Source organism: Streptomyces sp. NPDC043996, assembly GCF_056435225.1.
The window spans coordinates 230,030-287,700 of record NZ_JBWKEY010000002.1 but is presented as its reverse complement, the minus strand read 5'-3'; the positions used below and the strand labels follow the sequence as shown (position 1 = coordinate 287,700).

At 75.1% G+C, this 57,671-nt stretch carries 24 protein-coding genes (2 of these 24 running past the window's edge); 16 read left to right on the top strand and 8 right to left on the bottom strand.

Annotation, left to right across the window (positions count from 1 at the left end; all coding sequences use genetic code 11):
* The 12 genes from narH to AC07A4_RS05665 form a co-directional block, all read left to right on the top strand.
* Positions 1 to 480, top strand: the 3' end of a protein-coding gene (gene narH / locus AC07A4_RS05720; RefSeq protein ID WP_478593452.1) for a nitrate reductase subunit beta. 1,161 nt of this gene lie to the left of the window's left edge; the window shows 480 of its 1,641 coding nt (coding positions 1,162–1,641); its start codon lies beyond the left edge, outside the window; its stop codon occupies positions 478 to 480.
* Positions 477 to 1,106, top strand: coding sequence for a nitrate reductase molybdenum cofactor assembly chaperone (gene narJ, locus AC07A4_RS05715; protein WP_478593449.1), 630 nt, complete (start codon positions 477 to 479; stop codon positions 1,104 to 1,106). The genes narH and narJ overlap by 4 nt, the downstream gene beginning before the upstream one ends.
* Entirely contained in the window at positions 1,103 to 1,807 is a 705-nt protein-coding gene (narI, locus tag AC07A4_RS05710; RefSeq protein ID WP_478593446.1) for a respiratory nitrate reductase subunit gamma, read from the top strand. Before narJ ends, narI begins: the two co-directional genes overlap by 4 nt.
* On the top strand, positions 1,693 to 2,622 hold the full coding sequence (locus tag AC07A4_RS05705; RefSeq protein WP_478593444.1) for a tellurite resistance/C4-dicarboxylate transporter family protein: 930 nt from the start codon (positions 1,693 to 1,695) through the stop codon (positions 2,620 to 2,622). Before narI ends, AC07A4_RS05705 begins: the two co-directional genes overlap by 115 nt.
* Positions 2,562 to 2,852 carry an SLAC1 family transporter gene (locus AC07A4_RS05700; RefSeq protein ID WP_478593442.1) on the top strand — a complete coding sequence of 97 codons (291 nt, stop codon included), beginning with the start codon at positions 2,562 to 2,564 and terminating at the stop codon, positions 2,850 to 2,852. Before AC07A4_RS05705 ends, AC07A4_RS05700 begins: the two co-directional genes overlap by 61 nt.
* A 1,048-nt stretch (positions 2,853 to 3,900) precedes the next feature.
* Positions 3,901 to 5,109 carry a cytochrome P450 gene (locus AC07A4_RS05695; protein ID WP_478593439.1) on the top strand — a complete coding sequence of 403 codons (1,209 nt, stop codon included), beginning with the start codon at positions 3,901 to 3,903 and terminating at the stop codon, positions 5,107 to 5,109.
* A gap of 84 nt (positions 5,110 to 5,193) precedes the next feature.
* A complete protein-coding gene (locus tag AC07A4_RS05690) occupies positions 5,194 to 6,543 on the top strand; it encodes a serine hydrolase domain-containing protein (RefSeq protein WP_478593436.1) in 1,350 nt (449 codons plus the stop codon).
* A 116-nt stretch (positions 6,544 to 6,659) separates the two neighbouring features.
* A complete protein-coding gene (locus tag AC07A4_RS05685; protein ID WP_478593433.1) occupies positions 6,660 to 25,304 on the top strand; it encodes a non-ribosomal peptide synthetase in 18,645 nt (6,214 codons plus the stop codon).
* 13 nt (positions 25,305 to 25,317) lie between these two features.
* Positions 25,318 to 45,297, top strand: a complete 19,980-nt coding sequence (locus AC07A4_RS05680) for a non-ribosomal peptide synthase/polyketide synthase (RefSeq protein WP_478593430.1) — start codon at positions 25,318 to 25,320, stop codon at positions 45,295 to 45,297.
* 76 nt (positions 45,298 to 45,373) lie between these two features.
* Positions 45,374 to 45,580: an MbtH family protein gene (locus tag AC07A4_RS05675; protein WP_478593427.1), complete on the top strand. Its 207-nt coding sequence runs from the start codon at positions 45,374 to 45,376 to the stop codon at positions 45,578 to 45,580.
* The gene (locus AC07A4_RS05670) at positions 45,577 to 46,089 is read left to right on the top strand and encodes a GNAT family N-acetyltransferase (RefSeq protein WP_478593424.1); all 513 of its coding nucleotides are present in this window, start codon (positions 45,577 to 45,579) and stop codon (positions 46,087 to 46,089) included. The genes AC07A4_RS05675 and AC07A4_RS05670 overlap by 4 nt, the downstream gene beginning before the upstream one ends.
* Before the next feature lie 132 nt (positions 46,090 to 46,221).
* Positions 46,222 to 47,460, top strand: coding sequence for a cytochrome P450 family protein (locus tag AC07A4_RS05665; protein WP_478593421.1), 1,239 nt, complete (start codon positions 46,222 to 46,224; stop codon positions 47,458 to 47,460).
* A 27-nt stretch (positions 47,461 to 47,487) separates the two neighbouring features.
* Here AC07A4_RS05665 and AC07A4_RS05660 read toward each other — a convergent pair whose 3' ends face one another.
* From AC07A4_RS05660 to AC07A4_RS05640, 5 genes are all read right to left on the bottom strand, one after another.
* Positions 47,488 to 48,726 (bottom strand): ATP-binding protein, encoded by a 1,239-nt coding sequence (locus tag AC07A4_RS05660; protein WP_478593418.1) that lies wholly within the window; start codon positions 48,724 to 48,726, stop codon positions 47,488 to 47,490.
* On the bottom strand, positions 48,713 to 49,006 hold the full coding sequence (locus AC07A4_RS05655) for a hypothetical protein (protein ID WP_478593415.1): 294 nt from the start codon (positions 49,004 to 49,006) through the stop codon (positions 48,713 to 48,715). Before AC07A4_RS05655 ends, AC07A4_RS05660 begins: the two co-directional genes overlap by 14 nt.
* A gap of 9 nt (positions 49,007 to 49,015) precedes the next feature.
* Positions 49,016 to 49,375, bottom strand: coding sequence for a hypothetical protein (locus AC07A4_RS05650; RefSeq protein WP_478593413.1), 360 nt, complete (start codon positions 49,373 to 49,375; stop codon positions 49,016 to 49,018).
* 68 nt (positions 49,376 to 49,443) lie between these two features.
* On the bottom strand, positions 49,444 to 49,590 hold the full coding sequence (locus AC07A4_RS05645; RefSeq protein ID WP_478593410.1) for a hypothetical protein: 147 nt from the start codon (positions 49,588 to 49,590) through the stop codon (positions 49,444 to 49,446).
* A 35-nt stretch (positions 49,591 to 49,625) separates the two neighbouring features.
* Positions 49,626 to 50,051, bottom strand: a complete 426-nt coding sequence (locus AC07A4_RS05640; protein ID WP_478593407.1) for a hypothetical protein — start codon at positions 50,049 to 50,051, stop codon at positions 49,626 to 49,628.
* Positions 50,052 to 50,438: 387 nt separating this feature from the next.
* On the opposite strand from AC07A4_RS05640, the gene AC07A4_RS05635 reads away from it, so the two are divergent.
* From AC07A4_RS05635 to melA, 4 genes are all read left to right on the top strand, one after another.
* Entirely contained in the window at positions 50,439 to 51,767 is a 1,329-nt protein-coding gene (locus tag AC07A4_RS05635) for an extracellular solute-binding protein (RefSeq protein WP_478593404.1), read from the top strand.
* 9 nt (positions 51,768 to 51,776) lie between these two features.
* Positions 51,777 to 52,730, top strand: coding sequence for a carbohydrate ABC transporter permease (locus tag AC07A4_RS05630; RefSeq protein ID WP_478593401.1), 954 nt, complete (start codon positions 51,777 to 51,779; stop codon positions 52,728 to 52,730).
* Positions 52,727 to 53,617, top strand: a complete 891-nt coding sequence (locus tag AC07A4_RS05625) for a carbohydrate ABC transporter permease (protein WP_478593399.1) — start codon at positions 52,727 to 52,729, stop codon at positions 53,615 to 53,617. The genes AC07A4_RS05630 and AC07A4_RS05625 overlap by 4 nt, the downstream gene beginning before the upstream one ends.
* Positions 53,618 to 53,679: 62 nt before the next feature.
* Positions 53,680 to 55,002 (top strand): alpha-galactosidase, encoded by a 1,323-nt coding sequence (gene melA, locus AC07A4_RS05620; protein WP_478593396.1) that lies wholly within the window; start codon positions 53,680 to 53,682, stop codon positions 55,000 to 55,002.
* Between the two features lie 18 nt (positions 55,003 to 55,020).
* Here the strand turns inward: melA and AC07A4_RS05615 are convergent, their stop codons facing one another.
* The 3 genes from AC07A4_RS05615 to AC07A4_RS05605 all read right to left on the bottom strand — a co-directional run.
* A complete protein-coding gene (locus tag AC07A4_RS05615; protein ID WP_478593393.1) occupies positions 55,021 to 55,896 on the bottom strand; it encodes a universal stress protein in 876 nt (291 codons plus the stop codon).
* A 148-nt stretch (positions 55,897 to 56,044) separates the two neighbouring features.
* Positions 56,045 to 56,881: a carboxypeptidase-like regulatory domain-containing protein gene (locus tag AC07A4_RS05610; RefSeq protein WP_478593391.1), complete on the bottom strand. Its 837-nt coding sequence runs from the start codon at positions 56,879 to 56,881 to the stop codon at positions 56,045 to 56,047.
* Between the two features lie 172 nt (positions 56,882 to 57,053).
* Positions 57,054 to 57,671 carry the 3' portion of an AraC family transcriptional regulator gene (locus AC07A4_RS05605; protein WP_478593388.1) on the bottom strand. 249 nt of this gene lie beyond the right edge of the window, so 618 of the gene's 867 nt are visible here — the last part of the coding sequence; the start codon falls outside the window, past its right edge — the gene reads right to left on this strand; it ends in the stop codon at positions 57,054 to 57,056.

Here is a 57,671-nt window from a genome sequence, read left to right as displayed (position 1 = left end):
ATCGACTCCCTGCGCATCCCCGTCGCCTACCTCGCCGGGCTCTTCACCGCGGGCGACCCCGCGCCCGTCGAGGCCGCGCTGTGCCGGCTCGCCGCGATGCGCGCCCACATGCGCCGCGTCAACCTCGGCGAGGAGCGGGACCCCGCCATCGCCGGGGCCGTCGGCATGGACACCGCGAGCATCGAGGCCATGTACCGGCTGCTCGCCCTCGCCAAGTACGACGAGCGCTACGTCATCCCCACCGGCTACAGCACCACGCAGGCCGACTTCGAGACCGCAGAGGCCTCCGGCTGCAGCCTCGACCACGGCGGCGGCCCGGGGATGTACGACGCCGACGCCTTCCACGCCCCCCTCGCCACCGGCGCGGCCGAGCCGGAACACTCCGGGACGTCCCTGCGCGGCCGCGTCAACCTCCTCAACTGGAACGGGCGGGGCAGGCCCAAGGGCCTCTTCCCGGGGCGCGAGGGGAACTCGGCATGAGCGAGGCGCCCGTCATCCACCAGGCGGCCTCCCTGCTGCTGCGCCACCCGGACGCGGACTGGCCGCACCGGCTGCGCGCGGTCACCGACGCCCTGGCCGCCGTGGGGCGCGCGCGGTCCGCGCCCCTGGCGCGCTTCACCGCCGCCGTCGCCGACGTCCCCGTCCTGGACCTCTCCGCCCGCTACGTCGCCACGTTCGACCGCAGCCGCCGCCGCACCCTGCACCTGACGTACTACACCGACGGCGACACCCGCCGCCGCGGCCGGTCCCTGCTGCGCTGGCAGGACCTGTACCGCGCGCACGGCTTGCGGCCGCCCGCCGACGAACTGCCCGACTTCCTGCCGCTGGCCCTGGAGTTCGCCGCCCGCTGCCCCGCCCCCGGCCGCCGCGCCCTCACGGAGCACCGCGCCGCCCTCGAACTCCTGCGGCTCGCGCTGCGCGACCACCACAGCCCCTACGCCGACGTCCTGGAGGCCGTCTGCGCCACCCTGCCGGGCGCCTCGCCCGCCGACCGCGCCGCCGCCCTGCGCCTGGCCCGGACGGGGCCGCCCACCGAGTCGGTCGGACTGCTGCCGTTCCCGACGGGCGCCGCGCCCCGCCCCCACGTGGAGGAGATCGTTCCGTGAACCATCTGCACACCGCGCTGTGGGGCGTGCTGCCCTACCTCGTGCTCGCCGTCATGGTCACGGGCACCGCCTGGCGCTACCACTACGACCGGTTCGGGTTCACCACCCGCTCCAGCCAGCTGCACGAGCACCGGCTGCTGCGCGTCGGTGGCCCGCTGTTCCACTTCGGACTGCTGTTCGTCGTCGCCGGACACGTCATCGGGCTGCTCGTCCCCGAGAGCCTCACCGAACGCGCCCATGTGCACGAGTGGCTCTACCACGCCAACGCGCTCGTCGTCGGCGGCGCCGCGGGCCTGCTCACCCTGGCGGGCCTCGCGATCCTGCTCCACCGGCGCCTGCGGGTCCCCGCCGTGCGCGCCGCGACAAGCCGCAGCGACCGCGCCGTCTACCCGGTCCTGGCCGCGGTGCTCCTCGCCGGTCTCACCGCCACCGCGAGCACCGTCCCGCCCCACCACTACGACTACCGGCTCGGCGTCTCGGTGTGGTTCCGCTCCCTGTTCACCCTGGACCCGGACGTGAGCGCCATGTCCCACGCCCCGTTCGTGTACCAGACCCACACCCTGCTCGGCCTCGCCCTGTTCGCCCTGTGGCCCTTCAGCCGCCTCGTCCACGCCTTCACCGCGCCGGTCGGCTATGTGGCCCGCCCCTACATCGTTTACCGCTCGCGGGGCGCGCGGCAGGCGGGCGCCGCGCGCCGGTGACGCCGGTGCCGCCGGTCACGCCGACGCCTCGGCGGTCGCTGGGCGAGCGGTGCCGGACGCTGCCGCCCGCGTGCTTCGCCGCCGTCATGGCCACCGGGATCGTCTCCCGCGCGCTGGCGCAGAGCGGCGCCCGCACCCCGTCCGACCTGCTCTTCGCGGTCGCGGCCTGCGGCTACCTCCTTCTGCTCGCGGCCACCGGCGTGAAGGTCGGCCGCCATCGGGACCTCGTCAGGGCCGAACTCGCCGACCCCGCGCGCGTGTTCGGTCACTTCACCTTCGTCGCGGCGAGCGGTGTGCTGGCCGTACGGCTCGCGCAGGGACCACTACGCGAAGCGGCGTACGTCCTCCTTGCCGTGTCCGGCACGGCGTGGACGGCCCTCGCGGCCGCGCTGGCCAGACGCTCGTCCACCCTCGCGAAGGCGGCGGCGCGCCAGGCCGACGGCAGCTGGTTCCTGGCCGCCGTGGGCCTGCAGTCCCTCGTCCTGTGCCTGACGGGGCTGCCCCCGCGCGGCGTTCTCGTGCCGGCGGCCCTCGTCCTGTGGTGCGGCGGCGTCCTGCTGTACGCCGCCACCCTCGCCCTGGTCGCCCGACGGCTGCTGCGCCACCCGCCCGGGCCCGCCCGCTGCACGCCGGCGTACTGGGTGACGATGGGCGCCGCCGCCATCAGCACCCTGGCGGGCACCCGGCTCCTGGAGCGGGGCGGCGACCTGCCCGGACAGGTCCACGGCCCCGTCCGCGCCGTGGTCGTCGCCCTGTGGGTCTGGGCCACCGCCCTGATCCCGGTGCTGCTCGCCGCCGGTGCTGGCGCCACCTGAGGCACCGCGTCGCGCTGGCCTACGAACCCGCCCTGTGGTGCGTCGTGTTCCCCTGGGGGATGTACGCCACCGCCACCGCCCGCGTCGCCGCGAGCACGCCGCTGCGCCCCGGTCCCGGGGCGGTCGCCCAGGGCCTCGCGTGGGGCGCGGCGGCGGCGTGGCTGGCGGTCCAGGGCCGCTTCGTCACGCGCCGTGGGCCTTCCGGCGGCCGAAGGAACATGGGCGGTTAACGTGACATTCGCCGTTAACCGGAGAGAATTCTCCGGGGCGGAATGATGAAAGCCGTTTCTGTTGGGAGCGCGAGACCGCGCACAATGCGTGACTGTGCGCCCCTGTGCGCCCCCTATGCATTTCAGCCAGTGCCGCGCTCCGGCCCCATGCCGCGGATACCAACCGTTCACACTCGGTCGACCCGTGTCATTGAGCAGGAACAACGGAGCGGAGAGTCGTCCTTTTCCGGTCATCCTCTCGCGCTCCGGCGTCGGCGCCCGACGGTAGTCCGGCCGCCGCTCCTGGTGAGAGGCCTTCCTGGCTGGAACGCGCGAGCGGAAATCGGAGATCCTCACGATTCGGTGTTTGTCCATGTGAGGGTGGGGCACACGCCCGGAGCGGCAGCCGGTGCCGTGCCGCTGAGGCGCGGGCGAACCGGCTGCGAAGCTACTGAGCGGTTACGCAAAACGAATGGCGGAAGCATCCTCCGTTCAACTTCAGGGGGTTGCTATCGGGTGACCCACCGTGAAGACTGTGGCGAGGGTGCTCTGAATATGCATGGTGCAAAGCATCGGACAGCGCCCGGGGGGTGTGTGTACCTTCTCGTCCGGAGCCGGGTGTCCCGCCGCCGCGGGTGCGCGCCGCCGATTCGTACGTGCTTGGGGAGTTCCGCGCGTCAGCCGCGCGGAAGGTTTCACTGGGGGATGAGTGATGTCGGCTTGGCCCGCACGACAGGTCCCGCCCTTTGCCCGAGGGTGGACGAACAGCCGGAGTGCGCCGGGGCGGACGTGTTGACCAAGGCCAAGCGGCCCCGATGACGGACGGGTGACAGGCGCACGGGCCGGTGAGCTCACCGCCCGTCACTAGCGCCTGCCCTGCCTTCCTGACGGACGCCCAACTGGCCTGCTCGCGCGTCGTGTTCGCCCTGTCGGGCGCCCTTCGGTCCCTCGTGGCCGCGAGCCGCCCGGCACCACCAGGGCCTCCGAACGGCGCACCGGACCTCACGCGCGCCCCGACGGCGAAGCCGCCCCGGTTCCGCCTGCCCGCGCCCCCACTCGAGGGAGAGAAGTGACCAACAACCCGCCGACACAAGCCCACTTGCTGTTCGACACCCTGACCGAACGCTGGCGCTCCCTGCGGGAGTCAGGACCGGTCCGGTACGACGAGGCGCAGGGGGTGTGGCACGTCGTGGACCACGAGCAGGTCGCCGCCGTGCTCGCCGATCCCGCGACGTACTCCTCCGACATGACCCCGATCGCCCCCACCCAGGAGGACTTCGACGCCTTCAGGCAGGGCAACTTCGTGGCCATGGACCCACCCGAGCACCGCAAGTTCCGCACGCTGGTGAGCCAGGCCTTCACCCCGCGGGTGGTGCACGGGCTCGAACCGCGCATCGAAGCCGTGTGCGCGCGCCTCCTGGACGCCGTCGCGGACCGCGACCGCATCGACATGGTCGACGCGCTCGCCTACCCCCTGCCCATCATCGTCATCGCCGAACTGCTCGGCGTCCCGGCCGAGGACCACCCGCTGTTCCAGGAGTGGGCCGCCACCCTCTTCGGCGGCGACCAGCTCAGCGAAGCGCCCGACATGGCCGACCTGGAGCGCGCCCTTGAGGCCATCGCGCCGACCGTGCGCGAGATGAACAGCTACGTCCTTGACCACATCCGCCGCCGCCGCGCCGAGCCCGGCGACGACCTCACCAGCAAGCTCATCGCCGCCGAGGTCGACGGCGTCCGCATGGAGGACCAGGAGATGGTGGGGTTCGTCGCCCTGCTCCTGGTCGCCGGGCACATCACCACCACGGCGCTCCTGGGCAACGCCCTCGTCGCCTTCGACCGCCACCCCGGCACGCTCACCGCGCTGCGCGCCGACCCCGCGAAGCTGCCGGACGCCATCGAGGAAGTGCTGCGCTGGCTGCCGCCCTTCCCCGAGCTGGGCCGCCGCGTCACCAAGCCCGTGGTCATCGGCGGCCACGAACTGGCCCCCGACACCCTGGTGATGGCCCACCTCGGCGCCGCCAACCGCGACCCCGGCAAGTTCGCCGACCCCGACGCCCTCGACGTGACCCGCAACCCCAACCCCCACCTGACCTTCGGGCACGGCATCCACTTCTGCTTCGGCGCGCCCCTGGCCCGCCTGGAGGCCCGGATCGCCCTGCGCATGCTGCTCGAACGCTTCCGCGATCTGTCCGTGCCCTCCTACGCCGACGTCACCTACCAGAACCCGGCCGTCCTCGTCGGCGTGCGCCACCTTCCCGTCGACGTCGCCAGACCGTAGTACGCGCGCCACCTCGCCCGGCCCAGAGCCCGCCGGCCGGTGTACCACCCGCCACGAGCCACCGCTAACGGGAGCCACTTCTCCATGCCGTACTCCAGCGCCGCGCCCATCGCCGAGCGGCAACCGTCCCGCTTGAGCCAAGCGTTGCAAGAACGCCTCGACACCCTCGCCCGCGCCCACCGCGTGCCCGGCGCCCACCTGGCCGTGGACACCGGGGCGGGCGTCATCAGCGCCCACACCGGCATCGCCGACGCCGCCGCAGGCACGCCGTTCACCGCCGACACGGCCGTCCCCCTCGGCTCCGTCACCAAGGTCTACACGGCGGCCGCCGTGATGCTCCTGGCCGACGACGGGGACCTCGACCCGGACGACGCCGTGGCCTCGTTCGTCCCCGAGCTACGCGCGTTACCCGAGGTAACGATACGTCACCTGCTCAGTCACACCGCCGGACTGCCCGCGGGGCCCGACTCGGACACGGCGGACGGGGCGAGCGCCGCCCGCTATCTCGCGGGCGTCTGCACCGCACAGGACGCCCTGTTCGCACCCGGCACCGGCTTCTCCTACTCCAACGCCGGTTACGTCGCCGCAGGGCGGCTGATCGAATCCGTGACCGGCATGACCTGGACCGAGGCCATCCAGGCCCTGCTCCTGGAGCCCCTGGGCACGGCGCCCGCCTTCCTCGGCGGCCGCGCCAGCGCCCGGGCCCGCGCCGCGGGCCACGCCCTCAACACCGCGACGGGCCAGCTGCGCCCGGCCCAGCAGAACCTCGCCGCGGTCGAGGCCCCGGCGGGCGCCCTGCTCGCGAGCGCCCTGGACCTGGCCGCGCTCGGCAGAGCCCTGATAGGCCGCGACGCGGTCCTTCCGCCCGCCGCAGCGGCCCGCATGCGCAGCCCCGAACAGGGCGCCGCCCCGGGCACCCTGGCCGACGCGTGGGGGCTCGGCCTCGCCCTGTTCGAGCAGGACGGCCGGTGGTGGTGCGGCCACGACGGAAACGCCCAGGGCACCTCCTGCCATCTGCGGGCCGAGCCCCACAGCGGCGTCGTCGTCGCCTTCACCGGCAACGCCGGTGGCGCCACCGCCCTGTGGCAGGACCTCGCCGACGACCTCACCCGCTTCACCGGCGTGCGCGTGCCGACCGCTCCGGCGCCCGCACACCGCGGCGAGCCCATCGCGCTCCCCGAATGCGCCGGCGTCTACCGCAACGGCCGGATGGAATACCGGATCACCCTCGACGCCGACGGATCCCCGCTCCTCTCCGTCGACGGCGACCTCCCCCTCCCCCTGGTCTGCTACCCCGACCTGACCTGCGACCTGGTCGACCCCACCACCGGCCGACGCGAGCCCGGCGGGCGGTTCCACCGGGACTCCGCCACCGGTGCCGTCGAGCGCGTGCAGATCTCGGGACGCACCGCCCGCCGCACCAGCGCCGCCTGACCACCCATCCGCCACCGCGGCCCCGGCACGCCCCGCACGACCTCGCCCTGCCCGGGAAGCCCCGCAAGCTTCAGCCCGCGCGCACCCGCACCGTCCCCGCTCCGAAGGACACCCCCATGACGGACCTGCATGACAAGCCCACTCCGGCGTCCCCCGCGCCCCCGGCCGACCGCACCGCCGCGGCCTCCGGGAACGAGGGAGCCGGACCGGCGCCCCACCCGACGCTCGGTGAGCTGTTCGCCGCGTGGGTGGCCCGTACGCCCGAGGCGCCAGCGGTGACCGACGGCCAACGGACCTGGTCCTTCCGGGAGTTGGCGGAGCGGGCCGACCGTCTGGCCGACGACCTGGTACGGCGCGGGGCCGGACCGGACCGGACGGTCGCCCTTGTCCTGCCCCGGTCGATGGAGCTGGTCGCGGCGGAGCTCGCCGTGACCCGCGCGCACGCCGCCTTCCTGTCCGTGGACCCCGCCTACCCCGCCGAACGGCGGGAGTTCATGCTGGCCGACGCGGCACCCGCCGTGGTCCTCGACGACCTGGAGGAAGTCCGCGCCGTCCTCGACGACACGTCCGCGCCCACGCCCGCCCACCGGGGCGACCCGGTGGGCGCCGACCACGCGGCGTACGTCATCTACACCTCAGGATCCACCGGCACCCCCAAGGGCGTGACCGTCACCCACCGGGGCGTCGCGGGCTTCAGCCGCGCCGCCGCCGAGCGCTACGCCGTGGGTCCCGGAAGCCGCGTGCTGCAGTTCTCCTCACCCAGCTTCGACGCCTCCATCCTGGAGCTGTGCTCCTCCGTGCTGTCCGGCGCCACCCTGGTGGTGCCGCCGGACGGACCCTGGCTCGGCGACGAACTCGCCGCCGTCCTGGACGCCCACCGCATCACCCACACCCTCATCCCGCCCGCCGCCCTCGCCACCCTGCCCGCCCCGGCACCCGACGGCCTCGGACGGCACCTGCGCACGCTGATCGTGGGCGCCGAGGCCTGCCCGCCCGCGCTCGTCGACCGCTGGGCGCCCGGCCGCCGGATGATCAACTCCTATGGGCCCACCGAGGCGACGGTCGTCACCTCCTGGACCGGGCCGCTGGCCGCGGGGAGCGGCACCCCGAGCATCGGCACGCCCCTGCCCGGCACCCGCTCCCACGTCCTGGACGCGGCGCTGCGCCCGGTACCGCCCGGCACCGACGGCGAGCTCTACGTGGGCGGCGACGGCGTGGCCCGCGGCTACCTCGGCCGCCCAGGGCTCACCGCGACGCGCTTCGTCGCCAGCCCCTTCGGCCCGCCGGGATCCCGGCTCTACCGCACCGGCGACCGGGCCCGCTGGAACGCCGACGGCGAGCTGGAGTTCCTCGGCCGCGCCGACCGCCAGGTCAAGGTCCGCGGCTTCCGCATCGAACCCGGCGAGATCGAGGCGGCGCTGCTGCGTCAGCCCGGGGTGCGCGAGGCCGTCGTCGTGGTGCGCGAGGACGACCCGGGACGGCGCAGGCTCGTCGGGTACGTCACGCCCGCTGACGCCGACCTGCCCCCCGAGCCCGCGGCGTTGCGCACGGCCACGGCCGCCGCGCTGCCCGCGCACATGGTCCCCGCCGCCGTCGTCGTCCTGGACGAACTCCCGCTCACCAGCAACAACAAGATCGACCACCAGGCCCTGCCCGCCCCCGTCCGCGCCGCCACCTCGGGGTGGACCGAGCCGCGTACGGCGCGGGAAGCGGCCCTCGCGGCCATCTGGGCCGAGGTCCTCGCCGTCGACGCCGTGGGCGCCGACGACGACTTCTTCGACCTGGGCGGCGACTCCGTCCTCGCCGCCCGGACGCTGTCGCGGATCACCGACGAACTCGGCGCGCGCCTCACCGTGCGGGACGTGTTCACCGCGCGGACCGTCGCCGCCCTCGCCCCGCTCCTCGGCGACCCGTCCGCCGCCGTACCGCGCGAACCGATACCGCCCGCCCCGCGCGGGCGCCCGCTGCCCCTGTCCAGCGCGCAGCAGCGGCTGTGGTTCCTGGACGACCTCAGTGAGGGCGGCACCGAGTACAACACCGGCGTGGCGCTGCGGCTGCGCGGAGAGCTCGACGCCGCGGCGCTGCGCCGCGCCCTGGACCGGCTCGCCGCCCGCCACGACGCGCTGCGCACCACCTTCGCCACCGTGGCCGGACAGGGCGTGCAGCGGATCAGCCCCGACGCCCAACTGCCCCTGCGCACGGCCGACGTGACGCACGTGCCCGCCCAGCGGCGCGCCGAGGCCGCCGAGCGGCTGCTCACCGAGGAACTCGGCCGGGCCTTCGACCTGGCGGCGGGACCGCTCACCCGGGCGCTCCTGATCCGGGCCGCCGCCGACGAGCACCTGCTGCTGCTCGCCCAGCACCACATCGTCACCGACGGCTGGTCCGTCGGCGTCCTCACCCGCGAGCTGGCCGCGCTCTACCACGCGGAAGCCACCGGAGTCCCGGACGGCCTGCCCGCGCCCGCCGTGCAGTACCCGGACTTCGCGCTGTGGGAGCGGCGGCAGCGGTCCTCGGGCGCGGACAGCGACGACCTCGCGTACTGGAAGCGGCACCTGACGGGCATGCAGCAGCTGGACCTACCCACCGACCGGCCCCGGCCGCCGGTGCGCACCACGGAAGGCGCCGCGCACCGCCATCCGCTCCCCGCGGACCTGGTCAGGCGCCTTCGGCAGCTGGCAGGGGACCGGGGCACGACCGTGTTCACGCTGTTCACCGCGGCGGCGGCCGTGCTGTTCTCCCGCTACTCCGGCCAGCGGGACGTGGCCTTCGGCACCGTCACCAACGGGCGCGGGCGCCGCGACCTGGAGGACGTGACCGGCTTCTTCGCCAACACCGTGGTGCTGCGTGAGGAAGTCGACGACACCACCACCGTCGGCCGGTTCGTGGAGCGCGTGCGGGCGACCGTCCTGGACGCCTTCGCGCACGACGGGGTGCCCTTCGACCGCGTCGTCGAGGAGCTGGCCCCGCCCCGGGACCCCAGCCGGACACCGCTGGTGCAGGTGCTCGTGGTCCAGCAGACGGCCCCCGCGCACCCGCCGCGGGCGGGCGGGGTGCGCGTCGAGGAGCATCCGCTGCCGCGTCCGGCGTCCCGCTTCGACCTCGTCCTTGAGTTCGCGCCGCACGCCGACGGCGGCTGCGAGCTGACCGTCGAGTACAACACCGGTCTGTTCGACCGGGACACGGTCGCCCGGATGGGCCGCCATCTGCACGGTCTCCTGGAGGACATGGCGGACGGACCGCACCGGACGCTCGCCGAGCTGCCGCTGCTCCTGGAAGGCGAGCGGCGCACCCTCCTGGAGACCTGGAACGCGCCCGTGCGCGTCGGGCACGACCCCGCCGACACCACCCTGCCGCTGCTCTTCGAAGCCCAGGTGTCCCGCACCCCCGACCGGACCGCCGTGGCCAGCGGCGAGACCCGTCTGACCTACGCGGAGGTGAACCGGCGCGCCGACCGCCTCGCCCGGCTCCTCGCCGCCCGCGGCGCCGGCCCCGAAACGCTGGTGGCCCTGTGCCTGCCGCGCACCGCCGACCTGGTCCCGGCCCTGTGGGGCGTCCTGAAGTCCGGCGCGGGCTATCTGCCGGTAGACCCCGGTTACCCCGCCGAGCGCATCCGCTTCATGCTCGCCGACGCCGCCCCCGCCCTCATCCTGGCCAGCCGCGACACCGCGGGCGCGCTGCCCGCGGACTGCGCGCCGCTGCTCCTGGAGGACTGCCTGGCCGACGTGGAGGGCCAGCCCGCGGAGGCGGACCTGACCGCGGCGGACCTGACGGCGGCGGATCTGGCGCGGCCACTCGCCCCCGACCATCCCGCGTACGTCATCTACACCTCCGGGTCGACCGGCCGCCCCAAGGGCGTCGTGGTCACCCACCGCAGCGTGGGGGCGCTCGCCGCGTGGGCGGGGGAGCGGTTCGGCTCCGAGCGGCTCGCCCATGTGATCGCCTCGACCTCGCTCAACTTCGACGTGTCGGTGTTCGAGCTGATCTGCCCCCTGCTCGCGGGCGGCTGCGTCGAGGTGGTCGCGGACCTCTCGGCCCTCGCCGAGGCGCCCGACCCGCGCCGCGCCGGGCTCGTCAGCGGCGTCCCCTCCGTGGTCGCGCGGCTGCTCACCGAGGGCGGCGCGGCCATCGCCTCGGACACCTTCGTCCTCGCCGGGGAGGCGCTGCCCGCGCAGACCCTGCGCGACCTGCGGCGGGCCGTGCCGTTCTGCGAGGTGGCCAACATCTACGGCCCGACCGAGGCCACCGTCTACGCCACCGCCTGGTTCGCCGACGACACCGAGCTCGACCAGGCCCCGCCGATCGGCAGGCCCGTGGCGCGCACCCGCGCCTACGTCCTCGACCACCTGCTGCGCCCGCAGCCCCCGGGTGTGACGGGCGAGCTGTACCTCGGCGGCGGCGGTCTCGCGCGCGGCTACCTGCGCCGCCCCGGCCTGACCTCGGCCCGCTTCCTCGCCGACCCCTTCGGCGCGCCCGGCGACCGCATGTACCGCACCGGGGACCTGGTGCGCTGGACCCAGACGGGCGACCTGGAGTACCTGGGCCGCACCGACCAGCAGGTCAAGGTGCGCGGCTTCCGCATCGAACTCGGCGAGGTGGAGGAGGCGCTGCTGCGCTGCGCCGGGGTGGCCCAGGCGGCCGCCGCCGCCCGCGAGAGCGAAGGACACCGGCGCCTGGTCGGCTACGTCGTCCCCGCCCCGGGCGCGCGCGTCGACCCGGACGCGGTGCGCGCGGAGCTCGGCCGTGGCCTGCCCGACTACCTGGTCCCCACCGTCGTCGTCACGCTGAGCGCGCTGCCCCTGAACCCCAACGGCAAGCTGGACCGCGACCGGCTCCCCGACCCCGGGCCCGCCGGGCGCACCGCCCGCCACGTGAGCCCGCGCACCCCCACCGAGCGGACCCTCGCCCGGATCTGGGCGGACGTCCTGCACGTGGAGCGGGTCGGCGCGGACGACAACTTCTTCGCGCTCGGCGGCGACTCCATCCTCAGCATCCAAGTCGTCGCCCAGGCCCGGCAGGAGGGCCTGACGGTCACCTCGCGCGACGTCTACCGGCACCAGACCGTCGCCGACCTCGCCCGCTGCGCGGACGCCGCCGAAGACCGGCGGCCCGCCGCCCCCGCGGCCGTCCCCGCCACCGGGCGGGCGCCGCTGACGCCCATCCAGCGCTGGCTCTTCGACAGCGCCGCCGGGCGGGCCGGGCACTTCGCCCAGACCCTGTCGGCCGAGCTGTACGAGGCCGTCGACGCGGCGGCCCTGGAAGACGCCCTCAACGACCTCGTCGCCCACCACGACGCGCTGCGGTCCCGCTTCGTGGCGGACGCCGCGGGCGGGGACGTGCCCGGCGTCCGCTGGGACATCGGGGAGCGCGCCCCGCGCCTGCGCCTGGCCCGTCACGCCGGACCCGACACCGACGCCCCGCACCTGGGCCCCTTCGACCTGGCCGAGGGGCCGCTGCTGCGGGCCGTCCTGCACGAGCGGGGCGCGGGGACGCGGCCCGTGCTGCACCTGGCCGTCCACCACCTCGTGGTCGACGGCGTCTCCTGGCGCGTCCTGCTCGAAGACCTCGACCGGGCCTACCGCGCCCGTCGCGAGGGCCGCGACGCGGCGGCGGCGCTGCCCGCCAAGTCCTCGCCGCTGCGCCACTGGGCCGAGCGCCTGGCCGCGCACGCCGCCGACGGCGGCTTCGACGACGAGAGGGCGTACTGGACGCGGGCCCTGGCGGGCGCCGCAGCGGCCCTGCCCCTAGACACACAGGACACTGCGGACGCGGCGGGGGTCAACGCCTACGCCTCCGCCCGCTCCGTGACCGTACGCCTCACCCCCGACGACACCGCCGCCCTGCTGCGCACGCTCCCCGACACCTACCGCACCCGCGTCAACGACGTGCTCCTGAGCGCGCTCGGCCGTGTGCTGTGCGAGTGGACCGGCCACGAGCGGGTCCTGGTGGACGTCGAAGGCCACGGGCGCGAGGAGCTGTTCGCCGACGTCGACACCAGCCGGACCGTCGGCTGGTTCACCACCCGCCACCCCGTCGCGCTCGCCGTCCCGCAGGACGCGGGCTGGGACGCCGTCCTGAAGCAGGTCAAGGAGCAGCTGCGCGCGGTGCCCCGGCACGGCCTGGGGCACGACGCGCTGCGCCACCTGGCCGCGCCCGGCACGGCACCCGCCGCTCCCGCCGCGCAGGTCAGCTTCAACTACCTGGGCCGCTTCGGGCTCCCGGACGCGGCGGACGGCCTGTACGGCGGCCCGTGCCGCCCCCTGGAACTGGACGCCGACCCGCTGTCCGCGCGCCCCCACCCGCTGGAGGTCGTGGGGCACCTGGACGGCGACGTACTGGAGTTCACCTGGTTCTACTCCGACGCGCTGCACCGGGAGGAGACCGTCGCGGGCCTCGCCGCGCGGTTCGCGGACGCGCTCGCCGGGATCGCCCGGCACGGCTCCCGGCCCGGCGCGAGCGGCCGTACGCCGTCGGACTTCCCGCTCGCGCGGCTCGACCAGGCGGCCGTGGACCGCGTCGTGGGCGACGACCCCGGCGCCGTCGAGGACGTCCACGCGCTCACGCCCACCCAGGCCGGAATGCTCTTCCACGGCCTCTCGCAGGACGACCAGAGCGTGTACTTCCAGCAGGTGTCGTTCGTCCTGGACGGCGTGCCCGACCCCGCCGCCCTCGCGGCGGCCTGGCAGCGCGTGACGGACAGCACCCCGGTGCTCCGCTCCCGCGCGGTCTGGCAGGACGTGCCCGAACCGCTCCTCGTGGTGGGGCGGCGGGTGTCCGTGCCCGTCACGCACCTGGACTGGCGCGAGCGCGACGACGACGAGCGGCGCGCCGGGCTGCGGGACCTGCTCGACCGGGACCGCGAGCGCGGCGTCGACCTGGCGTGCGCCCCGCTCCAGCGCCTGGTCCTCGTCCGGCTCACCGACAGCTCCGTACGCGTGGTGTGGTCCTTCCACCACCTGATCCTGGACGGCTGGAGCCTGTTCCAGGTCCTGTCCGACGTGTTCACCTGCCACGCGCGGGGAGCGGGACCCGAAGGGCAGGGCGCCCCGCTGCCCGCGCGGCGCCCCTTCAGCGAGTACGTGGCCTGGCTGCGCGACCGCGACCGCGACGACGGCGACCGGTCCGAACGGCACTGGCGCGACCGCCTCGCGGGCCTGACCGAGGCCACCGCGCTGCCCTACGACCGCGAGCCGCGCGAGACCCACCACGCCGAGTCCACCGAGGCGGTCCGCGTCACGGTGCCGCGGGCCACGACGCGCGCCCTGGAGGACCTGGCGAGGGCGGCGGGCCTGACCCTGAACACCCTGGTGCAGGGCGCCTGGGCGCTGCTCCTGAGCCGCCAGGCGGGCCGGGACGAGGTCGTCTTCGGCACCACCGTCTCCGGGCGGCCGCCCGAGCTGCCGGGCGCCGAGTCCATGACCGGCCTGTTCATCACGACCCTGCCCACCCGGGTCCGGGTGCCGCGCGATGGCACCCTCGTCGACTGGCTCGCCACCCTCCAGTACGACCAGAGCGAGGACCGCCGCTTCGACCACGTGCCGCTCACGCGGATGAGGACCCTCACCGGACTCCCCGAGCGGACGGCCCTGTTCGACAGCATCGTCGTCTTCGAGAACTACCCCGTCGACGACGGACTCGCCGCCGCCCACGGGCTGCGCCTGAGCGAACTCGACGGCATCGAGACCACCAACTACCCGCTCAGCCTGGTGGCCTATCCCGGCGCGGAGCTCGGCCTGCGCCTCGGCTACGACCCCGCCCTGTTCGACGCCGACACGGCCGCCCGCATGGCCGAGTACCTCACCGTGCTGTTCGACGGCATCGCCACCGGGCCGGAACGCCCGCCCGCGCGCCTTCCCTTGCTCACGCCCGCCCGCCGCCGCCAGGTCGTCGACGAGTGGAACGACACCGCCACCGCCACCCCCGAGGCGACCGTCGGGGAGCTGTGGACCGCGCAGGCGCGGCGCACGCCCGACGCCGTCGCCCTGGAGGCCGGGGACGACCGGCTCACCTACCGGGACCTGGACGCCCGGGCCACGGCGCTCGCCGCCCGGCTCACCGCCCGCGGCGTCACGGCCGAGGTGCCGGTCGGCGTCCTCATGGACCGCTCGGTCGGCCTGGTCGTCACCCAGCTCGCGCTCGCCCTCACCGGCGGCGTCTACGTCCCCCTCGACGGCCGCGCGCCCGGCGAGCGGCTGCGGCGCATGCTCGCCGAGGTGGGCGCGGAGCTGCTCCTGACCGACGCGGAGTGGGAGCGGGCGGCGCGGGAGGCGCTGCCGGAGGGCACGGTGCTGCGGCCCGACCAAGAGCCGGGCCAAGAGCCGGGCCAAGAGCTGGGCCAGGAGCCCGGCAGGGCCGTACCGGATGCTTCCGCCGCCCCGGCCGCACACCCCGACTCCGTCCAGTACGTGATGTTCACCTCCGGCTCCACCGGCACCCCCAAGGGCGTCGCCGTGCGCCACCGGGACGTCGCCGCCCTCGCGTTCGACCGCGCCTTCGCCGGGCACGACCGCGTCCTCGTGCACTCCCCGCACGCCTTCGACGCCTCCACCTACGAGCTGTGGGTGCCGCTGCTGCGCGGCGGAACGGCCGTCCTCGCCCCGCCCGGTGACGTCGAGGCCGCCGTCGTCCGGAGCGCCATCGCCGAGCGGGGCGTCGGGTTCCTGTGGCTCACGGCGGGTCTCTTCCGCCTCCTCGCCCAGGAGGACCCCACGTGCCTGCGCGGCGCGCGGGAGGTGTGGACCGGGGGCGAGGCCGTGCCGGGCGCCGTGGTGCGGCGCGTCCTCGACGCCTGCCCCGGCCTGACCGTCGTCGACGGCTACGGCCCCACCGAGACCACCACCTTCGCGACCCGGCGCGCCTTCCGCGCCGGTGACCCGCTGCCGCCGGTGCTGCCCATCGGACGCCCCCTGGACAACACCAGGGTGTACGTCCTGGATGCCGCCTTGCAGCCCCAACCGCCGGGCGTGCCGGGGGAGTTGTACATCGCCGGGGCCGGGCTCGCCCGGGGCTACGCCGGTCAGGCGGGGGCGAGTGCCGCCCGCTATGTGGCCGACCCGTTCGGCCCGCCCGGCGGCCGGATGTACCGCACCGGCGACGTCGTGCGCTTCGGCGGCGACGGCGAACTGCACTTCGTGGGGCGCGCGGACGACCAGGTCAAGCTGCGCGGCTTCCGCGTCGAGCCCGCCGAGATCGAGGCCCGGCTCACCGCGCACGCGGGCGTCGCCGAGGCCGTCGTGTCCGTGTGCGAGCACGCCGGGCGCAAGCGCCTGGCCGCCCACCTCGTGCCCGCACCGGCGGCGGCCCCGCCGACCGCGAGCGAACTGCGCGCCCACGTGGCCGCCGAGCTGCCCGACTACATGGTGCCCGCCGCCTTCGTCACGGTGCCGGAGCTGCCGCTGACCGCCAACGGCAAGGTGGACCGGAACAGACTGCCCGCGCCTGACTGGTCGGCCGCGGGCGACACCGCCTACCGCCCGCCGCGCACCGAGGCCGAGCGCGTCCTCAGCGGCATCTGGGCGGACCTCCTCGGCGTGGACCGCGTCGGCGCCGACGACAACTTCTTCATGCTGGGCGGCGACTCGATCCTCAGCATCCAGGTCGTCTCGCGCGCCCGCGCCGCCGGGCTCGGGCTCACCCCGCGCGACCTGTTCCGCCACCCCACCGTCGCGGCCCTCGCCGCCGCCACCGGCACGGCCGCCGCCGTCAGCGGAACCGCTCCCGTGACCGGCGAGGTCCCGCTCACGCCCATCCAGCACTGGTTCCTCGACCCCGGGCCGAGCCGCCCCGAGGTCTTCGACCAGTGCCTGGCCATCGAGACGGACCCAGACGTCGACGCGGCCGCGCTGCGCCGCGCCCTTGAGGCCCTGTGGGCCCACCACGACGCCCTGCGCGCCCGGTTCGTCCAGGGCGACGACGGGTCCTGGCGCCAGCACTGCCCCGGCCCGGACGAGACGGCCCCGGACCTCCTGGAGGTCTGCGACCTGAGCGGCCTGGACCCCGAAGCCGCCGAAGCCGCCGAGGCCCGCGCCACCGCCGCGGCGCACGCCGCGTTCCGCCTCGCCACCGGCCCGCTCCTGAACGCCCGCCTGTTCACCGGCGCGCGCCCGCGCCTGCTCCTGACCGTCCACCACCTGGTCGTCGACGGCGTGTCCTGGCGCATCCTCCTGGAGGACCTGGACACCGCCTACCAGCAGGCACGTACGGGAGCGCCGGTACGCCTCCCGGAGCGCACCACGTCCGTCCAGGAGTGGGCGCGGCGCCTGCGCGCGCACACCGCGTCCGGCGGGTTCGCCGGCCAGCGCGCCCACTGGGACGCCGTGTCCGGGCACTGCGCCGCGCCGCTGCCCCTGGACACCGGCGCCGCACCGGGCGCCACCACCATGGCCGACGTGCGCGCGGTCACCGTACGCCTGGACCGGGAGCGCACCGACGACCTGCTGCGCAAGGTCCCCGGTGCCTACCGCACCCGCATCGACGACGTGCTCCTGACGGCTCTCGGCCGTACCGTCGCCGACTGGACCGAACGTTCTACCGTCGCCCTCGCTCTGGAGGGCCACGGCCGCGAGGACCAGCTCTTCGACGACATCGACCTGTCCCGCACGGTCGGCTGGTTCACCAGCCTGTACCCCATCGCCCTGGACGTGCCGGACGCCGACTGGGGCACCGCCCTGAAGTCCGTCAAGGAGCAGCTGCGGGCGGTGCCGGACCGGGGCCTCGGCCACGGCGCCCTCGCCCGCCTCGCCGGGGACGACCCGCTCGCCGCCGCCCCCGCGCCCGGGATCAGCTTCAACTACCTGGGCCGCTTCGACTGGTCGGCGGGCGGCGGCGGGGCGCTGGTGCGCGGCGTGCCCGGCGGTCTCGGCGGCGCCGACGCGCCCGACGCGACCCGCCCGCACCTCCTCGACGTGATCGCCCGCGTCGAGGGCGGACAGCTGGAGATCACCTGGCACTACAGCCACACCCTGCACCACGAGGAGACCGTCGCGGGCCTCGCCGACGGCATGCTGCGCGCGCTCACCGAGATCGTCGCGCACTGCTGCCGCGAGGACGCCGGTGGCCGTACGCCCTCGGACTTCCCGCTGGCCCGCGTGGACCAGGAGGCCCTGGACCGCGTCGTGGGCGACGGCCGCGCGGTCGCCGACCTGTACCCGCTGACGCCGATGCAGGCGGGCATGCTGTTCCACAGCCTGATGGACCCCGAGGCGCGGACGTACGTCAACCAGGTCCAGGTGGTGCTCAGCGGCGTCACAGACCCGCACGCCCTGGCCGACGCGTGGCAGCGGACCGCCGACGCCAACGCGATGCTGCGCACCCGCCTGGTGTGGCAGGAGACCGCCGAGCCGCTCCAGGCCGTGGGGCACCGGGCCGCCGTGCCCGTCACCCACCACGACTGGACCGGGCGGGACGCCGACTGGTGCGCGCGCCAGATGGACCGGCTGATCGACGAGGACCGCGACGCCGGGATCGACCTGGGCGCGGCGCCCCTGATGCGCCTCACCCTGATCCGCCTGGCACCGGACCGCGTACGGATGGTGTGGACGTTCCACCACATCCTGCTCGACGGGTGGAGCGCCGCCCAGGTCTTCGACGAGGTGTGCGAGCGGTACGCGGCGGCGGCCGCGGGGCGCCGCCCGGAGATCGCCGACCGCGCGCCCTTCCGCGACTACCTGGCGTGGCTGTCGCGGCAGGACACCGCGCGGGCGGAGCGGCACTGGCGCGAGACCCTCGCCGGGTTCTCCGCGCCGACCGAACTCCCCAGGGACCGGCGGGCCACGGAGGCGCACCGCGCGTCGTCCTCGGGCACCGTCGGCGTGGAGCTGGACGCCGAGGTGTCGGCGCGGCTGCGGGAGACGGCGCAGCGGGCCGGACTGACCGTGAACACCATGGTGCAGGGCGCCTGGGCGCTGCTGCTCTCGCGGTACGGCGGCGGGGACGACGTGGTGTTCGGCACCACCGTCTCCGGCCGCCCCGCCGAATTGCCCGGGGTGACCTCGATGGTGGGCGTGTTCATCAACACCCTGCCGACCCGCGTGCGCGTCGACGGCGGCCGCGGCCTTCTGGAGTGGCTGCGCGAGCTGCAGGCCACGCAGTCCGAGTCCCGTAGACACGACTTCGTCTCGCTCGCCCAGATCCAGACCTGGAGCGAGGTGCCCGGCGGCACGAACCTGTTCGACAGCATCGTCGTCTTCGAGAACTACCCGTTCGACGAGGGCGCGCTGGCCCGGCACGGCCTGGCCCTCGAGCAGGAACGCGACGTGGAGCCCACCAACTACCCGCTGAACGTGGTGGTGGCCCCCGGGGACATCCTGTCGGTCATCCTGGACTACGACCCCGCGTGCTTCGAGGAGCCGACCGCGCGCTCCCTGTCGGAGCGGCTGCTGCACACGCTGCGCCTCCTGGCCGACGCGTCGGACGAGACGCGTCTGGACGCGGTGGACGTCCTGTCGGCGGCGGAACGCGAGCGGCTGCTGCGCGGGCCCGGCCGTCCCGAGCTGGCGCCGGTGGTGCCGGAGGTGCTGCCCGCCCTTGTCGAGGCCGCTGTAGATCGCACGCCCGAGGCGGTGGCGCTGACGGGGCCTGGCCTGACGCTCTCCTTCGCGGAGGTGGAGGCGCGTGCGAACCGTCTCGCGCACCGGCTGATCGCCCGGGGCGTGGGCCCCGGCGATCTGGTGGCGCTGGTGCTTCCGCGCTCCGCTGACATGGTTCTCGCTCAGCTGGGTGTGGTGAAGGCGGGGGCGGCGTACGTCCCCGTCGACCCGGGGTATCCCGCCGAACGGGTGGAGTTGATGCTGCGGGACGCGGCGCCCGCGGTGACGCTGGACGCGGAGCAGGTCGCCGGGATGCTGGCGGCGGAGGGGTCGCGGGAGGTCCGGCCGTCGGACGCGGATCGGGTCCGGCCGCTGCGGCTCGATGATCCGGCGTATGTGATCTATACGTCGGGTTCCACGGGGACGCCCAAGGGTGTGGTGGTGACTCATCGTGGGCTTGCGGGGTTCTCCGCCGCTGAGGCCGCGCACTATGAAGTTGCCCCGGGGGACAGGGTGTTGGCTTTCGCTACGCCGAGCTTCGACGCCTCGGTCCTGGAGCTGTGCATGTCCCTGCCCCGGGGCGCGAGCCTGGTGGTTCCCGCGCCCGGGCCGCTGCTCGGCGCGGAGCTGGCCGAGGTGCTCCGGGCGGAGCGCATCACGCACACGCTGTTGCCCCCGGCCGCCCTGTCCACGCTGCCGCCGGAGACGCCGGGCACGCTGCCGGACCTGAAGACGCTGACCGTAGGTGCCGACGCGTGCGGTCCGGAACTGGTGGCCGCCTGGGCGCCGCACCACCGCTTGGTCAACTCCTATGGGCCCACCGAGGCCACCGTCGTCGCCACCTGGTCGGCGCCGCTGACGGCGGACGGCGGGGCCCCGCCGATCGGCCGCCGACTGCCCGACACCGGTGCGTACGTCCTGGACGGGCGGCTGCGGCCAGTGCCCGACGGCGTGCCCGGTGAACTGTGGCTGAGCGGCCCCTCGCTGGCGCGCGGCTACCTCAACCGGCCCGCGCTGACCGCGTCCCGGTTCACGGCCGACCCGTTCGGCGCGCCCGGTTCCCGCATGTACCGCACCGGCGACCTGGTCCGCCGCGACGCCCACGGCGAACTCCACTACCTGGGCCGCACCGACCACCAGGTGAAGGTGCGCGGCTTCCGCGTCGAGCTGGGCGAGCTGGAGGCGGCCCTCGCCGGGCACCCGGACGTGGCCGCGGCCGCCGCCCGCGTGTCGGAGCGCGACGGCCACCGCCGTCTCGTGGCGTACGCGGTGCCGCGCGGCACCGCCGCCCCGGACCCCGCCGCCCTGCGCGACTTCCTCGCCCGGGGCCTGCCCGACCACCTGGTCCCCGCGGCCGTCGTACCGCTGGAGCGGCTGCCGCTCGGCGCCTCCGGCAAGCTCGACCGGAACGCGCTGCCCGAACCCGTGTGGTCGGCCCCGGCCGACGGCGGCGGCGTCCCGCCGCGCACCGACACGGAGAAGACGCTCGCCGCGATCTGGTCCGAAGTCCTCGGCGTGCCCGACGTCGGCGCCCAGGACAACTACTTCGCCCTCGGCGGGGACTCCATCCTCGGCATCCAGATCGTCGCCGCCGCGCGCAGAGCCGGGTTCGCGCTCACCCCGCGGCACCTGTTCCGCCACCAGACGATCGCCGAACTCGCCGCCGCCGCGGAGGAACTGCCCGCCGCGGGCACGACCGCCGAACAGGGCGCCGTCGTCGGCGACGCGCCGCTCACGCCCGTACAGCACTGGCTGTTCGGCACCCTCACCGGCGACCCGGCGCACCTCACCCAGGCCGTCGCCTACCACCTGGCGTCCGACACCGACGAGACCGCGCTGCGCGCCGCCCTCGCCGCCGTCCACGACCACCACGACGCGCTGCGCCTGCGCTACCCGAAGGACGGCGACGGGGCCCGCCGCCAGTACGGCACCCCGCCGGGCGCGGAAGTGCACCTGGAGGCGCACGCGCTGCCGGGCGACGGCAGTGACGTTCCGGCGGGGCTCGTCGACGACCTGTGCGCGAGCTTCGACCTGGACAGCGGGCCCCTCCTCAAGGCCGCGCTGTGCCGCTCCGACGACGAACGGCGGCCGGTCCTGGTGCTCGCCGCGCACCACCTGGTCGTGGACGCCGTGTCCTGGCGCCTGATCCTGGAGGACCTCGACACCGCGTACCGGGCGCTGCGCGCCGGGAACACACCCGACCTCGGCCCGAAGACGACCTCCTTCCAGGCGTGGGCCCGCCGCCTCGCCGCGCACACCGAGGCCGGGGGCTTCGACGGCGAACTCGACCACTGGCGGAACGTGCCCGGCGACCACGCCCTGCCGACCGACCTCACCGGGGCGAACACCGCCGCCAGCGAGGAGTCGGTGACGGTGGGCCTCGACAGCGAGGAGACCCGGCGGATCCTCCAGGACGTGCCGGGCGCCTACCGCACCCGCGTCAACGACGTGCTGCTGTGCGCCCTGGGCCGGGTCCTCGGCCGCTGGACCGGCCGGGACCGGGTGGCCGTGACCCTGGAGGGCCACGGCCGCGAGGAACTCTTCGACGACGTCGACCTCTCCCGGACCGTCGGCTGGTTCACCAGCGTGTTCCCCGTCGCGCTCGACGTGCCCCGCGACGCGGACACCGGCGCCGCCCTGAAGTCCGTCAAGGAGAGCCTGCGCGCCGTGCCCCACGGCGGCCTCGGCCACGGCGCCCTGCGCCATCTGCACCCCACGGCGGGCGCGGCGCTGCCCGCGCTGCCGCGGGTCTCCTTCAACTACCTGGGCCAGCAGGACTGGAACGCCGCCGGCGGCCTGCTGCACGCGCCCTGCGGGGACCTGGCGGGCGGCATGGACACGGCCGCGGACCGCCCGCACCTGCTCGACGTCATCGGGCGCGTGACGGACAAGCGCCTGGAGTTCACCTGGTCGTACTCGCGTGACGTGCACCGCGGCGACACCGTCGCCCGGCTCGCCGCCGAGATGGCCGACGAACTGCGGGCCATCGCACGGCACTGCGCCGCACCCGGCGCCGGCGGCCGCACCCCGTCGGACTTCCCGCTCGCCCCGCTCGACCAGGCCGCCGTGGACCGCCTTGTGGGCACCGGACACGACGTCGTGGACCTGTACCCGCTCACGCCCACCCAGGCGGGCATGGTCGTCCACGGCCTGGACGAGCCCGCCGAAGGGCTGTACGTCGAGCAGATCACGTTCGTCGTGGACGGCGTGCCCGACGCCCGGGTCCTCGCCGCGGCCTGGCAGCACGTCGTGGACCGCACGCCCGTGCTGCGGACCGCCGTCGTCCTGGACGGGGTGCCCGTGCCGCTCCAGGCGGTGCGGCGCGCCGTCACCGTGCCCGTCACCGAGCTCGACTGGAGCGCCCTCGCCCCGGACGCGCGCGACACGGCACTGGAGCGTCTGCTCGCCGAGGACAAGGCCCGCGGCATCGACCTGAACGGCGTGCCGCTGCTGCGCGTCGCCCTCATCCGCCTCACCCCGGCCGAGGTGCGCGTGGTGTGGACGTTCCACCACGCCCTGCTCGACGGGTGGAGCGTCTTCCACGTCCTCGGTGACGTCGTGGCCGCCCACGCCGCGCTCTCCCGCGGCGAGGAGCCGAGGCTGCCGGAGCGCAGGCCGTTCGCGGACTACGCCGCCTGGCTCGCCGCCCGCGACACCACGCGCGCCGAGGAGCACTGGACGGGCGCGCTCGGCGACCTGACCGCCCCCACCCCGCTGCCCTACGACCGCAGGCCCGCCCAGGGCGCCCCGGCCCGCTCCGGCACCTGGCTGGCGGAGTACCTGGAGGAGGCCGAGACCGACCGCGTCGCCGACTTCGCCCGACGGCACCGGCTCACCCTCAACACCGTGGTGCAGGGCGCCTGGTCGCTGCTGCTCTCCCGCTGGAGCGGCGAGCGGAACGTGTGCTTCGGTACGACGGTCTCCGGGCGGCCCGCGGACATGCCGGGCGCCGACACCATCGCGGGCCTGTTCATCACCACGCTGCCCGCCCGGGTCACCGTCGACGGCGACGCCCCGTGCGCGGCGTGGCTGCGCGCGACGCAGGCCGCGCGCGCCGAGGACCGCCGCTTCGACCACGTACCGCTCACCGACCTGCAGTCCGTCAGCGGCCTGCCCGCGGGCACGCCGCTGTTCGACAGCCTGCTGGTGTTCGAGAACTATCCCGTCGGCGACGACACGGCGGGCGCGCACGGCGTCCAGGTGCGCGACCTCGACGCCCATGAGTCCACCAACTACCCGCTGACCGTGGTGATCCTGCCGGGCCGCCGGATGGGTGTCGTCGTCGGCTACGACCCTCGCTACTTCGAGGAGTCCACCGCGCGTTCCCTGTCCGCCCAGCTCGTCCACACCCTGCGCGCCCTGGTCGCCGCACCGGAGGGGACGCCGCTGGACGCGGTGGACGCCCTGCCGCCGAAGCTGCGCGAGCGGCTGCTGCGCGGGCCCGGGCGTCCCGAGCTGGCGCCGGTGGTGCCGGAGGTGCTGCCGTCGCTGGTCGAGGCCGCTGTGGACCGCACTCCAGAGGCGGTGGCGCTGGCCGGGCCTGGCCTGAGGCTCTCCTTCGCGGAGGTGGAGGCGCGTGCGAACCGTCTCGCGCACCGGTTGATCGCTCGGGGGGTGGGTCCTGGTGATCTGGTGGCGCTGGTGTTGCCGCGTTCCGTCGACATGGTGCTTGCCCAGCTGGGTGTGGTGAAGGCGGGTGCGGCGTACGTTCCGGTCGACCCGGGGTATCCGCCCGAGCGGGTGGAGTTCATGCTGCGGGACGCGGCGCCCGCGGTGACGCTGGAGGCGGAGCAGGTCGCCGGGATGCTGGCGGCGGACGGTGCGCGGGAGGATCGGCCCTCGGACACGGACCGGGTCCGTCCGCTGCGGCTCGATGATCCGGCGTACGTCATCTATACGTCCGGTTCCACGGGGACGCCCAAGGGCGTGGTGGTGACCCATCGCGGGCTCGCGGGGTTCTCCGCCGCTGAGGCCGCGCACTATCAAGTGGCGCCGGGGGATCGGGTGTTGGCTTTCGCTACGCCGAGCTTCGACGCCTCGGTCCTGGAGTTGTGCATGTCCCTGCCCCGGGGTGCGAGCCTGGTGGTTCCCGCGCCCGGGCCGCTGCTCGGCGCGGAGCTGGCCGAGGTGCTCCGGGCGGAGCGCATCACGCACACGCTGCTGCCCCCGGCCGCCCTGTCCACGCTGCCGCCGGAGACGCCGGGCACGCTGCCGCACCTGAAGACGCTGACCGTAGGTGCCGACGCGTGCGGTCCGGAACTGGTGGCCCGCTGGGCGCCCCACCACCGCTTGGTCAACTCCTATGGGCCCACCGAGGCGACCGTCGTCGCCACCTGGTCTGCGCCGCTGACGGCGGACGGCGGCGCCCCGCCCATCGGCCGCCGGGTGCCGTACACCGGTGCGTACGTCCTGGACGGGCGGCTGCGGCCAGTGCCCGACGGCGTGGCGGGCGAGCTGTGGTTGAGCGGCCCGGCCCTGGCGCGCGGCTATCTGAACCGTCCGGCACTGACCGCCTCGAGGTTCACGGCCGACCCGTTCGGACCGCCCGGCTCCCGCATGTACCGCACCGGCGACCTGGTCCGCCGCGACGCCCACGGTGAACTGCACTACCTCGGCCGCACCGACCACCAGCTCAAGCTGCGCGGCCACCGCATCGAGGCGGGCGAGGTCGAGGCCGTGCTCGCGCGCCACCCGGCCGTCCTCGACGCCGTGGTCACCGTGCGCGAGGACGAGCCGGGCCTGCCGCGCCTGGTCGCCCACGTCCTCGCCGCACCCGACGCGGACCGGCCGCCCGCCGCCGAGCTGCGGGCGCTCGCCGCCCGCACCCTGCCAGGACCCCTGGTCCCCGCGGCGTACGTCGTCATCGACCGCTTCCCGCTCACCGAGAACGGCAAGACGGACCGGGCCGCGCTGCCCGCGCCGCCACCGGACCAGGAGGAGACGTCCGGCCACGTCGCCCCGCGCACCCCCACCGAGGAGGCCGTCGCCGACCTGTGGCAAGAGGTCCTGGGGACCGCCGTGGGCGTCGAGGACGACTACTTCTCCCTGGGCGGTGACTCCCTGCGCGCCCTGCTCATCGCCTCCCGGGCCAACGACGCGTTCGGCGTGACCCTCACGCCCCGCGACGTCCTGGTCCACCGCACGGTCGCCGCCCTGGCGGACCTGGTGGAGGAGCAGATCCTGAGCGAACTCGAAGACGCCGCACGCGGCGACAGCGACCACGACGAACGATGAGGACTGCCAGACCATGACGTCTTCGAAGCGAGACCGCGCCGCCGCCCTGCCCAAGGACCTCCAAGAGGCGCTGCGCCGCCGCCTCGCCGGGCGCGCCGGAACACAGGGACCTTCGGGAACGGCGGCGGACGGCAAGGGCGGGGCCCCGGGCACGGCGGGACGCCCGGGCATCCCGCGCGCGGACCGCACCGAGCCGCTGCCGCTGTCCTTCGCCCAGCAGCGGCTGTGGTTCCTGGACCGGCTGCGCCCCGGCGACGCCCGCTACAACAGCGCCGTCGCGCTCCGGCTCACCGGCGCCCTGGACCGCGACGCCCTCTCCCGCGCGGTCGACACCGTCGTGGAGCGCCACGAGGCACTGCGCACCACCTTCCAGGAGACCGAAGGGCGCCCTACGCAGACGGTGAGCCCGCCCGCGCCGGTGCCGCTGCCGGTGCGGGACCTGCCCGCCGAGGGCACGGCCGCCCTGGACGAAGCCCTCCTGGCCGAGTACGAGCGGCCCTTCGACCTGAGCGCGGGACCGCTCCTGCGCGCCCTGCTGCTGCGCGAGCGCGGCGGCGCCGAGCCCTCCCACATCCTGCTCCTGACGGCCCATCACATCGTCACCGACGGCTGGTCGATGGGGGTGGTCCTGGAGGAGCTGTGCGCCGCGTACGACGCGCTGGCCCGGGGCGCGGCCCCCGGCCTGCCGCCAGTGGCCGCGCAGTACCCGGACTTCGCGGTGTGGCAGCGCGAGCGCCTCTCCGGGCCGCGCCTGGAGCGGCACCTCGCCTACTGGACTGAGCAGTTGACCGGTGCCGTGCCGCCCGGCCTGCCGCTGGACCGGCCGCGCCGGGGGGAGGAGGCGGGGGCGGGCGCCGTCCACACCTTCACCGTGTCCGCCGCCACCACGGCCCGCCTGCGCGCGCTCGCCACGGAGCGGCACACCACCCTGTTCACGTCCCTCGTCGCGGGCTGCCAGGCGCTCCTCGCCCGCTGGTCGGGGCAGGACGACATCACCATCGGCTCCCTGACCCCCGGGCGCTCCCACACCGACCTGGAACGGTCCGTCGGCTTCTACGCCAACACCATCGTGCTGCGCACGCCCGTCGAGGACACCGGGTCGTTCCGTGAGCTCCTCGGCGTCGCCGCCGACACCGTCAACGACGCCTTCGCGCACGGCGACACGCCGTTCGAGCGCCTCGTGGAGGCCGTGGGCGCGTCCCGCGAGGCGGGCCGCAACCCCCTGTTCGACGTGATGGTCCTGCTGCACCCCGCGCCGCCCCAGGCCCCCGGCCTCGCCGGCCTGGCCGCCGCCCCGGTGACCGTGCCCCGGCACGCCTCCACCTTCGACCTGAGCGTGGAGTTCGTGCCCGAAGGCGACCGGCTCGTCGGCCTCCTGGAGTACCGCACCGACCTGTTCGACACCGCCACCGCCGAGCGGATGGCCGACCAGCTGGTACGGCTCCTCGACACCGCCGCCACCGAGCCGGACCGCCCCCTGGGCACCGTCCCGCTGCTCTCCCCGGACGAGACCCGGCGGATCACCCAGGAGTGGAACGCGACCGCGGCGGCGGCCCCCGCCGCCGACACCTGCCCCGGCCTCTTCGCCCGGCAGGCCGCCCGCACCCCGCACGCCACCGCCCTGGTCGCCGGGGACGAGCGCCTCGACTACGCGACGCTCGACGCCCGCGCCGACCGCCTCGCCCACCACCTCGTCGCCCACGGCGCCGGGCCCGAACGCCTCGTCGCGCTGCGGCTCCCGCGCACCGCCGACATGATCGTGGCGATGCTCGCCGTCTGGAAGTCCGGCGCGGGCTATCTGCCGCTCGACCCGGCGCTGCCCGCCGAACGCCTCCGGTTCCTGCTCGACGACGCGCGCCCCGCCCTCGTCCTCGACGAGGCCGCCCTCGCGGCCGTGCCCGACCTCGATCCCGGCGCGGGTCCCGTGGCCGTGCCGCTCGATCCGGACACCACCGCGTACGTCATCTACACGTCCGGCTCCACCGGCCGCCCCAAGGGCGTCGCCGTCTCGCACCGCTCGCTCGCGAACCTCCTGGCGGGCCACCGCGAGGGCTTCGTCGCCGCGGCGGGCGGCGGCCCGCTGCGCGTCGCGCTCACCGCGTCGTTCTCCTTCGACACCTCCCTGGAGGGCGTGCTGTTGATGGCCGACGGCCATCCGCTGCACCTGGTCGACGAGACGACGCGGCTCGACGCCGCCGCCCTGGTCGAGTACGTCGTCGAGCACCGCGTCGACTTCCTCGACCTGACGCCCTCCTACCTGCGCCAACTCCTTCCCGCGGGCCTCCTCGACGACCCCCGCCACCACCCCCGGGTCCTGATGCTCGGCGGCGAGGCCATCGGCCCCGCCCTGTGGCGCGAGCTCGCCGGGCACCGGGACGTGGCCGCGTACAACTTCTACGGCCCCACCGAGTGCACCGTCGACGCGCTGGCCTGCCGGATCGAGGGCGACGTGCGGCCGCTGGTGGGCCGCCCGCTGCCGGGCGTACGGGCCTACGTCCTCGACCGGCGTCTCGCACCGGTGCCGCCCGGCGTCGGCGGCGAGCTGTACCTGGCGGGCGCCCAGGTGGCCCGCGGCTACGCGGGCCGCCCGGGCCTGACCGCCGCCCGCTTCCTCGCCGACCCCTTCGGGGCGCCCGGCACCCGCATGTACCGCACCGGGGACCTGGCCCGCTGGACCGCCGACGGGCAACTCGACTACCTGGGCCGCGCCGACGACCAGGTGAAGGTGCGCGGCCACCGCATCGAACCGGGGGAGATCGAGGCCGTCCTCCTCGACCTGCCGGACGTCTCCGGGGCCGCGGTCGTCGCCGTGCCCGACGCCCACGGCCATCTGCGCCTCGCCGCCTACGTCGCGCCCGCCGCGGGCGCCGAAAGGACCGCCGCCTCCGCGCTGCGGGCCGCGTGCCGCCAGGTCCTGCCCGACCACATGGTGCCGACGTCGTTCACCGTGCTCGACGCCCTGCCGCTGACCGCCCACGGCAAGCTGGACCGCAGGGCCCTGCCCGCACCCGACCTCGACACCGGGCCGCGCGAACGGGAGTTCGTCGCCCCGCGCACCCCCGACGAGGAGACCCTGGCCGCCATCTGGGCGGAGGTCCTCGGCACCAGCCAGGTGGGCGTCACCGACAACTTCTTCGAGCTCGGCGGCGACTCCATCCTCAGCATCCAGGCCGTATCCCGCGCCCGCGCCGCCGGCCTTCGGCTCAGCTCGCAGGACGTGTTCCGGCACCAGACGGTCGCCGACCTCGCCGCCGCCGCGTCCCTGCGGACCGCCGACGTGCCCGCGCCCCGGCGGGCGCCCGCGGCAGGGCCCGTCCCGCTGACCCCCGTACAGGAGTGGTTCCTCGCCACCCACGGGCCGCTGCGGCACTTCAGCATGTCGCTGCTGCTCGACCTGCCGCACGACCTCGACGAACAGGCCCTGGAACGCGCCGTGGACGCCCTCGCCGCCCACCACCCGGCGCTGCGCACCCGCTTCGTGGCCGCCGAGGGCGGCTGGCGGCAGCACCCCGGCGAGGGCCCCGCCACCGGCCTGCTGACCCGCCACGACCTGCCCGCCGCCGACGCCGACGCCGCGCCCGCCCGGGAAGCGGCCGCCGACGCGGCCCGCGCCGCCCTCGACCCGGCCACCGGCGCCCTGCTGCGCGCGGCGCTGCTGCGGCCCGGGGGAGAGGCGTCGCCTCAGGGGCGGCCGCGGGCGCAACTGTTCCTCACCGCCCACCACTTGGCCGTCGACAGCGTCTCCTGGCGCATCCTCCTGGCCGGCCTGGAACAGGCCTACCGCCAGGCCGCCGCGGGCGACCCTGTCCGGCTGGAGCCCGTCGCCACGCCGTTCGCCGACTGGTCCCGCCACCTGTCCGAGCGGGTGCGGGCCGGCGGCCTCGACGACGACCTGCCCGCCTGGACGGCGGAGGCCGCCGAACCCCGCACCCCGCTGCCCGTCGACCGCGCCGCCGCCCCGCTCGCCGGATCGGTGCGCACCGTCCGCACCCGCGTGGACCGCGCCACCACCGACGCCCTGCTGCGCCGGGTGCCCGGCGTCTACCGCACCCAGGTCAACGACGTGCTGCTCAGCGCGCTCGGCCGGGTCCTCGCCGACTGGGCGGGCGCCCCCCGCGTCACCGTCGCCCTGGAAGGCCACGGCCGTGAGGACGACACCCTCGACCTGACCGGCACGGTCGGCTGGTTCACCACCCAGTACCCCGTGACCTTCGCCCCCGTCGGACCGCCCGGCGCGCCCGACTGGGGCGCCACGCTCAAGGCCGTGAAGGAACGGCTGCGGGCCGTGCCCCGGCGCGGCCTGAGCTACGAGGCCCTGGCCCGCCTCGGCTCACCCGACCCGGCCGCCCGCGCCCTCGGGGAACTGCCGCTGCCGCAGGTGTCCTTCAACTACCACGGCCAGTGGGACACCTCCGCCACCGGCGACTTCGCCCCGGCCGCCGACGTGCCAGGACGGGACCTCGCCGCCGACGCCCCCCTCGACCACCTCCTCGACGTCACCGCCGTGGTCGCCGACGGCGAGCTGGAGATCACCTGGCACTACAGCCACGAGGCGCACGACGCGGCCACCGTCGAGGACCTGGCCGCGGGCATGGCCGCCGCGCTCACCGCGATCACCGAGCACTGCGCCCGCCCCGACGCGGGCGGCCGCACCCCCTCCGACTTCCCGCTGGCCCGCCTCGACCAGGCCGGTGTGGACCGCCTCGTCGGCGACGGCGGGAACGTGGAGGACCTGCTGCCGCTGACGCCGCTCCAGGAAGGCATGCTCTTCCACCGCCTCGTCGGCGGCGCCGACGACGTGTACGTCGACCAGGCGGCCCTCCTCCTCGACGGCGTGGCCGACCCGCACGCCTTCGCCCTGGCCTGGCAGCAGGCCGCCGACGACACGCCCACCCTGCGGACGTCCGTGGTGTGGGAGGACGTCCCCGCCCCGCTCCAGGTCGTGCACCGCGAGGTCTGCGTACCCGTCACCCACGTCGACTGGCGGGACCTCGCCGAGGACGAGCGCGCCGCCCGGTTCGACCGGCTGCGCGCCGACGACCTCGCGCGCGGCATCGACCTCACCACGGCCCCCCTCATGCGGCTCACCCTGATCCGCCTTCCCGACGCGCGCCTGCACCTGCTGTGGACCTCCCACCACCTGATCCTGGACGGCTGGAGCCTCGCCCAGGTGCTCACCGAGGTCGGCGAACGCTACGCCGCGCTCACCACCGGCGGCGCCGCGCCCGCGCCCGTGCGCCGCCCCTTCGGCGACTACGTACGCTGGCTTGCCGACCAGGACGGCACAGCCGCCCGCGCACACTGGCAGCAGGTCCTCACCGGCTTCGCCACGCCGACCCCGCTGCCCGTCGACCGGCCCCTGCGCGAGGCCCACCAGGCCCGCTCCGCGGGCGTCCACACCACCGGCCTGTCCGACGAGGTGTCCGCGCGCCTCGCGCGCACCGCGCGGGCGGCCGGGCTCACCGCCAACACCCTGGTCCAGGGCGCCTGGGCGCTGCTGCTCGCGCGCCACAGCGGCGAGCGGGACGTGGTGTTCGGCACCACCGTCTCCGGGCGCCCCGACGAACTGCCCGGCGTGGAGTCGATGGTGGGCATGTTCATCAACACCCTGCCCACCCGCGTCCACGTCGACAGCGGCCGCACGGCGGGCGCCTGGCTGCGCGCGCTCCAGGAGGCGCAGGCCGAGTCGCGGCGCTTCTCGGCGGCCTCCCTGGCCGAGCTGACCGCGCTGAGCGACGTGCCGTCCGGCACCCCGCTGTTCCACAGCATGGTCGCCTTCGAGAACTACCCCTTCGACGAGGCCCGCGCGGCCACCACCGGCGTCCGCCTCCTCGACGTCACCTCCCGCGACGCCACCAACTACCCCCTGGTGCTCCGCGCCTACCAGGGCGAACGGCTCGGCTTCGACCTGGCCTACGACCCGGACCTGTTCGACGCCGCGACCGCGCGCGCCCTCGCCGACCGCCTCTGCCTGCTCCTCACGCAGTTCGCCGACCACCTCGACCGGCCGCTGCGCGACCTCACCGCCACGACCACCGAGGAACGCCAGCGCGTCCTCACCGACTTCAGCGGCTCCGCGCACGGGCACCCCGGGCACACCCTGGTGGACCTCTTCGAGGCGCAGGCCGCCCGCACCCCCCACGCCACCGCCGTCACCTGCGGCGACGACCACCTGGACTACGCGTCCCTGGACGCGGCGGCCGGGTGCCTGGCCCATCGCCTCGCCGAGGCCGGAGCCGGACCCGAGCGCTTCGTGGCGCTCGCCCTGCCCCGCTCCACCGACCTGGTCGTGGCGGTCATCGCGGCCCTGAAGTCCGGCGCCGCGTATCTGCCGATCGACCCCAAGCTCCCCGCCGAACGCGTCACCCACCTGCTGCGCGACACCGCCCCGGTGGCGCTGGTCACCACCACGGACACGGACGTACGCGCCGACGGCACCTGCGACGTACTGCTCTTGGATGACCCGGAGGTACGGGCCGACCTCGACCGGCGCCCGGCCACAGGACCCGCCCAGGACCGCCGCCCGCTGCCGGACAACCCGGCCTACGCCATCTACACCTCCGGCTCCACCGGCCGCCCCAAGGGCGTCGTCGTCCCGCACGCCAACGTCGTCCGGCTTTTCACGCGCACCCGCGACTGGTTCGGCTTCGACGAGCACGACGTGTGGACGCTGTTCCACTCCTATGCCTTCGACTTCTCGGTGTGGGAGCTGTGGGGCCCGCTGCTGCACGGCGGGCGGCTCGTCGTCGTCCCCGACGACACCGCCCGCTCCCCGGAGGACTTCCTGCGCCTCCTCGCGGACGAACGCGTCACCGTCCTCAACCAGACCCCGTCCGCCTTCTACCCGTTGGTACGGGCCGACGCCGAACACCCCGAGCTGAGCGCCCGCCTGGCGCTGCGTCAGGTCGTCTTCGGCGGTGAGGCGCTCGACGTCGACCGGCTCGCCGACTGGTACGCCCGCCACCGCGACGACGCGCCGCGCCTGGTCAACATGTACGGCATCACCGAGACGACCGTGCACGTCACCTACGCCCCCCTCGACGCGTCGACCGTACGCACGGGCACCGCGAGCCCCGTCGGCACGGGCATCCCCGACCTGCGTATCTACGTCCTCGACGATGACCTGGCCCTGGCGCCGCCCGGCGCCATCGGCGAGATGTACGTCGCGGGCGAAGGACTGGCCCGCGGCTACCTCGGCCTGCCCGCCCTCACCGCGACCCGCTTCCCGCCCGACCCGTTCGGGCCGCCCGGCAGCCGCATGTACCGCACCGGCGACCGCGCCCGGTGGCGGCCCGACGGCACCCTGGAGTACCTCGGCCGCGCCGACACCCAGGTCAAGATCCGCGGCTACCGCATCGAACCCGGCGAGATCGAAGCCGCCCTCCACACCCACCCCGGCGTCGGCGCCGCCACCGTCGGCGTGCACGAGGACGCCTCCGGGACCCGGCGCCTGGTCGCCCACGTCGTCGGCGCGGGCGAGGACGGAGCGCCGCCCGCCGCCGAGCTCCGCGCCCACCTCGAACGCCTCCTGCCCGCCCACATGGTGCCCGCCGCCTACGTCCCGCTGGCCGCGCTGCCGCTGACCGTCAACGGCAAGCTCGACCGGCGCGCCCTGCCCGCGCCCGGCGCCGACGGCTTCGCCTCCGGCGGCGACCGCGTCCCGCCGCGCACCGCGGCCGAACGCCTGGTCGCCGCCGCCTGGGCGGACGTCCTCACCGCCGACGAGGTGGGCGCCGACGACGACTTCTTCGCCCTCGGCGGCGACTCCATCCTCGCCGTCCGCGTCACCTCGCGGCTGCGCGCGGCCTTCGGCGCCGACGTCTCGCCCCGGCTCCTGTTCACCCACCCCACCGTGTGCGCCCTGGCCGCCGCCCTCGGCGAACCGGCGGCGGCCGCGGCCCCCGACGTGATCCCGGCCGCCGATCCGAGCACCGCGCCGCCGCTGTCGTACGCCCAGCAGCGCCTGTGGTTCCTCGACCGCTTCGAGCCCGGCAGCACCGAGTACACGACGGTGTCCGCCCTTCGCCTGCGCGGCGCGCTCGACGAGGCCGCCCTGCGCACCGCGCTCGACGGCCTGGTCGCCCGGCACGAGGCCCTGCGCACCACGTTCGCCGAACACGACGGCGAGGCCCGGCAGATCGTGCACCCGCCGCACCCGGTGGACCTGCGCGTGGACGACCTCACCGGCGCCGGTGCTGACGCCGTGGACGCCCTCCTGGAAGGCGAGGCCGCCACCCCCTTCGACCTGAGCGCCGGGCCCCTGCTGCGGGCCCGCCTCGCCCGCCTCGCGGACGACGAGCACGTCCTGGTCCTGGCCCTGCACCACATCGTCACCGACGGCTGGTCCCTCGGCGTCCTCGGCCGCGACCTCGGCGAGCTGTACGCGGCGGCGCGCGCGGGCCGGAGCCCCGCACTGCCCGCACTGCCCGTGCGGTACGCCGACTACGCCGCCTGGCAGCGCGGCCGCGCCGAAGAGGCCGAACGGCAACTCGCCTACTGGAAGGGCGCGTTGGCAGGCCTCGCGCCCCTGGAGCCGCCGACCGACCGGCCGCGCCCCGCCGTGCGCACCCGCGACGGCGCCCTGGTCACCTTCCCGCTCCCGGCCCCGCTGGTGGAGCGGCTGCGCGCCCGGGGCCGCGAGGCCGACGCCACCCTCTACATGACCCTCCTGACGGCCTGCCAGGTCCTGCTCGCCCGCTGGACGGACCAGGAGGACATCGCCGTCGGCACCGTGACCGCCGGGCGGGAGCGCGCCGAACTCCACGACGTGGTCGGCATGTTCGTCAACACCCTCGTGCTGCGCGGCGAGGTCACCCCCGGACTGACGTTCCGCCGCCTGCTCGACCGGGCGCGCGCCGCCACCCTCGACGCCTTCCACCACCAGGACGTGCCCTTCGAACGGGTGGTGGACGCGGTCAGGCCCGAGCGCGACACCAGCCGCACGCCCCTGTTCCAGGTCATGGTGGCCCTGCACAATCTCGGCACCGAGGCGCCCGGCCTGCCGGGACTCGACGTCGAGGCGGTGACCCCGCCGGTGCGCAACGCCACCTTCGACCTCGCCTTCGACTTCGTCGAGCACGACGGCGGCGTCACCGGACACCTGGAGTACAGCACCGGCCTGTTCGACCCCGGCACCGCCGAGCGCCTCGCCGCCCAGCTGCGGCTGCTCCTGGAAGCGGCCGCCGCCGACCCGGACCAGGAGATCGGCGCCCTTCCGCTGCTCACCACCGCCGACCGGCGCCAGGTCCTCGAGGAGTGGCAGGGCGGCCCGGCACCCGCCCCAGAGACCACCTTCCCCGCCCTGTTCGAGGCGCAGGCCGCGCGCACGCCGGACGCCACCGCCCTGGTCGCCCGCGACGCCACGCTCGACTTCGCCGCCCTCAACGACCGCGCCAACCGGCTCGCCCACCACCTCATCGCCCAGGGCGTCGGCCCCGAGCGGACCGTCGCCGCGCGCCTGCCGCGCACCTCCGACCAGCTGGTGGCCCTGTTCGCCGTCCTCAAGGCGGGCGGCACGCTGCTGTGCCTCGACCCCGACCTGCCCGAGCAGCGCGTCGCGTACCTCACCGCCGACGCCGCGCCCCGCACCGTCCTGACCGCCGAGACGCTGCGCGCCCTGCCCTGGGACCGGCTGCCCGCCCACGACCCGACCGACGCCGACCGCATCGCGCCGCTGCACCCCGCGAACACCGCGTACGTCATCTACACGTCCGGCTCCACCGGGCGCCCCAAGGGCGTCGCCGTGGAACACCGCCAGCTGCTCGCCCTCTGCCACGACCACAGGGAAGGGCTCGTCGCCCCGCACACCGCCGACGGGCACCGGCTGCGGGCCGCGCTCAGCGCCTCGTTCTCCTTCGACACCTCCTGGGAGGGGCCGCTGCTGCTCGCCCTCGGCCAGGAGGTCCACCTCGTCGACGAGGACACGCGCCTTGACCCCGAGGCGTTCTGCGCCCAGGTCGCCGAGCACCGCCTCGACCTGGTGAACGTCACCCCGTCCTTCCTGCGCGAGCTCCACCGCGCCGGCCTCCTCGCGCCCGGCCGCCACCACCCGCGCGTACTCCTGGTGGGCGGCGAGGCCATCGGCGCGGACACCTGGCGCGAACTGTGCGCGGCCACGGACCTCGGCGTCACCGCGTACAACGTGTACGGGCCCACCGAGTGCACCGTCGACGCCGTCTACGGCCCGTGCGCCCAGCGGCCCGAGCGCCCGGTCATCGGCCGCCCCGGCCGGGGCCTGCGCGCCTACGTCCTCGACGGCACGCTGCGCCCGGTGCCGCCCGGCACCCCCGGCGAGCTGTACCTGGCGGGCGCGCAGGTGGCGCGCGGCTATCTCCACCGGCCCGGCCTGACCGCGAGCCGCTTCCTCGCCGACCCCTACGGGGCGCCCGGCACCCGCATGTACCGCACCGGCGACCGCGCCCGCTGGGACGACCAGGGCCTCCTGGAGTTCCTGGGCCGCGCCGACGAACAGGTCAAGATCCGCGGCTTCCGCATCGAACCCGGCGAGATCGAGGCCGCCCTCACGGCCCACCCGGACGTCGCCGAGGCCGTGGTGACGCCCCACGAGCACGCGGGCCGCACCCTGCTCGCGGCCTATGTGGTGCCCGCAGCCGACCGCACCCCGACCGGCGACGACCTACGGGCCCGGCTGCGCATGACGCTGCCGGACCACATGGTGCCGCAGGCGTTCGTGCCGCTGCCGCGCATCCCGCGCACCAGCAGCGGCAAGACCGACCGCCGCGCCCTGCCCGCCCCGCCCGCGGGGCCCGACACCCAGGCCCCCTACGTCGCGCCGCGCCCCGGCACCGAGGAGCGCCTGGCCGCCATCTGGGCGGACGTCCTCGGCGTCGCCCGGGTGGGCGCGCGCGACAACTTCTTCGCGCTCGGCGGCGACTCGATCCTCAGCATCCAGATCGTGTCCCGCGCCCGCCGCGCGGGCCTGGCCCTCACCACCAAGGACGTGTTCCGCGCGCCGACCGTCGCCGAACTCGCCCTGTGCGCCACCGCCGCCGACCCGGCCGGGGCCGCCCTGGGCGCCGCCCCGCCCGCGCGGGCGCCGCTCACCCCGATCCAGCGCTGGTACCTCGACGCCCGCCGCCCCGGCGACGCGCTCCGCTTCACCATGACCCAGCGCTTCGCCCTGGCCCCGGGCACCGACCTGCCCGCGCTTGAGCAGGCCGCCGACGCTGTCGTACGCCACCACGCGGCGCTGCGCACCCGCTTCTCCCACACCGGCGACGGCTGGCTCCAAGAGCCGCTGGCCGAAGCCCCGGGACCGGTGTTCACCTGCCACGACGCGGTCGGCCTCGACGAGGCGGCCCTGGAAGCGGAGGTGCAGCGCGCGGCCGACGCCGCCCAGGCCGCACTCGACCCCACCGAGGGCCGGATGGCACGGGTCCTCGTCTTCGACCGGGGCCCGGACCTGCCCGCGCACCTCGTGTTCACCGTGCACCACCTGGCGGTGGACGGCGTGTCCTGGCGCATCCTCCTCGGCGACCTGGAAAGCGCCCACCGCGCCGCCGCGGCCGGGCAGCCCGTCGAACTCGCCCCGGTCGGCACCGCCTACGGCCACTGGGCCGCGCGGCTCGACGAGCACACCCGCTCCGGCGCCCTGGAGGCCGACCTCGCCCACTGGCGGCGGACCGCCGCCGCACCCGCGGACCTGCCCGCCGGACGCCCGGGGCCCAACACCCACGGCGCCGCCGCCACCCTCACCGTCACCCTGGACGCCGAGGAGACCGACGCCCTGCTGCGGCGGGTCCCCGACGTCTACCGCACCCAGGTCAACGACGTGCTCCTCAGCGCCATCGGCCGCACCCTGGCCCGCTGGTGCGGGCGCGACACCGTCCTCATCGGCGTCGAGGGCCACGGCCGCGAGGACCTGTTCGCGCACATGGACCTGTCACGGACCGTCGGCTGGTTCACCGCGGAGTTCCCCCTCGCCCTGACCGTCGCCCCCGAAGCCGACTGGCGCGACACCCTGCGCGCGGTCAAGGAACAGCTGCGCGCGGTGCCCCTGCGCGGCCTGAGCCACGGCGCCCTGCGCCACCTCCTGCCCGAAAGCCCCCTGGCCGGTGCCCCGGCGCCACGGGTCGGGTTCAACTACCACGGGCAGTTCGACACCAGCGGGCCTCAGGAAGGCGGGCTCTACGGCGCCGCCCTGCCGTCCGCGGGCCGCGACACCGACCCCGACGAAACCCGCCCCTACCTCCTGGACATCACCGGCGTCGTCCACGACGGGCGCCTCGAACTCGGCCTGACCTACCCGCCCGCCGTCTACGACGAAGCCACCGTGCGCCAGCTGGCCGAGGACACCCGCGCGGCCCTGCGCGACATCGTCGCCCACTGCGCCCGCCCCGGCACCGGCGGCCGCACGCCCTCCGACTTCCCCCTCGCCCGCCTCGCCCAAGAGCACCTGGACCGGCTCGTCGGCGACGGACGGCACGTCGCGGACGTCCTGCCGCTGACGCCCCTGCAGGCGGGCATGCTCTTCCACGGCCTCGTCGACACCGCGGGCGCCTACTTCGACCGCACCGCCGTGCGGCTGTCCGGCGTGGCCGACCCGCGGGCGCTCGCCACCGCCTGGCAGCAGGTCGCCGACCGCACCCCGGCGCTGCGCACCAGCGTCCACTGGCAGGGCCTGCCGCACCCCGTGCAAGTCGTCCACCACCACGCGGACCTGCCCGTCACCCACCTCGACTGGCGCGAACTGACAACCGACGGACGCGCGGAGGCCGTCGAGCGGCTCCTCGCCGAGGACCGCGCCACGGGCATGGAGCTGACCACCGCGCCGCTCACCCGCGTCACCCTGGCCGCGCTGCCCGGCGACGAGGTCCTGCTCCTCTGGTCCTCGCACCACCTCGTCCTGGACGGCTGGAGCAGCGGCCAGCTGCTCATCGAGGTGTGCCAGCGCTACGCCGCGCTCACCGGAGGACCCGACGCCCCCGGCCCGATCCGGCGGCCCTTCGCGGACTTCCTCCAGTGGCTCGCCGACCAGGACGAGCACGCCGCCGAGGCGCACTGGGCCGAGGAACTCGCCGACTGCGCCGCGCGCACCCCGCTGCCCTACGACCGCGTGCCCGCCGAGGCGCACCGCGCCCGCTCCGCGGCGGCCGTCGCACGGGAACTCGACCCGGACGTCTCGCGCGGCCTCCGGGAGGCGGCGGCCCGCGCCGGTCTTACCGTCAACACCGTGGTGCAGGCCGCCTGGGGGCTGCTCCTGGCCCGCTCCAGCGGCCGCGACGACGTGGTGTTCGGCACGACCGTCTCCGGCCGCCCCGCCGAACTGCCCGGCGTGGACTCCATGGTCGGCATGTTCATCAACACCGTGCCGACGCGGGTGCGTGTCCCGCGCGGCGGCGTGCTGCCCTGGCTGCGCGACCTCCAGGAGCGGCAGAGCGACGCCCGCCGCTACGACTTCCTCGCGCTGCCCCGCATCCAGGCCCGCACCGGCGTCCCGGCGGGCGAGGCGCTGTTCGACAGCATGGTGGTGTTCGAGAACTACCCCGTCGACGAGTCGGCCGCGGCCCGGACCGGCGTGCGCGTCGAGGAGGTGCGCGCCGACGACGCCACCACCTTCCCGCTGTGCCTGCGCGCCCACCTCGCCGAAGGCCTCGGCTTCGACCTGGCCTACGACGCCGCCCTGTTCGACCCGGCCACCGTCGAGCGCCTCGCGAGCCGCCTGGCCGCGCTGCTCACCCACCTCGCCGAGGGCCTCGACGGCGACGTGGACGACCTGGACCCGCTCACCGCCGAGGACAGGGAACTCCTGGCGCGGTGGAACGCCACTGCCAAGGCCCCCACGCCGCCGCGCACCCCGGTGGCCCTCTTCGCCGAGCAGGCCCGCCGCACCCCCGACGCGATCGCCATCGAAGACGGCGACCAGCTGGTGACGTACCGTCAACTCGCCGACTGGTCCGACCGCGTGGCCTCCCGGCTCCTCGCGGACGGCCTGCGGGGCGAGGACCGCGTGGCCCTGCTCATGGAGCGCTCCGCCGCGCTCGTGGTCGCGCAGCTCGCGGTCCTCAAGGCGGGCGGCGCCTATGTGCCGGTCGACACCCGCGCCCCCGAGGAGCGCCGCCGCGCCCTGCTCGACCAGGTGGACGCCGCCGCCCGGCTCACCGCCGCCGACGTCACCGCCGCGCGCACCGCCCCCGCCGGGGCGCCGCCCGCCGGGCAGGCCGACCCCGACCAGCTGGCCTACGTGATGTTCACCTCCGGCTCCACGGGCGTGCCCAAGGCCGTGGCCGTACGCCACCGCGACGTGGCCGCCCTCGCCACCGACAGCCGGTTCGCCGACGGCGGCTGCGCCCGCGTCCTGCTGCACTCGCCCGTCGCCTTCGACGCCGTCACCTTCGAGGTATGGGCGCCCCTGCTGACCGGCGGCCGCGTGGTCGTCGCCCCTGACGGAGCGGTGGACGCGGCCCTGCTGCGGCGGCTCGCCGGGGAGGGCGGCCTGAGCGCGCTGTGGCTCACCGCCGGTCTCTTCCGGCTCCTCGCGCAGGACGCCCCGGACTGCTTCACGGGCCTGCGCCAGGTGTGGACCGGCGGCGACGTGGTCCCCGCCGCGGCCGTGCGCCGCGTCCTCGCCGCCTGCCCCGGCCTGACCGTCGTCGACGGCTACGGACCCACCGAGACCACGACCTTCGCGACCTCCTTCGCCCTCGCCGACGCCGACGCCGTGCCCGACACCGTGCCCATCGGCCACCCCCTGGACGCCATGCGCGCGCACGTCCTCGACACCCGCCTGCGGCCCGTGCCGCCGGGCTGCGCGGGCGAGCTGTTCCTCGCGGGCGAGGGCGTGGCCCGCGGCTATCTGGGCCGCCCCGGGGAGAGCGCGGCCCGGTTCCTCGCCGACCCCTTCGGGCCGCCCGGCGCCCGCATGTACCGCACCGGCGACCTGGCCCGGCGCCACCCGGACGGCACGGTCGTCTTCCTGGGCCGCGCCGACGACCAGGTGAAGATCCGCGGCTTCCGCGTCGAACCCGGCGAGGCCGAGGCCGCCCTCGCCGCCCACCCCGGCGTCGTGGACGTGGCGGTGGTGGCCCGCGAGGACAGGCCCGGCGCCCGGCGCCTGGTCGCCTACGTCGTCGGTGCGGCCGGGGACGACCCGGCGGGCCTGCGGTCCTTCGCCGCCCGCTCGCTGCCCGACTACCTCGTGCCCGCCGCGTACGTCCCGCTGGCGGCCCTGCCGCTGAGCGCCAACGGCAAGGTCGACCGGGCGGCGCTCCCGGCGCCGGAGCCGGACACCGGGGCGGGCCGCGCCCCGCGCGTCGAGCCCCGCACCGACGCCGAACGCCGCGTCGCCGGCGTCTTCGCCGACGTACTCGGCACGGACCTGCCCGGCGTGGAGGACGACTTCTTCACCCTGGGCGGCGACTCCATCCTCAGCATCCGCCTCGCCTCACGCCTGGCCGAGGAGTTCGCCGCGGACGTCTCACCGCGCGCGGTGTTCACCCACCCCACCCCGGCCGCGCTCGCCGCACTCGTCACCACAGGACCGGCCCCCGGCACGGCCCGCCCCGCCATCGTGCCCGTCGCGCGCGCCACGGCCCCCATGTCGTACGCGCAGCAACGCCTGTGGTTCCTCGCGGAGTTCGCGCCCGGCCAGAGTGCCGAGTACGTCACGGGCCTCGCCCTGCGGCTGCGCGGACGGCTCGACACCGACGCCCTGACCGAGGCGCTCACCGCCCTGGTGGCCCGCCACGCCTCGCTGCGCACCACCTTCGACACCGTCGACGGGCACGGCGTGCAACTCGTCCACCCGCCGCGCGCGGTGCCGCTGCCGACGCACGACCTGTCGGCGACGTCCGACAAGCACCGCGCGGCCCAGCTGGAGGGCCTCCTGACGGACGAACGCACCCGCCCCTTCGACCTGCGCCACGGCCCGCTCCTGCGCACCGCCCTGGTGCGCCTCGCCGACGACGACCACGTCCTGGCGCTCACCCTGCACCACATCGTCACCGACGGCTGGTCCACCGCCGTGCTCACCGGCGACCTGGCCCACCTCTACCGGCGGGCGCTCGGCGCCGACACCGGGGAACTGCCGCCGCTGCCCGTCCAGTACGCCGACTACGCGCACTGGCAGCGCACCGCCGAAGGCGCCGACGCCGACGGCCAGCTCGGCTACTGGAAGGAGCACCTGGCCGACACCGAGCCCGTCGAACTGCCCACCGACCGGCCGCGCCCCGCGGTGCGCACCCACGGCGGCAGGAGTGCCCGCCTCGCGCTGCCGCCCCGGACCGCCCGCCGCCTCGCCCAGGTCGGCAGGGACCGCGGCGCCACCCTGTTCACCACGCTCGTGGCCGCCGCGCAGGCCTTCCTCGCGCGCCTGTCGGGCGGCCGTGACATCGCGGTCGGCACCGTCACCTCGGGCCGCGACCGCCCCGAGGTCCAGCACCTGGTCGGCTTCTTCGTCAACACCCTCGTGCTGCGCTCGCACGTCGACCCCGCGCGCGGCTTCCCCGAGTTCCTCGACGACGTACGCCAGACCGTCCTCGACGCCTTCGCGCACCAGGACGTGCCGTTCGAACGCGTGGTGGACGAGGTGCAGCCGGTGCGCGACACCAGCCGCACCCCGCTCTTCCAGGTCATGGTGGTCCTCCAGAACACCCCGACCGGCGACCTCGACCTGCCGGGACTCGACGTCGCCGACATCGAGCCGGAGCTCCAGCACGCGGCGTTCGACCTCACCCTGGAGTTCGCCGAGACGGACTCCGGAGCGCTGCACGGCCTGCTCACCTACAACACCGACCTGTTCGACCCGGCGACCGCCGAGCGGATGGCCGACCAGCTCGGCACGCTCCTGACCGCCGTCGCCGAAGACCCGCGCCGACCGCTCGGCGCCCTGCCGCTGTCGTCCGACGCGGAGCTGAAGACCCTCCTGGAGCAGGGCCGCGGCCAGACCCGGCCGGTCCCCGAGGTCACCCTGCCCCGGCTCTTCGAGCGGCAGGCCGCCCGCACGCCCGACGCGCTGGCCCTCGACGACGGCTCCCGGCAGCTGACGTACGCCGACCTCGACCGCGCCGCCAACCGCCTCGCCCACCAGCTGATCGGCCGGGGCGTCGGCCCCGAGCGGATCGTGGCCCTGGCCCTGCCAAGGACCGCGGAGGCGGTCGTCGCGCAGCTCGCCGTCACCAAGGCGGGCGGCGCCTTCCTGCCCGTGGACCCCGCCTACCCCGAGCAGCGGCGGGAGTTCATGGTCCGCGACGCGGGCGCCTGGCTGACCCTGGCCGACCCCGCCGAGGTCTGGGCCGCCGACGGGCCCGAGACCGCGCCCACCGACACCGACCGCACCGCGCGCCTGACCTGCGCGCACCCCGCGTACGTCATCTACACCTCGGGGTCCACCGGCACGCCCAAGGGCGTCGTGGTGACGCACCAGGGCCTCGCGGGCTTCGCCGAAGCCGCCGCCGCCCAGTACGCCGCGGGCCCCGGCGACAAGGTCCTCCAGTTCGCCTCGCCCAGCTTCGACGCCTCCGTCCTGGAGCTGTGCGTCTCCCTGCTCAGCGGCGCCGCCCTGGTGACCGGCGAGGAGGGGCCGCTGGTCGGCGAGCGCCTCGCCCAGGTCCTCGCCGAGCGGCACATCAGCCACACCCTCATCCCGCCCGCCGCCCTCGCCACGGTGACCCCCGAGACGGCGGGGCCGCTGCCGCACCTGCGCACCCTGATCGTCGGCGCGGAGGCCTGCCCGCCCGACCTCGTCGAGCGGTGGGCCCCTGGCCGCCGGATGATCAACTCCTATGGGCCCACCGAAGCGACCGTCGTCGCCTCCTGGACCGGGCCCCTGACCCCGGGAGCGGGCGCCCCGCCGATCGGCCGCCCGGCGGGCCACACCCGCCTGTACGTCCTCGACGCCGCTCTCAGGCCCGTGCCGCCCGGCGTGACGGGGGAGCTGTACGTCGCCGGGCCCGGCCTCGCGCGCGGCTACGTCAACCAACCGGGCCTGACCGCCCAGCGGTTCACCGCCGACCCGTTCGGCGCGCCGGGGCAGCGCATGTACCGCACCGGCGACCTGGTCCGCTGGGACGGCGACGGCGCGCTGCGCTTCGCCGGGCGCGCCGACGACCAGATCAAGCTGCGCGGCTACCGCATCGAACCGGGCGAGATCGAGAGCGCGCTGCGCCGCGGCCCCCAGGTCCGCGACGCCGTCGTCGTGGTCCGCGCCGACGGCGGTTCCAGCAGGCTCGTGGCGTACGTCGTGCCCGCCGCCGACGGCGGCGAACTCGCGGCGGCGGAGCTGCGCGAGCACCTCGCCGGGCTGCTGCCCCTGCACATGGTGCCGTCGGTGTTCGTCCCCCTGGAGCGCCTTCCGCTCACCCCCAACGGCAAGGCCGACCGGCGGGCCCTGCCCGCACCCGGGCCCGAGCACACCGCGACCGGGCCGCACGTCGCGCCGCGCACCGACACCGAACGCCGCGTCGCCCGCATCTGGGGCGACGTCCTCGGCGTCGACAACGTCGGCGCCCACGACAACTTCTTCCTCCTGGGCGGCGACTCGATCCTGAGCATGCAGGTCGTGTCCCGGCTGCGCCGCGACGGGCTGCACCTGGCCACCCGCGACCTGTTCACCCACCAGACGGTCGCCGAGCTCGCCGCCGTCGTCACCACCGCGCCGCAGCGCTCCGGCGAGGGCCCGGTCAGCGGCGAGGTGCCGCTCACCCCCATCCAGGAGTGGTTCCTGACCACCCCGCGCGCCGCGCACCACCACTTCAACCAGTCGGCGCTCCTGGAGCTCGACGGCGCCCCCGACCTGGAGGCCCTGCGCGCCGCCCTGGAGGAGCTGCTCGAACACCACGACGCGCTGCGCATGCGCTTCACCCACGAGGGCGACGGCTGGCGGCAGGTCAACCCGCCGCCTGCCGAAACCCCCACCGAGGGCCTGCTCGTCCAGCACGACCTCGGCGGCCTCGACGAGGCCGAAGCCGACGAGAGCATGCGCAAGGCCGCCGACGACCTGCACACTGGCTTCGACCTCGGCCACGGCCCGCTGCTGCGGGCGGCGCTGTTCACCGGGGACACCGGCCGCCCCGCCTTCCTCCTGCTCGTCGGCCACCACCTGGTCGTGGACGCGGTGTCCTGGCGGATCCTCGCCGACGACCTGGAAGCCGCCTACCGGCAGGCGGCCGCGGGCGAACCCATCGCCCTGGGAGAGCGCACCACCTCCTTCCGGGACTGGTCCCGGCGGCTCGCCGCGCACGTCGCCGAGGGCGGCCTCGACCACGAACTGCCCTACTGGGAGGAGACGGTGACCGCAGAGCCGCTCCCGGCCCTCGACGCGCCCGGCGCGGACGAGGGCGAGGCCCGGCAGGTCAGCGTGGAGCTCACCGAGGAGGACACCACGGCGCTGCTGCGGGCCGCGCCGACCGCCTACCGCACCCGCGTCAACGACGTGCTCCTCGCCGCGCTCGCCCTCGCGCTCGCCCGCTGGACCGGCAGCGACCGCGTCCGTCTCGACCTCGAAGGCCACGGCCGCGAGGACCTGCTCGACGGCGTCGACCTGTCCCGCACGGTCGGCTGGTTCACCACCGTCCACCCCGTCGCCCTCCAGGTGACCGCGCCGGACGACCTGGCGGCCTCCCGCGACTGGCGCGCCCTGGTGAAGTCCGTGCGCCGCCAGCTGCGCGTGGTCCCGGGCAACGGCATCGGCTACGGCGCCCTGCGCACCTTCGGCCCGCCCGAGGTGCGCGAGCGGCTCGGCGCGGCGGCACACGGCCAGGTGGTCTTCAACTACCTCGGGCAGTGGGACGCCAGGCCCGATGACCCCGGCAGCGGCCTCGTCCGCGCCGAGCACGGCTCCCTCGGCCAGGACCACGACCCACGGGACAGCGGGTCCCATCCGCTGGAGGTCGTCGGCGCCGTCCAGGACGGCCGCCTCGCCTTCACCTGGCACCACCGCACCGGGCTCCACGACACGGAGACCGTGCGCCGCGTGGCACAGGAGTTCACCACGGCCCTGCACCACATAGCCCGGCACGCCCGCGGCGCCCTGTGACCCCGCTCCGTCCCGGGGCGCCCGCACCGCTGGTGCCCCGGGGCGGTGACACCACCCATCGAGAGGAGACCACCCCATGGATGAGACGACCCGCTACCAGGTGCTGCGCAACGAAGAGGACCAGTACTCGCTGTGGCCGATAGACGTCGACATCCCCGCAGGCTGGCACCGCACCGGCAAGGAGGGCTCCGAGGCCGAGTGCGCCGCCCACGTCGACGAGGTCTGGACCGATATGCGCCCCCGCGGCCTGCGTGAACGCATGGAAGGCGGAGTGCGCCGATGACGCCACCCCTGCGCACCGAACGCCTTGAGTTCACGCCCTACCGCCCCGAGGACGAGGACCACTTCGTCGCGCTGCTGCGCGACGAGGAGGTGTGCCACTGGATGGGCCAGGAGCAGGTGCCCGAGGAGGACCTGCGCAAGCTGTTCCGCGCCGTCCTGGAGGAGGTCTACCCCAAGAACCTGTTCGACGCCTGGGGCGTGTGGTTCGAGGGCACGTACATCGGCCACGCGGAGGTCAAGAAGACCGGCAACGTCGACGGACACGAGATGATCCTGGCGTTCGTCCCCGAGTACTGGGGCCGGGGCCTTGGCCGGGAGGCGATTCGCGGCCTGCTCCGGCACGCCGCCGACAACCTGGGCCTGAAGGAGGCCTACGGCATGGTCGGCGCCGAGAACGCCGCCAGCCTCGCGCTGGCCCGCCGCCTCGGCTTCCGCCATGTGCGCGACGTCGTCGGCGACGACGGCACGGTGACCAAGATGGTGGTGGTCTCCACGTCCGAGGCGGGCTGACCGGGGCGGCCTGGAGCGGGGCGGCGCGCGTGGCCGACATCGTGCGGCGCCCCGCTGCGGCGGCGGCCCGGGCGGCTTTACGCTGACGCCCGGGCATCCGTTCCGTGAACGGCCGACCGCGAGGAGACCGGCATGACGTCCGAACCGATCGTGCTCGACCCCACCGGAACCCGGCGGCACACCGAGGACCGGTGGCTGCGCGCGCACGGACCCGCGGTCCGCGCGGACGTGCTCGGCGTGACCGTGTGGGCCGTCTCGGACCCGGACCTGCTCAAGCGGCTGCTCACCAGCCCCGAGGTCTCCAAGGACGCCCGCGCGCACTGGCCCGAGTACGACCGGGTGGTCCAGACGTGGCCGCTGGCGCTGTGGATCGCCGTGGAGAACATGTTCACCGCCTACGGCGCCGACCACCGGCGGCTGCGGCGCATGATCGCCCCGGCGTTCAGCGCCCGCCGCGTCGAGGCCCTGGCCACGGTCGTCGACGACCTCGTCGGGCGCCTCCTCGACGAGCTGGACGCCCTGCCCGACGGGGAGGTGGTCGATCTGCGCGCCCGCCTCGCCTACCCGCTGCCGATCGGAGTCATCGGCCACCTCATGGGCGTGCCCGAGCCCCAGCGCCCCGCCTTCCGCGCCCTGGTCGACGGGGTCTTCGACACGACGCTGACCACCGAGCAGGCCACCGCCAACACCGGCCTCCTCTACGAGGCCCTGGAACGGCTCATCGCCGCGAAGCGGGCGAGGCCGGGCGACGACCTGACCTCGACGCTGATCGCGGTCCGCGACGACGAGGGCGACGGCGGCCGCCTGTCCGCCGCCGAACTGCGCGACACCCTGGTCCTGATGATCAGCGCGGGGTACGAGACCACGGTCAACGTCATCGACCAGGCCGTCACCGCGCTGCTCAGCGACCCCGGGCAGCGCGCCCACGTCCGCGCGGGCCGCGCCGACTGGAACGACGTCGTCGAGGAGACGCTGCGGCACGAACCGGCCGTCGCGCACCTGCCGTTGCGCTACGCCCGCACGGACATCCCCCTGCCCGGCGGCCAGGGCGTCATCGCCGCCGGAGAGGCGATCCTGGCCTCGTACGCCGCCGCCAACCGCCACCCCGCCTGGCACGGTCCGACCGCGGACGACTTCGACGTCACGCGCGCGGTCAAGGACCACCTGGCCTTCGGGCACGGGGTGCACTTCTGCCTGGGGGCGCCGCTGGCCCGGATGGAGGTCGCCACGGCCGTGCGGGCGCTCTTCGACCGCTTCCCCGACGTGGAACTCGCCGTCCCCGCCGCCGAGCTGCGCCCGCTGGCCTCGTTCATCTCCAACGGCCACGCGGAACTGCCGGTGCGGGTCCGCCCCGTGCGCGCGCGAGGCTGACCCGCACCGGAGTGCGGGACCGCGTGGTCAGGGACCGGCGGCCTCCTTTCCGGCGCCGGTGCCGCCGTTCATGCCCGCATCCGCATCCGAAGTCGCGACCGGAGCGCGGTGCCCTTCGGCCAGGCGCTGCCGGAGTTCCTCGGCGACGGACCGCTTGGCCTCCTCGGAGAGTTCGGCCCCCGTGTCGCCGGGAGCGGGAGCGGGAGCGGGAGCGGGCGCGGGCGGCGGGGGAGTGCGCTGTTCCTTGAGGGCGGACAGCAGGCTGTCGCGCGTGAGGCGGTCCCGCTGGCGGCGGGCCGTGCCGACCGCGGCGAGGATGACGGCCGCCTTGATGTCCCGGCCCGATACGCCGTCGACGTCCGCGAGTTCGTCGAGCGAGACGTCCTCGTGCACCGGCAGCTCCGGGGGCAGATGGGTCCGCCAGATCCGCCGCCGGGCCGCGCGGTCGGGCAGGGCGAAGTCGACGTGCAGCAGCCGCGACTCCACGGCGGCGTCATAGCTGTGCGGCAGGTTGCTGGCGAAGATCACCAGGCCCTGGAAGGTGTCGAGGGCCATCAGGAGCTCGGTGCGCATGGAGTTGATGGCGCTCTCGGCGGCCTGCTGCGGCTGGGCGAACCGGCGCGAGAGCAGCGATTCGGCCTCGTCGACGAACAGGACCGCGTTCTGCTCCGTGGCCGTGGCGAACAGCGCGGCGAGGTTCTTGGGCCCCTCGCCGTGGTACTTGCTCTCCAGGTCCGAGAGGCGGCAGGAGAGCACGCGCCGTCCGAGCCGGTGGGCGATGGCGTGCGCGGCCATGGTCTTCCCCGTGCCGGGCGGGCCGCGGAAGTTGACCGCCGTGGACGGATGCGGCTCGATGGAGCGCAGGTTCCACGTGTCGAAGACGAGCGGGGCCACCTCGACGAGCGAGACGCAGTCGAGCAGCCGGTTCGTCGTCTCCTCGGGCAGGACGAGCTGGTCGAAGGTATAGAGCGGTGCGATCGTCGAGAAGTCCGGGGGCGGCGGTTCGTCGTCCGCGGCCCCGGGCGGGGCCCCCGGCACGGGCGGGGCGGGCAGCGCGGGCGCGTACCCGTATCCGGCGCTGATGGTGAACGGCGCGGGGCGGTAGTGGCTGATGATGTCGCCGAGCATCGCGAACAGGCGCACCCGGAACTTCACCAGCTCCTGCTCGGGGAGGTCCGCGGGAAAGCCGCTCAGGAAGAGCCGCGGCGCGCACCGGGCGTCGTCGTCCGCGTCGCGCCCTCCCTGACCGCGATCACGTGTGAACACGGATGACACCCCTTTGGGTATGGAGTCTGCGCGCGAGCTCGGGATCGAGGGCGTGCGCCTGCCAGGTCTGCGTCGCCGTCCTGACGCCGTGCGCGTTGAAGACACCGCCGACGACGCAGTAGTCCCCGCTGGCCATGCGCTCGGAGAGGATCTCCGCGTAGCCGCCGCGCAGGGCCCGGGTGTGGATCCAGCCGTTCACCATGTCCCAGGTGACTTGCGCCAGGACCGCTCCGGCGGCGCCGCCGAGCAGCAGAAGCAGGATGAGGCTGAGGGGTTCCACCGGGGCCCCTCAGGTGTAGACGACGAGGCCGCGGCCCGCCGTGTGGTTGCGGACCACGTCGGCGCCGGGCTGGCGGGCGCTGGCCAGCGCGCGGGCCTGGATCACCCGGCCGGCGCGCTCGTCGTAGAAGCCCTGGACGATGCGTGTGGACGCGGTCGTCGGGGTCTTGTCGAAGACCCCGCCCACCTTCACGTAGTCCCGGTTGGCGATGCGCTCGGCGAGCGAGAAGGCGATCACGTCGGAGTGCTCGGCCTTGATCCTGCCGCGCGCCCGGAACCATTCCGTGATGACTTCCACGGTGATGGACACGATCACCACCGCGACATACCCGAAGAAGGCGATCGCGGCGATGAGGGAGAGTGGATCCATTGTCGTTCTTCCCCCGATACTGTTCGTTTGTCTTTCGCTGTTGATTGCTTGACGCGTTGTCGCGCTGTTCATCCGCGACGCCGGAACCATCGATTCAGTTCCGCGCTGTCGATCCGTACGTCCTCGCGGTTCCGCCTGCGCCGGGTGCGCGCGACGGCCACCAGCAAGGGCACCGCGACGGCCAGTCCGGCGGCAAGGCCCGCCCATTTCGCCATGGTTTTCCTCCACCGTCGGCGCCTGCGGCGACGGGCTACTCGAAGATGATGAGCTCCCGCCCCCCGAACATGGCGAGCAGCTCGGTGTCCAGCTCCTTCACCACCATGAACCTGCCGTACGGCGACCCGGAGGGGGTCAGGCAGGGACGGTTGTCGCGATCGACGAAGAGCTGGAAGCAGTAGCTGCCCGCGGGCATCCCCTGGCGGGCGAGCAGCGCGCCGTGATGCACCTGGGGAACATCCGGGCGCTGTTCCACGAAATAACGGACGACGTCGTCGAAGGTAAGCCGGTCCAGGCGCAATGGCCGTGGTACCTGTGCCCTTTTGATGGCGATGCCGCCGAGCACCTGGATTATCTCCAGGATGGCGTCCGCCGCTTCCGGTGGAACCTCCCGCTCCCACGGGCGGCGATGGCGCCCGCGCCGGGATTTTGAATCATGCGAACGCGACTCGTCGACCATGCGTGACCGCCCCCCGAAATCCCCCATGCCAGATATCCAGGCGAGCGAGTGTAGCGGCCGAAAGCCTTTTCCAGTATCGCCTTTTCCTCAGCGATTCCATGCGATTTATTGTACGAATCACGGGGTGGCGGGTGAGGCGCGCGTGGCCCCCTGATCCGTGTGGTGCGGATGAGGCGGCGGGCCTCGCCCCGGAGCCGAATGGGAGTGACGGGAGTGACCGAGAGCTGACGGATCGTCACGAAAGATCTTTCGTCCCGGGCGCCCGGTGCCCGGCGCGGCGTGGCCGGAACCCGGCTCGAGGCGCCCCGAGCCCCCTTCTCTCCCCGGGCTTCCCCTCGTACGGTCCCACCGACTTGACGAGCGGCGCCCGGCCCCAGGGAGGCAGCGATGACGTCAGTACGCGGCGCGCCCGGCGCACCGCCGCGGCGCGGCCTGCTGCGAGCCGGTGGCGCCGGGGCCCTCGCGGCGGCCGTCGGCGGTCTCCCGGGCTGCGCGGCGGGAGCCGGGGACGGGGTCGGGCCCGACGGGCGCGTCACGATCCAGCTGTGGCACGGCCAGACCGACATCGCCGCGCGGGTCGTGAAGGACCTGGCCGCCGACTTCCAGCGCGGCCACCGGGGCATCCGCGTGGACCTGGGCGGCGGCGTCGTCGCGGACGCGATGCTCCAGAAGGTCACCGCGGCCCTCGCCGCTGGTGCCTACCCCGACATCGCCTACGTCTTCGGCTCCGACCTGGCCAGCGTGGCCCGCAGCCCGAAGGTCGTGGACCTGACCGCACATGTCCGCGAGGGCCCCACGCCCTGGCGCGACTACTGGCGGGCCGCGCGGGACGCCGTCACCGTGGGCGGCCGGGTCCGCGCCCTGCCCGCGCTCCTGGACTGCCTGGCCGTGGTCTGCAACAAGCGCCTTTTCGCCGCCGCCGGTCTCGACCTGCCCGAGGCGGGCTGGACCTGGCGCGACTTCACCGGCACCGCGCGCCGCCTCACCGACGCGGGCACCGGGCGCTTCGGCACCGGCTGGCCCGGCACCGGCGACGAGGACACCGTCTGGCGGCTGTGGCCCCTCATCTGGGACCTGGGCGGCGACGTGATCGCCGACGACGGCCGGAGCATCGGCTTCGCGCGGGCGGGCGCCCGCGCCCTGGAGGTCGTCAGGGACCTGGCGCGCGAACGGAGCGTCTACGTCGACCCCAAGCCGGGCAGCGACCAGATGGGCCGGGTCTTCCTCTCCGGCCGGATGGGCATGCTCCTGACCGGCCCGTGGCAGCTGCCGGACATCGCCCGGGCCGGACTCGACTACCACGTCGTCCCGCTGCCCACCTTCAGCCGCGCGCCCCTGACGATCTCAGGCCCCGACACCTGGGTGCTCTTCGACAACGGCGGGGCCCGCACGGAGGCCGCCCGGACCTTCGCCAGCTGGCTGATCCAGCCCGCCCAGGACAGCCGCTGGGACATACGGGCGGGCAGCCTGCCCCTGAGCCGCCGCGGCCAGGAACACCCCGCCTGGCGCGAGCACACCACCCGCACCCCGGGCCTCGCGGTGTTCACCGAAGCGGTCGCCTCCGCCCGCGTACGCCCCGTGCACCCCGCCTACCCCCGCGTCTCCCGCGCCCTGGGGAAGGCCGTCGTCTCCGTGCTCCTCGGCCGCGCCGGGCCCGCCGACGCGGTGCGCGCCTGCGCCGAGGAGTCCAACGCCGCCCTGCGCATCCCGCGGTGAGGACCTGACATGCCCCGACTCCCGACCCCGCTGACCCCGCCCCCGGACCGCCCGGCCGCCCGCGCCCCGCGCCGTCGGCGCCGCCGGGACACCGCCACCGCCTGGGCGTTCGTCGCCCCCGCCGTGATCGTCATCATCGGCCTCGGCGTCGTCCCCGTCGTCTGGTCGCTGCTGCTGTCCTTCCAGGCCAACGACCTGGTCACGCCCAGCCGTTGGGTGGGCCTCGACAACTACCGCGCCCTGCGCCAGGACCCGAACTTCCACGAGGCCGTGCGCAACACCGTCGTCTTCACGGCCCTGTACGTACCGCTGAGCGTCGTCGTCGGCCTCGCCCTGGCCCTCTGCCTCAACCGGCGCATCCGCTGCGTCGGCCTGTACCGCACCCTGTTCCTCGTGCCGTTCGTCCTCTCCGCCACGGCACAAGGCGTGCTGTTCTCCTTCATCCTCGACCCGGAGTTCGGCGCGGCCAACTCCGTCCTGCACCACCTCGGCGTCTCCCGGCAGGGCTTCCTCACCGACCCCGCGCAGGCGCTGTTCGTCCTCGTCGCCATCAGCCTGTGGAGCGGCACGGGCCTGTGCACCGTCATCTACCTGGCCGCCCTCCAGGACGTCCCGCGCGAGCTCGTCGAAGCCGCGGCCCTTGACGGGGCCGGGCCGCCGCGCGTGCTGCGGCACGTGACGCTGCCCGCCCTCACGCCGATCAGCGCGTTCCTGCTGCTGTGGCAGACCCTCCAGTCCCTCCAGGTCTTCGACCTCGTCTACGTCACCACCAAGGGCGGCCCCCTGGGCTCCACCACCGTGATCGTCTACTTCGTCTGGGAGCAGGCCTTCAAGGAGTTCACCGCCGGGTACGGGGCGGCCGCCGCCTACGTCCTGGCCGTGGCGCTGCTCGCGACGGCCGTGGCGGTGCGCGCCGTCCGCGGCCGTGCGCGCGGCCCCCGTACCAAGGCGGCCACCCCATGACCGCGCCCGCCCCAGGCCGCCCCCGGCCGGCATCGGGACCGGCCGCGCGGCCCACCGCCCGGCGGCGCCGCCCGCGCCTGCCCTTCAGCGCCTGGCACCTGCTGCTCGCACCGCTGGCCGCGCTGTTCGCGCTGCCCCTGGTGTGGCTGCTGCTCAGCTCCGTGATGAGCGACGCCGAGTTCAACCGCTTCCCGCCCGCGCTGTGGCCCTCCGGGCTCGACCTCGGCGGGTACCGCTACGTCCTCGGCACCGCCCTGTTCCCGCGGTGGCTGCTCAACTCGGCCGTCGTGTCCGCCGTCGCGGTCGCCTCGAACCTCGTCTTCGGCGCCCTCGGCGGCTACGCCTTCGCCCGGATGCGGTTCGCCGGTTCCCGGCCGCTGCTCGTGCTGATGCTCGCGACGACGGCGGTCCCGTTCCAGCTGACGATGATCCCCACCTTCCTGGTCCTGAAGGAGCTCGGGCTCATCGACACCCTCGGCGCGCTGATCGTGCCGTCGCTGGTCACGCCGTTCGCGGTGTTCCTGCTGCGGCAGTTCTTCCTGTCCCTGCCGAGGGAGCTGGAGGAGGCCGCCTGGATCGACGGCTGCGCCCGGGCGCGGGTGCTCTGGTCGATCGTGCTGCCCCTGGCCCGGCCCGCGCTCGCCACCGTGGCTGCGCTGACGTTCCTGACCACGTGGAACGACCTGACCTGGCCGCTGATCGCGCTCCACCACGACGACCAGTACACGCTCCCGCTGGGCCTGACCACGTTCCAGGGCCAGCACCAGACCCGGTGGTCCGCGGTGATGGCGGGCAACGCGCTCACCGTCCTGCCGGTGCTGTGCGCGTTCCTCTGCGCGCAGAAGGCCTTCGTCCGCTCGATCACCTCCATCGGCCTCAAGGGCTGACCACCACAGGACCGGCCCGAAGCGCGCCGACCGCCACGACCGAGAACCGGAGACACCCGCCCATGACCCGCCCCAAGATCGCCTTCATCGGCGCAGGCAGCGTCGAGTTCACCCAGGGCCTGCTCGCCGACCTCTTCGCCTTCCCCGAGCTGAAGGGCGCCCGGGTCGCCCTGCACGACATCGACCCCGAGCGGCTCGCCACCGCCGAGGCCGCGGCCCACCGCATCGCCGGGGACCGCCGCGCGGACGCCCGCGTCACCGCCCACGCCGACCGCCGCGCCTGCCTGAGCGGCGCCGACTTCGTCATCAACACCGTCGACATCGGCATGCGTGCGGCCACCCGCACCGACTTCGACGTCCCCGCCCGGCACGGCCTCCGCCAGACCATCGGCGACACCCTCGGCGTCGGCGGCATCTTCCGCGCCCTGCGCACGTTCCCCTTCCTCAAGCGGCTCGGCGAGGACATCACCGCGCTGTGCCCCGACGCCTGGCTGCTCACCTACACCAACCCGATGGCCATGAACGTCCAGTACGTCACCCGGGCCACGGGACTGACCCGCGTCGTCGGCCTGTGCCACTCGGTGTACTGGACCATGCGGGACCTCGCCGACCTTGTCGACGTCCCCTACGACGAGATCACCTACCGGGCGGCGGGCGTCAACCACCAGGCCTGGGTGCTGCGGTTCGAGCACCGCGGCACGGACCTCTACCGCCGCCTCGACGAACTGATCGCGCGGGACGGGCAGCTGCGGCGCCGGGCCCGCGTCGACATGTACCGGCGGCTCGGCTACTACCCGAGCGAGACCAGCGAGCACTCCTGCGAGTACGTCCCCTGGTACCTGCGCCACGACAGCGAGGTCGAGCGGCTGCGGCTGCCGGTCGGCGCCTACCTCGCCATGGTCGACGACAACGTCGCCACCTACCACCGGACCCGCGCCGCGCTGGCCGAGGGCGCGCCGCTCGCCGTCGAGTCCACCATGGAGTACGCGCCGCAGATCATCCACAGCATGGTCACCGGCACCCCGCGCACCGTCTACGGCAACGTCCCCAACCACGGCTTGATCGACAACCTCCCGGCGCACGGCGTGGTCGAGGTGCCCTGCCTGGTCGACGCGACCGGCGTCCAGGCCACCCGCGCGGGGGCCCTGCCCCCGCAGCTCGCCGCCCTCAACCGCACGTACCTCAGCGTGACCGAGCTGGTCGTGCGGGCCGCCATCGACGACGAGCCGCGGCACATCCGGCACGCGGCCATGACCGACCCGGCGACCGCCGCCGCCTTGACCGTGGAGCGGATCTGGCGGCTGTGCGACGACATGGTGCGCGCCCACGCGGACCTGCTCCAGCCGTCCTTGCGCGCACTGCTCGCCGGGTCGGCCGGCCGCTGATCCCGCGCTCGCCCCGGCTCAGGCGTGCGGGACGACCGCCACGGGGCAGCCCGCGTGGTGCAGCGCGGCGTGGGCGACGGAGCCGATGCGGGTGCCGATGGGGGAGCGGCGCGCGGTGCAGCCCACCACGAGGAGCCGCGCGTCGGCGAGCGCCGAGAGGAGCACCTGGCCCGCGCTGCCGATCTCGACGTGCTCGACCACCGGCACGCCGGGGAACCGCTCGCGCCACGGGGCCAGGGCCCGGGCCAGCGCCTTCTTCTCGTACGGCTCCAGGCCGCCCGCCTCGTCCGCGAGGTGCAGCGAGCCGGGGCTGTACGCGTACAGCGGCGGCAGGGTCCAGGCCCGCACCGCGCGCACCGCCGCACCCCGGGCCGCGGCCGCTTCGAAGGCGAACCGCAGCACGGGGTCGTCGGCGTCCTCCGGCTCCCCGTGCTGCCCGACGACCACCTCGCCCGGGGTGTCCTCGCTCCCCGTGCCCGTACCGGCCCGCACCGACACCACGGGACCCGTGGCGGCGGCGATCACCTGCTGTCCGTACGAGCCGAGCAGGAACCCCACGAGCGCCCCGTGCCCGCGGGTGCCGAGCACCAGGGCCTCGGACCGCTCGGCTTCCTTGAGGAGCGCGGCGACGGCCGTGTCCGCCACGACCTCGGAGCTCACCGCGAGGCCCGGGTGCCTCCCGGTCACGCGGGTCACGGCCTCGCGCAGGACGCCGTCGACGGCCGCGGCCCGCTCGTCCCGGTCCTGGGTGACGGGCACGTCGGCGGTGTCGCGGGGCCAGGCGTGCACGACGCGCAGCGGCGCGTCGCGCAGCACGGCCTCGCGCGCCGCCCAGTCGGCCGCGGCCAGGCTCTCCGCGGATCCGTCCACTCCGACAGTGATGGCGCGGGTCATGGGACCTCCGTCCGTTCCTCGGCGCGGCCTCCCGGCCGCCCCGGTCGTGCGTCAGTTCTCGTTCTTCCTTACTCCTGCTCCCTTCCAGGATCGGCAATCCGTCCCGTTCACGCAGATCTCCATGATCTGCGTCATATGCGCCAGGGCGTCACCCGGCCGGTCGCGGGGTGACGTTCTTGACCGGCAGGTTCTTGCTCGCGCCCGCGACGTAGTAGTCCTTGGGCGCGGAGAACAGCACGAAGGTCCGGTCGTAGCCGCGGATCTTGGCGCGGACGGTGAAGTTGCCCCGCGCGTCGGCCGTCGTCTTCGCGTCGTAGGCGGACTCGTAGTACGTCCGCAGCAGCACGCGGGTGCCCTTGACGGGGCCCCGCCCGGCGGGCCACTTGACCTTGCCGGTGACGACGAGCCGGTCCCCGGCGCGCACCCGGGTCTTGTTGACCTGGTAGCTGAGGGTGCTGGTGACGGGCTTGACGTTGACGGTGGTGGAGGCGAAGTAGATCTCGTTGTCGTCGGGGGAGCCCGGGTCGTACGAGGCCTCGAACGCCACCTTGTGGCGGGGGAACAGATGGAGGCTCGGCTGGTCGAGCCAGCGGTCCGCCCGGACTCCGGAGAGGCGGAAGCGCCCGTCCGCGTCCGTGCGGGGCGCGCCGAGCGAGAGCGTCTCCCGTTCGGTCGGGTCGATGGGGTCGCCCCAAGGGTTCCAGGTGTTGAAGAGGACGGACTTGCTGAGCCGTACCCGGGCGCCCGCGACGGGCGTGCCGTCGGCGCGGGTGACCGTGCCGGAGAGGGTGACCTTGCGGTGGTCGAAGTCGGTGGCGGCGCGGCTGCTGGACAGCGACACCACGTACGCCGGGTCCGGCTGCGCGCTCGGCGCGGCTGAGGCGTCCGAGCCGTGGGCGGACGGGATGCCCGCCGCGAGGGTGGCCAGCGAGAGGGCGGCGGTCGCGGCCAGTCTCGCACCTGTTGAGCGTGAACGCGTGTGCACATGAACTCCGTTGGTCGCGGAATCGGTCGTGCCGGGGCTTCCGGCCGACGCCGGGTTCGACACGCGGGGCACCGCTCCTGGTTGTAGGGCGCGCGAGGAATGCACGGGCCGTACACGGCGCGTTCGGCGGCGGGCCACCCCCCGGTCGCCCGCCGCCCGCCCTAGTGGTGGCTCAGCCCTGCTCTCGCTCCACCGGGAGCCACAGCTCGGCGTCGGCCTCGGTCGAGTCCGGCGACAGCCGGGTGCGCAGGATCTCGGGGCCGGGGCGCGAGCGGTACGGGTTGGACGGGAACCACTCGGTGAACACGTCCCGCCACAGCTCCTGAATGGCCTGGGGCGCCGGTCCTGAGGTGGTGAACACCGCCCAGGTGCCCGCCGCCACCGGCAGCGATGCCATGCCATCGGGCGCGGCCGCCGAGGTGACGACCCCCTGGTAGTAGTCGAGTCCGGTGCCTTCGGCGCGGCTCGGGTCCAGGTCGTCGCAGACCGCGACGGTGCCGCGCGGCTCCTGGTCGGACAGTGCGGCCAGGCCTTCCAGGGTCCCCGGCGCGATGCCGCGGACGAAGTCGATGATCGCCTGGTTGGGGCCGGAGTGCACCAGGGGCACCCGTGCCTTGAGGCCGGCGACGGTGAAGGCGGGCTTGTCCACTACGCGATAGCGCATGCTGCTGTTCCCTTCGACGGTGAGGCGGAAGGAGAGCCGGGGCTGGGAGACGAGCGCCGCGCCGGTGCGCCGGGCCTCGCCCGGGCCGACGCCGTGCATGGCGCGGAACGCGCGGGCGAACGCCTC

Bases quoted from the DNA above. Each gene is read 5' to 3' on its own strand.
- AC07A4_RS05685 (WP_478593433.1), top strand. From the start codon at position 6,660: ATGACGGACCTGCATGACAAGCCCACTCCGGCGTCCCCCGCGCCCCCG.
- AC07A4_RS05645 (WP_478593410.1), bottom strand. From the start codon at position 49,590: ATGGCGAAATGGGCGGGCCTTGCCGCCGGACTGGCCGTCGCGGTGCCC.
- melA (WP_478593396.1), top strand. From the start codon at position 53,680: ATGACCCGCCCCAAGATCGCCTTCATCGGCGCAGGCAGCGTCGAGTTC.
- AC07A4_RS05615 (WP_478593393.1), bottom strand. From the start codon at position 55,896: ATGACCCGCGCCATCACTGTCGGAGTGGACGGATCCGCGGAGAGCCTG.
- AC07A4_RS05690 (WP_478593436.1), top strand. From the start codon at position 5,194: ATGCCGTACTCCAGCGCCGCGCCCATCGCCGAGCGGCAACCGTCCCGC.
- AC07A4_RS05675 (WP_478593427.1), top strand. From the start codon at position 45,374: ATGGATGAGACGACCCGCTACCAGGTGCTGCGCAACGAAGAGGACCAG.
- AC07A4_RS05680 (WP_478593430.1), top strand. From the start codon at position 25,318: ATGACGTCTTCGAAGCGAGACCGCGCCGCCGCCCTGCCCAAGGACCTC.
- AC07A4_RS05650 (WP_478593413.1), bottom strand. From the start codon at position 49,375: ATGGATCCACTCTCCCTCATCGCCGCGATCGCCTTCTTCGGGTATGTC.
- AC07A4_RS05625 (WP_478593399.1), top strand. From the start codon at position 52,727: ATGACCGCGCCCGCCCCAGGCCGCCCCCGGCCGGCATCGGGACCGGCC.
- AC07A4_RS05635 (WP_478593404.1), top strand. From the start codon at position 50,439: ATGACGTCAGTACGCGGCGCGCCCGGCGCACCGCCGCGGCGCGGCCTG.
- AC07A4_RS05665 (WP_478593421.1), top strand. From the start codon at position 46,222: ATGACGTCCGAACCGATCGTGCTCGACCCCACCGGAACCCGGCGGCAC.
- AC07A4_RS05630 (WP_478593401.1), top strand. From the start codon at position 51,777: ATGCCCCGACTCCCGACCCCGCTGACCCCGCCCCCGGACCGCCCGGCC.
- narJ (WP_478593449.1), top strand. From the start codon at position 477: ATGAGCGAGGCGCCCGTCATCCACCAGGCGGCCTCCCTGCTGCTGCGC.
- AC07A4_RS05670 (WP_478593424.1), top strand. From the start codon at position 45,577: ATGACGCCACCCCTGCGCACCGAACGCCTTGAGTTCACGCCCTACCGC.
- AC07A4_RS05640 (WP_478593407.1), bottom strand. From the start codon at position 50,051: ATGGTCGACGAGTCGCGTTCGCATGATTCAAAATCCCGGCGCGGGCGC.